This is a genomic window from Shewanella frigidimarina NCIMB 400, assembly GCF_000014705.1.
Taxonomy (GTDB): domain Bacteria; phylum Pseudomonadota; class Gammaproteobacteria; order Enterobacterales; family Shewanellaceae; genus Shewanella; species Shewanella frigidimarina.
Map to the genome: position 1 here is coordinate 1,614,513 of NC_008345.1, position 57,671 is coordinate 1,672,183.

Sequence of the window (57,671 nt, forward strand, 5' to 3'; positions counted from 1 at the left end):
CGATGCCGACTCTGTTGAGTTACTTCAAGTTGTCGATGTTCAAAAAGTAAATGCTGAAGTTAAGCAAGTAAATTTACTTGCCGGTGCCAGCTCTATTTTGGTGAGTTATGACAGCGGTATAGTGAGTCAGTACTTCCAAGTTAATAGCGAAAAAGGTCGTTTATATCAGCAGATTCGTGAGTTTGATGATCTTGCTCCTGTTAGTGTAATGGCAACAGAGTTTTATCGTAAAAGCTTTGCCGTGCTGAGTGCAGAAGGCGAGTTAACACTGCTTTATACGACCAGTGAACGTCAGTTATTCGACGAGAAATTTCAGTTAACCAACCCCGGTAAAATGGGCTTTAGCCCGCGTTCAAACGCCTTGGTGATTGAAGCCGATAACAAACTTAACCTGTTCTCTGTTGAAAATGATCATCCAGAAATATCCTGGAGCGCACTGTGGGAAAAAGTGTGGTACGAAGGTTACCCTGAACCACAATATGTGTGGCAGTCGACTTCAGGTTCTGACGACTTTGAAGCCAAATTAAGCTTAATGCCACTGGCATTTGGCACCATGAAAGCGGCATTTTACGCCATGCTATTTGCCGCGCCATTGGCGATTGCTGGGGCGATTTATACCGCTTACTTCATGACACCTAAAGTGCGTAATGTCGTTAAACCTACCATTGAAATTATGGAAGCATTACCGACAGTAATTTTGGGTTTCTTGGCCGGCTTATGGTTAGCGCCACTGATTGAAGATCATTTGCCCGGTATTGTGGTGTTATTGATGTTATTGCCCACATCAATACTTGCCACTGCATTTGCCTGGAGTAAATTGCCTGAAAAATGGAAGCATCGTCTACCAGAAACCTACCAAGAACTAATGCTATTACCGGTGATTATATTTATTGGTTGGTTCTCTTTTGAGATAAGCCCAGTGATTGAAGTGGCATTATTTGATGGCAATACTCGTCAATTTATTACTAATGATTTAGGTATCACTTTTGACCAACGTAATGCGCTGGTTGTGGGTATTGCCATGGGTTTTGCGGTAATTCCAACCATATTCTCAATTGCTGAAGATGCGATTTTCTCTGTGCCGCGTCATTTATCAAACGGCAGTTTGGCACTGGGTGCAACAAACTGGCAAACCTTGACTAAGGTGGTATTACTTACCGCCAGCCCGGGTATTTTTTCGGCCATTATGATGGGCTTAGGCCGTGCAGTGGGTGAAACCATGATTGTGTTAATGGCAACCGGTAATACTGCAATCCTTGAGTGGAGTGTATTTGAAGGTATGCGTACCTTAGCGGCAAACATTGCTGTAGAAATGCCTGAGTCGGCCATTGGCAGTACGCATTATCGCGTATTGTTCTTAGCTGCCTTTGTATTGTTCGTATTCACCTTCTTCTTTAATACCATTGCTGAAGTTGTTCGCCAACGTTTACGCGAACGTTATAGCTCACTGTAAGGAAAGATGATGACTCGATTAATGATTAATTCGCCAATCGCCTTGAGAGGTTTGTGCAATGGGTAAGTGGTTTAAATCAGGTTCACCGTGGATTTGGATGACCGGTGGTGCCGTTAGTATCAGTTTGATTGCCGTTTTAGGCTTACTACTGTTAATCGCTTGGCGTGGCTTGAGTTACTTTTGGCCTGCTGATGTTTATGAATGGCAACTCGAAGACAACAATGGTGTTAAAAGTACCTTAATTGGTGAGATTTACGACCGTGAAGAGGTGCCTACAGAGCGCTTAATTTCAGCTGGTCATAAATTTACCAAACACCCTGGTGAGTTTGTTACTCGTTACTTGGTAAAAACCGGTAACCGTGAGTTTGTTGGTTTAGATTTCCGTTGGATTTTGGGAACCGATATCGTTAGCCGCTCTATGCCCGCTGATGTCGCGAAACTTGAACGGACGAAAAACGGTAATTTTTACGGTTATCCTGTTGCGGTAATCGAAGACGGTAAACGTTTAGAGTTAACTAATGAAGCAGACATAGAAGCGTCTTTGTTCGACCATATCGACCGCGCTGTGGCGATTTCTGATCAAGCCTTGGCGTTGCAAAAAAGCGATATTGGCTCGATAAATTATCAAATGGAACGTCTACGTTTGAAAGAGCGTGGTTATGAGCTTGATGGGGAATTAACCGCCGAGCGTAAAGCGGATATCAAGGCGCAAATTGGACAGCTTAACAAAGATTACTTAGTGCTTGAAAAAGACTTGTTTGCTCTGCGTGACAAAGCCGCTCGTGATTCTGTTGTAGTGAAAGATATGCGCGGTGTTGAAGTCACCTTGCAACTGGACTCTATTTTAGACGTCAGTTACGTCAATCACATGAACTTACTCGGTAAAGTGGGCCACTGGTTTGTGGGAATTGGTCGCTTTGTTAGTGATGACCCACGTGAAGCCAATACTGAAGGTGGTGTTTTTCCCGCTATTTTTGGTACGGTATTTATGGTGATGCTCATGGCTGTTATCGTAACGCCATTTGGGGTTATTGCTGCTATTTACTTGCATGAATACGCCAAGAAAGGCCCTATTACTAAGCTTATCCGTATTGCGGTAATTAACTTAGCCGGTGTACCGTCAATTGTTTATGGTGTGTTTGGTTTAGGTTTCTTTGTGTACATGATGGGCGGCTCAATTGACCAATTGTTCTTCCCTGAGGCGTTACCAGCACCCACATTTGGCTCTCCTGGAGTGATTTGGTCTGCATTAACCTTAGCCATTTTAACCTTGCCAGTGGTCATTGTATCAACCGAAGAAGGCTTAAGCCGAATTCCGAGTGCAGTGCGTCAAGGCAGCTTAGCATTAGGCGCGACTAAAGCTGAGACCTTATGGCGCATTGTGATCCCAATGGCAAGCCCAGCAATTATGACGGGTTTGATTTTAGCCGTGGCACGTGCCGCCGGTGAAGTGGCTCCGTTGATGTTAGTGGGTGTGGTAAAATTAGCTCCAACATTACCGATTGATATGAACTTCCCGTTTGTGCATTTAGAACGTAAGTTCATGCACTTAGGTTTCCATATTTACGATGTAGGCTTCCAAAGCCCTAACGTAGAAGCAGCACGCCCATTGGTGTATGCAACTTCGTTCTTATTAGTATCTGTAATTGTTGCTCTTAATTTAACCGCTATCAGCGTGCGCAACCATTTACGTGAAAAATTCCGTTCGCTAGAACATTAATTAGCGATATCCTGAGGAAAGATAAAATGATTTCTATTGATAGTTCAGCAATGCAAACAGAAGCCGTTGATTTAGCTAATTTACCGGCACAGGATACCGCACTTGAAATTCGTAACCTTGATTTACGTTACGGTGACAAGCAAGCGCTATTTGATGTGTCGATGAAGATCCCTAAAAAACAAGTTACGGCATTTATCGGCCCAAGTGGTTGTGGTAAATCAACGCTGTTACGTTGCATTAACCGCATGAATGATTTGGTTGATAGTTGTAAAATTGAAGGTGAAATCTTACTTCATGGGCAGAATATTTATGACAAGAAAGTTGATGTCGCAGCACTACGTCGTAACGTCGGCATGGTGTTTCAGCGTCCTAACCCATTCCCTAAGTCAATTTACGAAAACGTAGTGTATGGCTTACGTTTACAAGGGTTAAGCAACCGTCGTGATTTAGACGAAGCGGCAGAGCGTTCATTACGTGGCGCAGCGATTTGGGACGAAGTGAAAGACCGTCTACACGATAATGCTTTTGGTTTATCTGGTGGTCAGCAACAACGTTTGGTGATTGCCCGTGCTATTGCTATTGAGCCAGAAGTACTGCTACTCGATGAGCCAACGTCAGCACTTGACCCAATCTCGACTTTAACCATTGAAGAATTGATTACTGAGCTAAAACAACAGTATACCGTGGTAATTGTGACGCATAACATGCAACAAGCGGCTCGAGTGTCTGATCAAACGGCCTTTATGTACATGGGTGAGTTGGTTGAGTACGCTGATACCAACACTATTTTCACGACCCCTAAAAAGCGTAAAACAGAAGATTATATTACCGGTCGTTATGGTTAATCTTGCTTAAAACGCTTTTTATTAACATACAGAATTTAGGTGGGTATCATGGAAAAAATGAATTTAAGTAAACACATATCAGGTCAGTTTAATGCTGAGCTTGATGATATTCGTAATCGTGTATTAGCCATGGGCGGTCTTGTTGAGCGCCAGCTTGAGCAAGCATTGGATGCTCTGGCAACACTTGACTCAGAATTAGCGCAACAAGTGATTGAAGGCGATCATAAAGTCAATGGTATGGAAGTGGCTATTGATGAAGAGTGCACCCGTATTATTGCTAAGCGTCAACCTGCTGCCAGTGATTTACGCTTAATTTTGGCTATTTCTAAAACCATTACTGATCTTGAACGTATTGGTGATGCTTGTGTTCGTATTGCTAAAGCAGCGGTAGAAAAGCGCGCTAACAGTCAACAACCTTTATTGGTGAGTATTGAAAACATGGGGCGTCACGCCACACGTATGTTGCACTCAACGTTAGATGCATTAGCACGTATGGATGCCGACCAAGCATTTGAGTTACACAAAGAAGATGCGAAATTAGACAAAGAGTATGAAGGTATTATCCGTCAATTAATGACTCATATGATGGAAGATCCTCGCTCAATCCCAGGTGTGTTAGACGTATTATGGGCTGCGCGTGCGGTCGAGCGTGTCGGAGACCGTTGTAAGAATATCTGTGAGTACGTGATTTACTATGTGAAAGGTAAAGACGTTCGCCATATTTCTTATGAAGAAATGGAAAAAGAGCTGTAATAAGTCTTAACGATTTTTGAAACGCCCTATGTTGCACTGTTTATCTAACAAACAGCCCAGCATAGGGCGTTTTTGTTTAGCTGTTTTGATGGATATTTGCTATCTTTGGCGCCTAAATCTGATGTAGAAGAAAACGTTCATGAAAAATACCCTTACTCGTGGTTTAACCAATTTATTGCCTATGGTGTTGTCTATCTGGCTGTTTTGGTCACTGTTTATCTCACTAGATGGCTTAGGTAAATTATTGCTTGATATCGTGGGGGTAAAAGCGGCTTTTGTTGGCGCAGGCTTTTGTTTGGTGGCGGGTTTAGTGTTTGTTGCGGGGTTACTATTTTCAGTTAGCCCGATTGCTTGGGTTTACGGTTGGATTGAAAACCAACTGATGAAGTTTCCTTTGTTTAAATCTGTTTATGGCAGTATCCGTGATATCGCCAGTTTAATGAACCGTGACGGCCAACCTAAAACTCAAAAAACGGTATTAGTCAAACAAGCCAATGGCAGTTTTGTTGTGGGTTTTATCATGAGTGACTCAGCGCCACAGCCTCTTGCAGATGCATTGCCAGAAGGTGATTGGGTGCCAGTATTATTCCAACTCAGTTACCAAATCGCAGGGGTGACCAGTTTGGTTAAACGCGACGACCTTATTTTTGTCGACTGGTCATTTGAAGATGCGATGCGTTTTAATTTAACCGCTGGGATATCTAACAGTAAAGAAGCTTAAATAGGCTAACAACCGATTAGAGCGATAATAAGCGATAACGGGGATATCAAGCGAAACCGGCGATATCAATCGGTTATAGCGAACGTAGCACTTGTCATCCCATTTTATCGCTGTTCATCGTTTTAACTTTGCTTTATAGCGCCTAGGCTTGAGGCGATTATATTACGCTAAGCGATCGATTATCAGCGCTTTGTCATTGTTAATTTGCGTCAGTCGCGATTAATCGTAAAATAGCTGTTACAAACAATTGCCCCAAGAGATAACAGTGATTATCCTTGGGGTAATTTTATTTATGAGTGATAAATCAATGTCAGCCAATGAAAGTAAATTAGATAAAGTATTAGCGGAAGCGAGAGACTACAAAGCCTCTCGTGAAAAAGGATATCGTGAGCAAGCGCTAAAGCTCTACCCTTGGGTATGTGGGCGTTGTACCAGAGAGTTTACTCATAAAAATTTATCTGAATTAACTGTGCATCATCGCGACCATAATCATGATAATAATCCGTCAGATGGTACTAATTGGGAGTTGTTGTGCCTGTACTGTCACGACAATGAACATTCACGCTTTGAAGAGTTGATTCGTTACGGTAGCACCAAAGAAGCCAAGCAAGATGCTGCCACTTTCAATCCATTCGCAGACTTAAAAGCGATGATGAAGAAGTAGAGCTGAGACGGTAGAAGCGGTTAAGAGCGATAACAGGCGATGACAAGCGATAAAAGCCTAGGAGCTAGGTCGCTTCGCGGCGAGATGCTATACAGGCAATGTCAAAAGCTGGTAAGAGCGATAAAAATCGATGACAAGCGATAAAAGCCTAGGAACTAGGTCGCTTCGCGGCGAGATGCTATACAGGCAATGTCAAAAACTGGTAAGAGCGATAAAAGCCTAGGAGCTAGGTCGCTTCGCGGCGAGATGCTATAAAATCAAATTCAAAAGATACAAGCTTAGGGCTAGGTCCCATCATGGAAATACTTCTGAACTGGGTCTGCTTGATGTTTTACCGTTGTTATAGAAGCGAAGCGCACTAGCTGGACGCAGTCCGCCCTAGCATCTAGGCTTGTTACCGCTTGTTACCGCTTGTTACCGCTTGTAATCGCTTGTAATCGCTTGTAATCGCTCGTTATCACATTTTATCTCAACGTTATCGCTTGATTCGCTTTTCAGCTTCCAACCACTTTGCTCTCGACAATGTTTGACTGTTACCGTCACCTGAAAATTGTTGTTTTCTATCGGCTAATTTATCGCAAATCTGGTTTTTTTGTTCATCACTTGCTTGTGACCAAATCACAATTTCATCAATGTGACGAAAACAGCCCATACAATAATCGTCAGCATTTAGGCCACAACGGGCGACACAAGGTGAGTGCATAGTTTACAATTCCAGTCCGGCGATTTAATGACTCGCATCCTATCATTTCAATCGGCTAAGGTTAACTACAAGTCTCAATATGTCAGTAATCAAATATCAACAGACCTTTAATGCCATAGACTCATTTCTACATGGCCTAAGACCCTTATGGCAGCTAGTCGCGTTTGAGTGTGACCACTTACCTTGGCAGCACGCATTTCCACATTTAGCCCAAACGGTATGGCAACTTGATGATGCTGAAATTGATATACTTGATTCTGATCAACAACATCTTGTTGATGCATTATTACCAAGTTTAATTGCAGACATACAGCAAGGTCAGTTTCCAAACAAAGATCAACTGATTAATCAATTAAGCTTGTTAGTCATCACTTTGCCTACAAGTGCCACTAACAATGACGATGCGCAAGATGTGCCTTACATTGAACGGCTTGCTAATGAACATAAAAATAGCGATTTAGCGCATTTTAGTGCTCACATTAAAGGTCGTAAATGGCAACAAATCAGCGCGTTTGCGGAGCAAGTTGATCCACAACATCATCCCCAATTACCTCTGTTACCTATCTTGGAGTGGTGTGCGGGTAAAGGACATTTAGGTCGATTAGTGGCTAAGCAGCAAAAGGTTGAGGTAACGAGTATTGAGTGGCAAGCGAGTTTATGCGCACAAGGCCAGGTTTTTGCAAAACAATGGCAATTAGCACAAACTTTTATTTGTGCTGATGCTTTTGCGCCAATCGACTCAAGTAAACCGCTATTGTTAATTGACCAACATGCTATAGCATTGCACGCTTGTGGTGATTTACACGTTCGACTACTCAAACTTGCCGTATCGGCAGGCACTCGGGTACTGTCTATTTCACCATGCTGTTATCATTTGATTGAAGATACACATTATCAACCGCTATCAGCTTTAGGCAAAGTGAGTGCGGTTAAACTGTCAAAGCATGACTTACAGCTGCCATTGCAACAAAGCGTTATTGCTGGCACCAAAAAACAAACATTACGTAATCAAGAGATATCATGGCGCTTAGGTTTTGACAGTTTGCAACGAAAAATACGCGATATAGATTCTTATTTATCGGTGCCGACCATTAAAAAAAGTCAGCTTAGTGGCAATTTTAGCGACTTTTGCCAGTGGGCAGCAAATCAAAAGCATTTAGTTATATCCAGTGAGATTAATTTGAGCCATTATTTGCACCGCGGAATCGAACGACAAAGACTTACTAAGCGGATTGATTTAGTCGCTCATTTATTTCGTCGAGCCTTGGAGCATTGGCTGTTGCTCGATCGAGTGTGTTTTTTACAAGAGCAGGGATATCAAGTTACGTTGACTGAATTTTGTGCAAACAGTGTTACACCACGAAATGCGCTGATCCAAGCAATTAAAACAAACTAATAGCAGTCTTTGTCACAAAACTGCAAATTAAACCTTTGTTTATACTAGTCTATTTGCCCTAAAACTGTGAAAATCAACAAACTAGTTAATCAAATAATAAAATTTAACCACAATATATTATCCACATTACCGCATTGGCTTGCTGTTTTTGATTGAATAATTAAGCCATTCTTGTTCAAATGGCGGGTTAATAACGAATAACAACTATTCTAGTGGCTTTTGGGCTTGCTAGAGCGAAGCGAATTATACGGTTTAATGAAATATTCACGCGTCTTTATCAATAGTCTGGCTTATGAGCTAGCACCACAAGTAGTGTCGAGTAGCGATTTAGAATCTCGCTTGGCCCCGCTTTATCAAAAGTTTCGTATTCCGATGGGGCAACTTGCCGCATTAACCGGAATTACCGAGCGTCGTTGGTGGCCTAAAGGTCATCGTTTATCAGACGGCGCTATTGCTGCTGCACGTAAAGCCGTGAATGAAACCGGCATTAATGTCAGCGACTTAGGTGCCGTGGTATACACTGGTGTGTGTCGTGATCAACACGAACCCGCAACCGCTTGCCGTATTGCTGCCGAACTTGGCGTGTCTAAAGACACTGCCATTTATGACATCAGCAATGCTTGTTTAGGGGTGTTGTCGGGTATTTTGGATATTGCCAATCGTATCGAACTTGGTCAAATCAAAGCAGGAATGGTTGTGTCGTGCGAATCTGCACGAGACATCGTCGATGCCACAATTGACCACATGCTAGCCGAACCGACAATGCAAAACTTTGCCCAGTCATTGGCAACGCTTACGGGCGGTTCAGGCGCAGTTGCTGTTATTTTAACTGACGGCAGCTTGCCACTCACCACCACGCGTCAGCATCAGCTATTAGGTGCCAGTCATTTGTCTGCACCAGAGCATCACCAATTGTGTCAATGGGGCCTACAAGAAGCTGGGCACTTATTATATCGCGAGTTTATGCGTACCGATGCAGTTACCTTGCTTAAAGAAGGCGTAGAGCTTGCTAAGCACACTTGGGAGCATTTCCTAGAGCAGCGTGATTGGGTTGTTGAGCAAGTTGATAAAGTGATTTGTCACCAAGTAGGTGCATCAAACCGCCGACAAGTGCTAAATGCATTAAACATCCCCCACGAAAAAGAATATCCCACCTATCAAACCTTAGGCAACATGGGCACGGTTTCACTACCGGTTACTGCTGCAATTGCCCACGATGAAGGTTTTTTACGTGTTGGCGACCAAGTCAGCTTTTTAGGGATAGGCAGTGGTTTGAACTGCATGATGTTAGGAATTAAGTGGTAAGCCTTGGGCTGCACTGAGTTTTTGCATATCATTATAAAAATAGTTAACAGGATGCATCATGCTAGACAACTTACTGCCATTCAAAAGTCATTATTTAGACCGTAACGGCAATAAACTACATTACATAAACGAAGGCCAAGGCGAGCCAGTCGTTATGGTGCACGGTAATCCTAGTTGGAGTTACTACTACCGTAATTTAGTGAGCGCGTTGAGCGATAAGCATCAGTGTATTGTGCCAGACCATATTGGTTGCGGCTTATCAGACAAACCCGATGATCCACAATACGATTACACCCTAAAAAACCGTATTGATGACTTAGAAGCCTTGCTTGACAGCCTTGATGTAAAACAAAACATCACCCTAGTGGTACACGACTGGGGCGGTATGATTGGAATGGGCTTTGCGGCTCGTCATCCTGAGCGCATCAAACGCATTGTGTGTTTAAACACGGCAGCGTTTCATCTTCCTAAAACTAAGCCTTTTCCCTGGGCATTGTGGATTTGCCGCGAAACCTTACTCGGTACCTTGTTGGTTCGTGGTTTAAATGCATTTTCATCAGCAGCCTCGTATGTGGGTGTTAAACGCAAACCCATGTCTAAAGAAGTGCGTGAAGCTTACGTAGCGCCGTTTGATTCGTGGAAAAACCGTATTTCGACCTTACGTTTTGTACAAGACATTCCACTCAAACCTGGCGACAGAAACTACGACCTAGTGACTAGCATTGGCGATAGCTTAAGCGAGTTTGCTGAAGTACCGACATTGATTTGTTTTGGTTTACAAGATTTTGTATTCGATAAGTATTTTTTAGAAGAATGGCGACAGCGAATGCCTCACGCAACGGTGCACGAGTTTGCTGACTGCGGTCATTACATCCTTGAAGATGCCAGCGATGAAGTGATTGGCTTAATTAAAGACTTTATCGCAAAAAATTAATTACACCCTAAAAGGCTCATTTGAGCCTTTTAGCTATTTAATCGTCTAAAATTATCTATATGTTGGCGTTATTGTCGCTAGCCAGCATATGCGTTATCCACATTAGCCCAAAATGAAGCCACATGACTCAAACCTCTGCTCTTGCTAATGCCAATATCTGTCAGCACCTTAAAACGGCTGCGCAAACTATGCCTGCCGGACTTGCTGTTGCTGTGCAACACGCTAAGCAAGGCCATTTCAATTATCAAGAAATCGACTTTGTTACCTTACATCAACAATCGGATATGATTGCCAAAGGGCTTATTCAATACGGTATTAAGCGTGGTATGAAAGCGGTGTTAATGGTTACCCCAAGCATTGAGTTTTTCTCGTTAACGTTTGCCTTATTCAAAGCCGGTATCATCCCAATTTTAGTTGACCCTGGTATGGGTATCAAAAACCTTAAACAGTGTTTTGAAGAGTCGCAACCAGATGCCTTTATCGGCATCCCTAAAGCCCATATTGCTAGGCGGGTTTTGGGGTGGGGCAAAGGCAGTGTTAAGCAGGTGATTAATGTCGGTGGTTCAGCTATTCAACGTTTGTTAGCTAATGCAACGAGTCTCGAAACTATTACTGAAATTGGCCGTAATATTGCTCATCCGCTGGAAATGGCATTGTTAAAGCCAGATGATATGGCGGCCATTTTGTTTACTAGTGGCAGTACTGGCACACCTAAAGGCGTGGTGTACAGCCATGCGATGTTCGAGGCGCAAATTAGCGCACTTAAACACGATTACGGTATTACCCCTGGCGAGCGAGACTTAGCCACTTTTCCGCTGTTTTCATTATTTGGTCCGGCATTGGGCATGGCATCTATTGTGCCAGACATGGATGCCAGCAAGCCCATCACCGCCAATCCAGCCTATTTGTTTGCGGCAATTGAGCAATATCAATGCAGCAACATGTTTGTTAATCCTGCCTTGTTAGAGCGACTAGGCCAAGCAGGTGAGCAAAGCCAACATAAACTAAACAGCGTTAAGCGAGTGATATCAGCAGGTGCTCCGGCAACCATTAGCTCAATCAAACGCTTTAGCAAAATGCTCAACCCACAGGTTGAAGTGCTTAACTCATACGGTGCGACAGAATCGTTACCCATCAGCATGATTGGCAGCCATGAGTTGTTTGCGACTAGCGAACTGACCGATCAAGGTAAGGGCATTTGTGTCGGTAAACCAATATCGTCGGTAAGCGTTGATATTATTGCGATTACAGATACGGCTCAACCTCATTGGGCTGAAGTCAAAAAACTTGCCACCAATGAAATTGGTGAAATTGTCGTGAGCGGCCCAATGGTCAGCCAAGCCTATTATCAACGTCAACATGCCACTGAGTTAGCTAAAATTAACGATGGTGAACACGTTAAGCATCGCATGGGTGACGTAGGATATTTAGACGATAACGGCTTATTATGGATGTGTGGTCGTAAAGGTCATATTGTTGATGCTACGCGTGGTCAACAAAGAATCAAACGCTTTTACACCTTACCTTGTGAGCGCGTATTTAACACCCATCCACAAGTAAAACGTTCAGCCATTGTGGGTGTTAAGGTGGGCAATAATACCGTGCCGGTATTGTGCATTGAACTACAAAAAGACATCGTATGCTCAACCTCTAAAGCACTCTATCAAGAGTTATTAGTTATAGCAGAACAATATCCGCATACCGACGGAATAGGACGCTTTTTAATTCATCCTGAATTTCCGGTTGATGTGCGTCATAACGCAAAAATATTCAGAGAAAAACTTGCTGTTTGGGCACAAAAACAGTGGAAAGAATAAAGCTCGTCTTAGAGTAACAATAAGGTATTAATAATGGATCTGACAGATTTACATCCTCTTGAGCAAGCAGCGCTTACGCAATTATCAGTGTCGGTCAACAAAGTGTTTGTAACCGGAGCAGGCGGCTTTTTAGGATTGGCGATTTGTCAGCGCTTATTGGCAGTAGGTATTCAGGTGGTGGGCTTTGCCCGTGGTGATTATCCAAGACTGGTTGAACTGGGCGTCGATATGCGCCAAGGCGATATCAGCGACTACGATAACGTTAAACAAGCCATGCAAGGCTGTGACTTAGTGTTTCATGTGGCCTCAAAGGCTGGGGTGTGGGGCAGTAAGCAAAGTTATTACTCACCTAATGTTGATGGCGTAAATAATATTATTAATGCCTGTAAAGCGCTTAATATTCAACGTTTAGTCTACACCAGTACCCCAAGCGTGACCTTTGCAGGGCGTGACGAAAACGGCATTAATGAATCAGCGCCTTACGCTGAAACATACCTCAATTACTACGGCGAATCTAAAGCCATCGCAGAGCAACATGTGCTTGCCGCTAATTCTGCTCAACTTCACACTACAGCCTTACGACCACATTTGATTTGGGGACCAAACGATCCTCATCTTGTGCCAAGAGTAATTGAACGCGCGCGGGCAGGGCGACTAAAGCTAGTTGGCCATGAAGACAAACTGGTCGATACCATTTATGTTGATAACGCAGCTTATGCTCATGTTTTAGCGGCGTTAGATTTAGTCACTAATGCTAAGTGCGCAGGTAAAGCGTATTTTTTAAGTAATGATCAACCCATTACCATGGCAGATATGCTTAATCGTATTCTAGCCAGTGTTGATTTACCGCCAGTAACCAAGCGCGTGCCAGCCGGTGTTGCTTACGCTGCAGGCGTGGTGCTTGAGACCGTATACGGTTTGCTGAATAAATCGCAAGAACCCATCATGACTCGTTTTGTTGCAAGACAGCTCTCAACCAGCCATTACTTTGACATCAGCGCCGCCAAACAAGACTTAGGCTACCAACCGCTTATTAGCCTTGAGCAAGGTATGCAAAAACTGAAGCAATCTTTGTCGAACTAATGACCTTGCTGCCACACATTTTTCCCGTATTTACAGCACTCACATATGTGATTTAAACGATGTAAACAACTGTTTGTAAAATTGTTTTTACATCACTTCGTGGGTTATTTTTCAACAATCACTTGGTTATATTTTATTCCACTGTATCTTAAATTCCGACCACCACAACAATAACCCCAAAGAGGGTAACAACTCATAACAAGGTGGCGCAGGGAGATGCAATGCAAGATAATAATCAGGGTAAATGGAACTTAGCCACATTAGCCATTCATGGCGGGCATCAACGCGAAGCCTTTGGCTCACTCACCACACCGTTATATCAAACCGCCACCTTTGTATTTGATACTGCCGAACAAGGCGGAGCACGTTTTGCAGGCGAAGAGCCGGGTTATATTTATACTCGCCTTGGTAACCCAACCACCGCAGAACTTGAACGTAAAATGGCGCTGCTAGAAGGCGCAGAAGACGCAGCAGCAACTGCATCTGGTATGGCGGCAGTATCAAGTGCATTATTAACTCATTTGCATGCAGGCGATCACTTAATCGCATCTAAAGCGGTTTATGGTTGTACGTTCGCGCTGATGACCACTCAGCTAACCCGCTTAGGCATTACGAGTACATTAGTCGACTTCACCGACATGAACGCAGTAGAGGCGGCCATCAAGCCAAACACCAAAGTGCTGTTCTGCGAAACACCAGTAAACCCACATTTACAAGTATTCGATCTTACCGCCATGGCCAACGTCGCCAAAGCGCACAATCTAGTATCAATCGTCGATAACACCTTTATGACACCACTATTGCAGCAACCGTTAGCGTTAGGCATCGACATGGTGATCCACAGTGCGACCAAGTACTTAAACGGCCATGGTGATGTAATCGCGGGTATTGTGTGCGGTAATGCTGAGCACATGCACAGATTAAAATTCGAAATATTAAAAGACTTTGGTGGCGTGATATCACCACACGACGCTTGGTTAATCTTACGCGGTTTAAAAACCTTAGACGTACGCTTAACTCGTCATTGCGATAACGCAGAAGTGTTAGCTGAATTTTTAGATAAACACCCTAAATTCAGCCAGGTCTTTTACCCAGGATTGTCGCACCACCAAGGCCATCGCTTCATTGGTAATCAAATGAAACGCGCCGGTGGAGTTATTGCATTTGAACTAAAAGGCGATAAACAGGACGCCATCAACTTCGTTAATCGTGTAAAGCTATTCACTATCGCTGTAAGTTTAGGTGACGCAGAATCGCTAATCCAACACCCAGCATCAATGACCCACTCGCCTTACACACCAGAAGCACGATTAGCCGCAGGCATTACCGACAACCTACTGCGTATCTCGGTTGGATTAGAGAATGTTCAAGACTTGATTACGGATATTGAACAAGCTTTGCGTTAATTAAGCGATTCAGGCTATAAAGTACAAGAAAAACCTGGCTCCCTGATAACAGATGTCAGGGATGATGGAACAGAGCAACACATGGATCCCCGATAAAAGCATTCGAGGATGAAGGGCGGGGGAGTAACGCCACTGCTTCGCCATACCAGCAATGCAAAGTACGTTATTCAAGTAACGCCCACTATTACGTCATTCCGGTAACGCTTTTGAGCCGGAATCCAGGTGTTAATGGTTTGATGCTGTAACCCCACAAGTAAAGACAACACCTGGTCCCCGATAAGAACATTCGAGGTTGATCGGCGATAGAGAAATACCTTAATTCCTGATAAATGCAATCAAGGATGACGGCTGACAAACACCCACAAAAAAGCCCAATTTAATGGGCTTTCATTATTCTTCAACAAGCAAGAATACGATTAGTTGCTAGAGATTGTTCCAGCACCGCCACCTGAACCGCCGCCGAAGCCTGGGCCGCCTGGTGCTGGTGCAGCACCAAATGCGCCGCCAGCAGCAGTTTGTAATTCTTCAAGGTTTGCAGCAACAATTGCTGGGTCAATACCGTTAGCAATCGCAACCGCTAAAATATCATCAGGCGTCATACCTGCAGCAACAGCCGCTTGTATCGCTTCGATAATCAATGCTTCATCGCCATTAGCAGCAATAAACGCATTAGCGAGTTGTGTAGCAGCTTCCGATACAGGTGCATTCTGAGCACTAGCTGTTAACGTTTCTTCAGCCATAGCACCGGCAGACATGCCCGTTGTCAATAATGCTGAAACTAATAACAAGGTTAATTTATTTTTGCGCATTATTCTGCCTCGTGAAGTGGTGAATGACTAAAGTAGTTCAGCTGCAATGCACTGATCCATGTACTTGTTGCGTTAGCAGGGATGATTGTACTGAAATTTCGTACAGCATACAATCCATTACCTTGTAAACCATCAATGTTCATGAGTGAAAAATGTTCACCTATAACAGCCGACTCCACCTGTGGAGCGATGATTTTAATACCAATACCATGACAAATTTGAATCACCGTTTGGACAAAGAAGCGCGTATCAGCTTGAGCAATATCACGTACATAACTAGGATCAATTTTAATATAATCAATGTTTAAGTTTCTGATATAGCAAAACGAACTTAAACTTGAACCAAAACGTTCAATGGCAATATCAATGTCCAATTGTTTCGATCGGCTAATAAACTTCTCTGTCGATTCAAGCGACAGCATCGCGCCAGACTCGTTAAATTCATACAAAAGTGGTGGAAGCGATTTATGCAATTTTTGGTATAAATCAAATAACCAATCGGTAAATACCGGATTATGCAGCGCACGATTACTAATATTAATCGCCACACGCGTGTGTTCAATATGTTGAAGTTTATAAAAAATAAAACACACAACAGCTTGTTCAAGGTCTTGCAGCACGCCCAGTCTTTCTGCCATGGCAAACACATCTAAAGTCGATAGTGTTTCGCCGGCTATTTTAAACCGCACAAATGACTCAACATATAAAATGGTTTGATTTTCATCCACTACAGGTTGCAACATTAGATCGAATATTTTATCTAACGGAATACACTTAATCGCAAAATCTTTGCTATTAGAATGGTTGATTTCGTCTTTAAAATACTGAGTGAACTGGGTTAAAATACCAACCCATTCTTCACGTGAATGATTCTTTTGCATTCCTTTAGCAGAAACCAAGCCCTTAGGATTATCAGCATATTGATTGTGCACTAGCTGGTTATCCAAACGCATAACCACATCAGCAAAGTCTTCTTGATAGTTAACACGGGTGAGACTATGTTTTGCAAAGCCATTACTAAAGCGCGACGAGCTTTCAATCAAAATACTGGCCGCTATTTGTTGATCAATTTCTTTTGCTGCGTCCTCAGTCAGTAAGCTTAAAAATGCAAACTCAGAACCCGAGATACGATATAAAGTCGCCTCAGATAAGCTATTCATCTGTTTACTAAAAAGTTGTGCGCCAGATAAAATATAGTCATCACCACTGCCATAACCATCATTGTCATTCACCTGCTTTAAAGAGGTCATCGACAACAGACCTAAATAAAACCGATTACCATGCATTTCATATTCGGCCTGAATAGACTCAAACTGTTTCAATAATGCTCGGCGATTAGGCAATCCAGTATGCGAATCAATATAAACTTCACGCGACAAGTCTTCTGCTAATTTAGTTTGCTCGTTAAACGATCGCTGAATATTCTCAATCATGCGATTAATCGCATTAACTAATGTGCGTAACTCTGAGGTAAAAGGCTTAATAGGATTAAGCTCAAAGCGCTTTTGAATAACCGACTCAGCTTGTTTTTCAATACTGCTTAACGGGGTTAACACCGCTTTTAAAATAAAGTAAGCACATAACAGTGCAATAACAAGTTGAAATAATGCAGAGGTTAAATTGCTAACGGCGTGATCCCATAAACTTTTATATGAGGTACCCGCATGCGATTGCACTTCTAATTTACCGGCAATACGCCAACCATCACTCACTTCACTTGTCATTACCGGAGGATGCAGGGTAAACCAGTTAATAAACCACTGAGGAACAGCAAAATTACCTTGAGGATTATTGCGCTCAAACAGTACTTTGCCGTCAAGATCGGTAAAAATAATATGTTGGTAATAGCCGGAATCAAAAATAGCATTAGTCATTGTCTCGGCAATCACCAAACCTTCTTCATCCATATAAGGTGAGATAGATAATCCTAAACTGTGCGCTGCTCCTTGCGCATGAGATGCTAACTGTTCATTTAAATAGCCACGCATGTTCGATACGTTATTATATAACGCGGCACCGAAGCTAAATAAAGATAAACAACCTATCAGCAGATAAAGCTGTAGCCGCAAAGACATTCCTTTTGTAAACATTGTTTGCTCCAGATCCTTTTGTAACGATTACTCGCCGTTTTCAATTCGATTAACTAAATCAGTCCAACTTTTTGTGCCGCTGCTAGTGGGTTTGTTACTGCCCAACCCTTGTGCCTTTGCTAACCATAGCCCTTGACCATTAAATGAATAAATTGGTTTTAAATCTCGGCGCTGGTTAGCGGGTAAAATTTTGGTTTTTAAATTATCCAGCACTAAAGGCATCGCTTTAGGGTCTTCAAAGTAAATCAACACCATATGAGGCTCGTTAATCAATAACGCACGCACATACATCAAGCGCATTTTGCTCTCATCAACCCCCATGGCCTTTAAAGTAAAATACTTAAAGATGGCAAAGTCTTCACAATCGCCGCCTTTAGTGCCTAACGATTCAAGCGGCGTGGCCCAATAATCACTTTTATGCCAATGGTCGCTATCACTCACAAATCGAATCCGCCTATTAGCAAACTGATTGGCTAAATTAAGTTTGTCGTAATCGTTCAATGTAACGCCATCATTTATAGTGTCTTGCCAGTCACTAAAATCTTCTACTCGATCAGAGCCATAGCGCTGCTCTACTTGTGTAAAAAAATCAGTGGTAAATAAATCGTCAGTTATGGTGGCAACACACACAGCCGAAAACACCAATGACGTAACAAGCCAGTGGCGATATCTATCTATGCAACACAAAACGAGTTTAATACGCAAATCTCACTGAAAATGATAGTTAATGATAACACTGTAATAATTTTACAGAATTTATGCGATAACGATGCATATCATAAGCTAGTTAGTCGTAAAACGACAATAAAATGACGATACATTCTTATTTTGAGTGTTTGAATTTACAAACTAATTCCCCTCTAGTCTGAAAGTGATATTAAGCTAATCCGTTAAAATGGGCTCTCTAGACTATCTCATATCATTATTGAGCTTTGATAAGGTCAATTTATTGGCATGCCAATTGATATAATAAACAGTAGTACTAGGTTGTTTGCAGTCATTAATGAGATTACATGAATTAAAAACGATTCAAAAATATGGCATGAATCGAAAATTTTGTTACAGCCATATCTAAATAGATTTTACAAACAGTTGCTTATGGCTGATTGTTTGTTTTTTGATGTTGGTAGGCTTTTTATTAATTGATTTGCGATATAACTTGGTGGTTGGATGTTTTATCAGCACAAAAATAGTGCAGGTGAACTATAAAGTGACATTGTGGTGCGTAAAAGTAGTAATCAGAAAGAGACTTATACAATCACTGGCAAACTGTTTAATGAACAAATTAATCGTAGTGGGCCTTTTGTACAAATACTTCTTTCAACTAGTACTAAAGGAGTAAATATATACCAATTTACGTTTTAATTGGCTTAAAACAACTAAAAAGTGACACTTAGCAAAAAAACGTCAAAAAACTGTCATTAAATTACCGTATACATTATAATTACCAACTAATTAATGAGGATTGACGTAAAACAGAAAGTAGAAAGGGAAATTTTAAGCAAGGCATGACGCCAACGATAACTGTATTGAAGCCAATAAACCTAGATTTTTTGCTTCATTAGTTTACCGATGCAACCTCATATCATTGTTTTTTCCAGATGTATCCTTCTACATCCATTCAGGTGTAAAGCCTTGTGCTAAAAACCTGTTAGATGCTAGAACTGGTTAAGCTTAAAAATCGACATGCTCGATATAGGTAGTCGATATAGACCGTCGATAAAGAAAGCTAAACTAACCAGTTGAAGATGTTTAATTAACATCTTAAGGAAACCTTTCTACTGTTTCGTTCTGAAACGTCAAACTCCAATAAAGCAACAATTTGAAACGTGTCTCAGCAATCTAGAAGCTGTAATCTAGTGGCGGTAGCGTGTCTTTTTTAAGTAAAACACACGCAGACATCCCATAAACTCGTCATGCTAGAACCTAGAACCTAGAACCTAGAACCTAGAACCTAGAACCTAGAACCTAGAACCTAGAACCACCCGCACGTCATCCTCGAGTGCTTATATCGGGGATCCAGGTGTTGCTCAGATTTTAGAACCTATTACCTAGCACCTTCTCCTACAAAATACGCATTGAAATCAATTTATGATCAACAGGAAGTTTACAAGATGAAAATTGCCATCGCAGGGACTGGTTACGTTGGACTATCCAATGCAATGTTACTGGCACAACACAATGAAGTGGTTGCTGTCGATATAATAGAAGAGAAAATTAACCAGCTTAACGCTAAAATCTCACCGATAGCTGACGTTGAAATCGAAGACTTTCTTGCAAACAAGCCATTAAACTTCACTGCGACACTTGATAAACATGCCGCCTATAAAGATGCCGATTTTGTCATTATTGCAACTCCAACAGATTACGACCCAGCAACTAACTACTTTAATACCTCATCGGTAGAGTCAGTCATAAAAGACGTTATTAGCATTAACCCTAATGCGGTGATGATCATTAAATCAACCGTACCCGTTGGTTACACTGAACGTATTAAACAAGAATTTTCAAGTGACAACATTCTGTTCTCGCCAGAATTTTTACGCGAAGGTAAAGCACTGCACGACAACTTGTATCCGTCACGTATTATTGTTGGCGAACAAAGTGACCGTGCACATACCTTCGCTAACTTGTTACTGCAAGGTGCGATTAAACAAGACATTGAGGTGTTGTTTACCCACTCAACCGAAGCTGAAGCAGTTAAGTTGTTTTCAAACACTTACCTAGCGTTACGAGTGGCTTACTTTAATGAGTTAGACACCTATGCAGAAGCTCACGGACTCGACAGTAAACAAATTATCGATGGAGTCTGTTTAGATCCCCGCATAGGCAATCACTACAACAACCCATCGTTTGGCTATGGTGGCTATTGTTTACCAAAAGACACCAAGCAGTTACGTGCTAACTATGCCGATGTGCCAAATAACTTAATTAGTGCAATTGTTGATTCCAACACCACTCGTAAAGACTTTATTGCCGACTCAATTTTAAAGCGCAATCCTAAAAAAGTGGGTATCTATCGCTTAATAATGAAGTCAGGCTCAGACAACTTCAGATCATCAAGTATTCAAGGGATCATGAAGCGCATTAAAGCCAAAGGCGTAGAAGTCATCATTTATGAACCTGTACTAGAACAAGACGAGTTCTTCCATTCTAAAGTTTATAATGACTTAGCAGTATTCAAATTGGATGCAGATGTGATTGTGTCTAATCGTATGGCAGATGAGTTGGCCGATGTAGGCCATAAAGTTTATACCCGCGATTTATTTTGTACCGACTAAATTAAGCCAAAGAAAGTAGAGATAACATAATGAAATATTTAGTAACAGGCGCGGCGGGCTTTATTGGTAACTTTGTTGCCGAACGCTTATGTGACCAAGGTCATGAGGTTGTCGGATTAGACAATTTAAATGATTATTACGACCCCAATCTAAAGTTAGCGCGTCTAAAACGAATCGAACATTTTAGCTCATTCCGTTTTATTAAAATGGATATAGCAGATAGAACTGCCATAGCTGAGTTGTTTGAAACAGAAAAATTTGACCGCGTTATCCACTTAGCTGCACAAGCTGGTGTACGTTATTCTATTGAAAATCCTATGGCCTACGTCGATTCAAACTTAGTGGGTATGGCAACAATTCTAGAAGGATGTCGTCATAATAAGGTTCAACACTTAGTTTATGCTTCATCTAGTTCGGTTTACGGCATGAACGAAAAGATGCCTTTTTCAACAGAAGATGCCGTTGACCATCCAGTGTCACTTTATGCAGCAACGAAAAAAGCAAATGAGTTAATGGCTCATAGTTATAGCCATTTATACAATTTACCTACAACGGGTTTACGCTTCTTTACTGTCTATGGTCCATGGGGCCGTCCAGATATGGCACCATTTTTATTTACCGACGCTATTTTGAACGACAGAGAAATAAAAGTATTTAACCACGGTAAGATGAAACGCGATTTCACTTACATCGATGATATTGTTGAAGGCATTATTCGTATTCAAGATGTAGTGCCTCAGCAAGATTCAGAAAACTCAAACACTTCACCTTCATCAAGTAAGGCTCCTTATAAAGTATTCAATATTGGCAATAACGAACCTATTGCACTGATGACCTTTATTGAAGCAATTGAAAAAGCAGCCGGTAAAATAGCAGAGAAAAATTTTATGCCAATGCAGGCAGGTGACGTACCGGCTACTTTTGCAGATATTGATAGCCTTATTGACCAAATTAACTTCAAGCCAAGCATGGCTATAGACAAAGGTATCGATAATTTTGTCCAATGGTTCATTTCTTATTACGAAATAGCAAAGAAAAAGTGAGCTTACTTATGAATATTTTTGAAGTGGATAAGGTTAATGTTGGTGGTATTCCAACAGCTTGTATAGATCGAAAAGAACTCGCAAACTTGATAGGTGAACATTGTGTTAATAACAAAAATGAAGAAATAAAAAAATCGATTGTTATTTTTAGTAATAATGGACATGCTATTTCAATAGCTAATACTAGCAGTGAAGCAATGAAGTTGTTATTACAAGCTGATTTAATTCATGCAGATGGTCAAAGTGTAGTAACGTTTTCCAAGTGGGTAAAGGGCCGTAATATTCCGGAAAGAACTGCAACTACAGATATGATTCATGATATCCCTAACTATTTTGAATCCAATATAAATCATTTTCTTTTAGGTTGTGAAAACGATATTGTTGAAAACGCTTGTAAGTTAATGAGTAAACGATATAAAAACTTTAAGATATCAGGGTTTAATGATGGTTTTTTTAGCATTGAGGAGGAAGATGAGATTATTGACAAGATAAATTCCTCTAGAGTCGATGTTCTCTGGGTAGGCTTGGGTAAACCAAAAGAACAAGAGTTTTGTATTAGAAATAAAGAAAAGTTAAATGTTTCTGTAATAATTACATGCGGTGGCTGTTACAATTATATAACAAATGACTATCCTAGAGCTCCAGTTTGGATGCAAAAAATTGGATTTGAGTGGTTACACCGCATGTCAACTAACCCAAGAAAATTATTTTATCGATATTTAACAACAAACCCTCATGCAGTATATTGCGTGATAAAAAATGAAATTATTTTTATGAAAAATAAAAACAACTCCAATATAAATGGTTTTTAATTTTCCCTGCTAAATCTTATGCACTTTATTTTTTACTCAGATGTATGATTTTAAATAGCATAGGTTTATAAATTTATGAAATAAAATAATAAGTAAATCAGTGCAAACGATTAGTTTTAAATTATTTTTTTTTGTTAATTTTGATCAATGTTATGGTTATCGAAAATGCTATGAATATACAATTTGTGTTAAAGGATTTCTCTACATTTGGCGGAGTAGAACGAATACAATATAACTTGGCTAAGAAGTTTAAAAATGATGGCCATAATGTCAGTTTTTATATTCTTAATGGAGATTCGGTTGCTTTAGATACTAGTCATGAATTTATAATTCATAAAGGTAGTAAATCCGGCTTCATTACTTTCTTGTTTGAGATTATTAAACTAAGAAATAATATATATAAAAATAGAATTGATGTTGTAATAGCCGCAAAAGAACAGGCTAATATAGCAGCTTTTTTTGCTACAATATTTACTAAAGTTAGTACAATATATACACGGCATTCAGCACTAAATGTATCAGAACAAAGAATAAATGAACGTTCAGTATTATTAATTTATAGTTTACTGACCCTTAGTAAAGGCAAAGTTGTAACAGTGTCTCATGACCTTAAGTATTCACTTTTAAAATCTTTACCATGGGGGAAAGATAAGATCCATGTTTGTCCAAATCCAGTGTTGACAGAGTCGATTTATCTAAAATCACTGCAGCCAATTACAGATTTTAAATTACCCTTATCTTATATTTGTTCTGTAGGTAGATTAACAAGAACAAAAGGGTTTGATGTTTTAATCCAAGCATATAAACAATGTATAACAAAAGAGTTAAATTTTCCCGATTTAGTTATTGCTGGCAGTGGCGAAGAATATGCCTCTTTAGTGAAATTGACTCAAGAATTGAATGTTGCTGATAAGGTACACTTTTTAGGCCATATTGATAATCCCTATGTATTAATGAAAAATAGCTCAGGTTTTGTACTTAGCTCCCGTAATGAAGGTCTACCAACAGTGTTGATTGAAGCTATTGCTCTTGGAACCAATGTCGTTTCTACAGATTGTCTCACTGGTCCAAGAGAAATATTAGATGGAGGGCGAATAGGTAAATTAGTTCCTGTAGAAGATGTTCGATCATTAGCAGAAGCGATGCTAACATTGCCATTACATAAATTAAGTGAGTCTGAAATCCGGGAGATGGATCGATATTCATTAGAACAATCAGCTATCGCTTATTTTAAATTATTTACTAAAAAGAGTCATTAATGAAAGTAGCTATAGTTATCCATGATTTAAAGGGTGGAGGAGCAGAGAAAATGATGATGCGTTTAGCTAATGCTATAAGTAAGCAACATCATGAAGTTGACTTGGTATTATTAACCAATGGTGGTACCAATAAAGATCTTTTAGATAACGGAGTAAATTTAATAGAGCTGAACTCTTTACGCACAGCAAGTTCTGTCCCTAGATTACGTCAATATCTAAAAATTAATAGTCCGGATAGGGTGCTGTCAGCCCTTACCCATGTCAATGTAATAACATTTATTGCTTGTTTATCTCTCGGTTGGTTAAGCCGTTTGCATTGTAGTGAGAGAAATGCGTTTTCTTTCGACAAAGATGTAAATAAAAGCCCTTTAATTAAATTTGCATACTTTTTGGCTCCATTCCTATATCGTATTAGTCCGAACCCGGTTATTGCGGTATCTCTGGGAGTCGCACTTGACCTGATTGAAACTACAGTCGTTTGTCCTAAAAATGTGATTAATTTACCTAATCCCACTTTGAATGATAACTACAAAACGCACATTTTCTTGGCCCCGAGTCATCCTTGGTTATCAGATAAAACTAAACCCGTCATTGTAGGTTTAGGCCGACTTGCACAGCAAAAGGGTTTCTCCGATCTGATAAACGCATTCGCATTAGTAAGGGAGAAAATAGATTCTCGTCTAATTATCTTCGGAGAAGGTGAATTACGTATAAAATTGCAGACTCAAATCGATAATCTAGGATTAACTGATAGTGTTAGTTTGTTCGGTTACGTTAGGGCTCCAATGGATGAGGTTCACAGTGCTGATGTTTTCGTACTGTCTTCACTATTTGAGGGCAGTCCAAATGCTTTGGTAGAAGCTATGGCTTCGCGATGCAAGGTTGTTTCAACACGATGTCCTTGTGGACCAGATGAAATTCTAATTCAAGGTGCGCTAGGTATATTAGTGCCTGTTAAGTCACCTAATAAGCTCGCTGAAGCTATTATTTGTAGCCTACTTGATGCAGACTATGATTTTGAAAATCAACTTGATAAAATTGAGCGCTTTACTGCTAATAACTCAGCTAGTGCGTATTTAAGTGCTATGGGAATCCATGGTGTTTAAATTTAATTTGCAAATAAAAGTGAGTACAATTATGACTGTACTCCTTATATTTGGTTTTCTATATTATTTTAAAGTGCTAAATTTTATTTATGGTTTTATATTCTCAAGTGACCAAAGTTTGCTTGATGCATCACTTGAAGGGAATCCCGTAAATAAATTTTCTGGTTCAATTGTTATTCTCCTTGTTATTTTTTGTTTATATTACAATAAAGTAATACAAACTGCTACATTCTGGCGGCAAACTTATCTCATGTGGATATTGCCTTTATTTTGTTTCTTGTCCATTATTTGGTCGGTAGAACCTTTATATACTTTTAAACGTAGCATAGCTATTTTAGCCGTTTTCTTATTTGCTCTTCATTTAGTAACTTTCTATAAAAGTATAGATTTATTACGGTTTATTGGTTATGTGATAGGTATGTGTGCAACAGTTGGGTTACTAATAGCGCTAATTAGCCCATCTGCTGTCTTTATTGAGGGGGGGATTCGGGGAGGCGCATTTGTTGGGATTTTGTCAGATAAAAATGCAGGAGCAAGGGCTTATGCAATAGGATTAACAATTCTTTTTCCATATTTTATTAATAAAGATATAAAATCCACATTGTTAATAATTCCAACATTTATTGCACTTTGCTTATCTCAGTCAGCTTCTGGTATTGCTTTAGCTGGAATAGGTATTGCTACTGTGCTTTTTTTTAGTATATATCCTTACGAACGTAATAGTCAAAATATACTCCGGCAAATCATCTTTTCTTTTTTATTATTTATTATAATTGGTTTGTTTATTTATTTAGCTAAAGAGATAGCTTTTTATATTCTTGAAAGAGACTCCGACTTAACGGATCGGAAATTAATTTGGGAAATAATACAACCTTATGTAGATAGTAAATCGATGTTAGGATACGGTTTCGGTGCTTTTTGGACTAGCATTAGCGCACAAGATTTTATTGATAGATGGGGTTTTATAGGGAATGCGCATAACGGATATATTGAAACAAAGCTTGATGGTGGGATTGTTTTTTTAATATTAACTACCTCTTTGATTTTTTATTCCGCGATTAAGTCTTTTATTAGAATCCCTTTTGAATCTATAGCTAGAGAATCTAGTGTTTCATTCGCTATTATTGTCATCGTCTTGGTGGCAAACACAATAGGCTATGTTATTCCAAACTATCGTGCGCTAGATTTTTTTATTCTATTAGTAGTTATGTTTTCTTCTATTTCCTTTAAAGGTAACTAAAATTAATATATTAAATAATAATCTAACTGTAGCTGTAGTCATACCAATGTATAACTCTCAACATACAATAGTTCGCGCTTTGGAATCTATTGAAGTTCAGAGTGTTTTACCTGAGGTTGTCATTATTATTGATGATGGTTCAAAGGACCAATCAATTAGTGTTGTACAGGCGTACAAGCGTGATTCATCGCTAAATATAAAGATTTTGACACAAAATAATTCTGGTCCATCTTCAGCTAGAAATAAAGGAATAAATGCAGCGTCTGAATTTTTAATTTCTTTTTTAGATGCTGATGATGAATGGCATCCTCTTAAAATTGAGAAACAGTTAGAGTTTTTTTTGAAAAAAAGTCAAACATCACAAGTTGGGTTGGTTGAATGTTATATGACGGATGTTTGCGGAGACATTGAAATCAAGCGAAATACTCCAACACTTTCTGGACATCATTTTCCTGACTTTATATCCTCTAATGTGATTAAAGGAACGCCTTGTGTAATGGTTCCTAAACATATTTTAGAATCTTATGGTGGCTTTGATGAATCATTACGTTTTTCCGAAGACCGTATGCTTTGGAGCCTTATAGCTGCTGATTATGAAATATTTACCGTACCTGAATTTTTGGTTATACGCCACTTTGGTTATGAAGGAAATATCACAAATAATCCTGCCAAAAATTATAAATATAAAAAAGAGTTTATCAAAAAATTTATATCTCAATTTTCGAATAGTCTAAGTAAAAAAGACATAATTGAATTTAAGCTATCAAATATGTATGATTTTATGACCGTTTTTTATAAGAAAAAGGATTATCATAATTGTGTTGAATGCTATACAGATATGATAAGTACTTCATATTCTACATTATATTATAAACGGTTTTACCCGCTTATTAAATTTTTGGTTTCGTATGTTATGACTGTTATTAAAAGTGAGAAGTAATGTGAGTTTTTTTCCTTCTATATTTTGGATTTTCTTTGATAAAGTATTCTTAATTTTACTGTCTACATTCTCTTTTTTTATTTTTGCTATTTACTTAGAACCTAGTGAGTTAGGTAAAGGTGTTATGTTTATAGCGATCCCTGGGTTAATTGCAGGGCTTTTCTCTGGAATGATAGAGTCTCCTTTAGTCAGTAAGGATATAATTGAAGATGGTGAATATTCAACGGTATTATGGTTCTCAGCTATATTATCAATTGTATTATTTATTTTTGTAATTGTTATAGGTTATGTTTTATTAGAAAATGAAAATGATCTTTTTTTGTTAGGTATAGCAACTAGCACAATTATTTTTATTCTAATAAGTAGACCATTTTTAGCTAAGCTACGAAGGGATAATAATTTTAAAAGTATAGCATTACGTGCTTTTTTAGGGAAATGCATCGGTTTCATCGGCGGTGTAAGTCTTGCTATTAAAGGTTACGGTGAGTTATCAATTGTAATACAATTTGTGTTGCAAGAATTTGTTAGCCTTTGTGTTATGGCATTTACTATGCGTTCAATTATTAGTTTTTCTTTCAGCAGTAAGTTATTATCTAATACACTTAGAATGGGGCGTTACTTATCTATTTCTGCCTTAAGTAATAGTGTTATGAATAATGGTCTTCCATTAGTTTTAGGTACAGTTTCAGGTACTGAGTCTGTAGGCTTATTTAATTTTTCAAATCGAATAGTTGCACTGCCAAGAGATGCGATATTTAATGGAATAAATAGTTATGCTTTACCAAGCTTTGCTAGGGTACAGAGCGATATTATGGTACTCGAAAAAAAATTTTCAGATTCAAATCGTTTATCCTCTCTACTAGTTTTTCCTGTGTTTTCCGGTTTGGCGATTACCGCACCTCTTATTATTAATACTATATTTGGCGATAAATGGACGGATTCAATTATCTATCTACAGTATCTTGCCTTGATTGCAATAGTTAGATCGTTATATTTATTTCATTCATCCTTATTTCTTGTACTGAAAATCCCTAATATTATAACAAAAAAAGAATTATTTTCATCGATAATAGGATTATCGCTTGTATTTTTATTTGGACGGGATTATGGGCCTGGAGCAGGCGTGTTAGCTACTGGTTTTTATACATTTACATGCTTTTTATGGAATATATCAGCGATAAAAAAAGCCATCTCATATCCAACTACAAAGTTCATAGGAGACATTTTTCCTGCTTTTTGTCTGAGCATTACAATGGTATTTGTAGTTTACTGGGTAGAAAATTCTTTATTTTATTTTGATAATAATATTAAACTTATTATGAGTATTTTATCTGGAATAATAGTTTACTCAATCGGTATACTTTTTTTTGAAAACAAGAGAGTGGGCCCAATTTTTCGTCGGAGGTGTAAAAAATAATGAAAACGATAATCTCTTATTATCCTAATTAACCAACAGGTATCGGTGGTAGAAAAACGTTAGTTCGTTTACTTCAATCTGTAGCAAGAAAAATTTATTAATTTTATTGAATATTTTATATGCTTTTGGAGCTAATGATTATAAAATTTCTAAAGTTGATGATTTTTATGTAGAAACACCCGAATTCAGATAATAACCGCGGCACTCTAAATTGAGGCGTAAAATAAGCTAACTGCTGAAAGTGGTAGGCTTTATCTCGCTAAAGATAAAAGAGTATCACTATGGGCTATCAGCAGTTGACTGAGGGAAGAAGATATCAGATTTTAGCCCTTTTACACTAAGTTATTTCGATTGCTTTGATTGCAAAAGCTATCAATTGTCATCGTGCCATTATTTATCGAGAACTAAAACATTGTAATGTCAAACAGGGTTATTGCCCTGACAGTTCTCAAAACAATGCGTGTAAGATGCCACGACATTCAGCCAAATCAATACAAGAATAAACTTCGTCCGCTTCCTGTTACAGCATGATTGGAGTCCAGAGCAAATTTAACAGGTGTTTCGAGCATTAACCAAGCAGTAAGCCATGAATGAATTTACCGCTTTCTTCAAGTAATAAACGTCAAGGCTCTAAATTATCTAGCCATTTACTGCAAGAACATAAAAGTTATCGCAGAGGTAAAAATGAGAAGCGCCAGCGATTAAAAATGGAACATCTATCGATCTAGACCTGCAATTTTTGATACCCGCGGGCGTTTTTTGATTTGGAAATCGATACCGTATTAGGCAAGTATCGGACAGATTAAATCGTAACAATTTTAGAGCGAAAAACCCTTTTTCGCTTAATAAGGAAAGTGACCTCAAAATCTGCTGACGATGTTACTAAAGCGACTATTAAATTATTGATGTCATACGAACAATATGTACGCACAATTACCGCTGATAATGATCGCGAATTTGCTCATCATGAAGTTATTTCTAAAGCGTTAGATGCATCGTTTTAATTCACTCACCCGTATAGTTATTGGGAGCGTGGCGCTAATGAAAATGCCAACGGCTTATTAAGGCGATATGTAAAAAAGGGACTGACTTAAGGACTATAAGTGATCACATCATCTTGTTTGCGAAGAACAGGATTAATTACCGACCTAAGAAATATTTTAAGTTTAAGCAGCCAGTTGATGTTTTTAATTAATTAGCCGCTTAATTTTGCGAGTGTCGCACTTCGGAGTTGAATTCAGGCCAAAGCAGATTAATTTCGTCATTCAATCTATAAAATAACAATATCCTGAAATTAATATATTAGATTACTATTCAGAATGTTTTACTATTAAAATAAATTTTTACTAAATAAGATGATTAATTATGGATGCGCAAAAAGCTTTGGATGTTGAAAAAGATAGCTATACATTTCTGTATCGACTCATTGATATCTTAATTATTATTATTTGTTTCAATTCAGCACTTATTTTATACGGTGAAGATTTTTCTAAAGATTACTTAATTGTATTAATTTTCACCCTGCTTGTTTATTCCTACTTATCAGAATCATTTCAATTATATCGTTCTTGGCGGGTAGGGAAGTTTTCAAGGATGATAGGTTCATTGTGTTTAGTTAAACTTTTTTGTTTTTTTATTGTCGCATCGAGTTTATTCCTCCTTAAAGAGTCTGAATCATATTCTCGTATTATCATTGTTGGTTGGTTTTCATTATCTATAATATCACTGATGACCTGGCGATATTTAGCCAAATGGGTAAAATCAATACGAAGACGATCCGGGTTGGGTTTTCAAGATGTTGCTATAGTCGGCTTAACATCAACAGGTATAAATCTTTATCGTGAAATAATAAAAAACTATGAATTAGGATTTAATTTTGTTGGTTTTTTTGATGATAGAGAACCAAAACGTTTAGGTGGTATGCAAACTAACCTTATTGAAGGTGATGTTAATGAAGCTGTTGCATTAGCCAAAAGTGGTAAAATACAAAAGTTGTATATTTGCTTACCCATGGTGGCAGAAAAGCGCATAGCTGATATTATTGAACAGCTTGGAAATACCACCGTTGATGTGTTAATTACCCCTGATTTTTTACTCAAAAACTTAATGCAGGCACGTATCGGTAGTGTTGGTGATGTCGATACTATTAGTGTATTTGAGTCGCCGGTAAATGGCATGAGACGTTTTTACAAACGAACTTTTGATGTACTTTTTAGTTTTACCGCTATTTTAGCTCTAACGCCTATTTTTTTGGTGATTGGTGCTGCGATTAAACTCAATTCACCAGGTGCTGTTATTTTTAAACAAGACCGATATGGTTTAGACGGCCGCAAGATTAAAGTTTGGAAGTTCCGCTCAATGAGCGTAACAGAAAATAGTGATGTTGTTACACAAGCCACTAAAGGTGATGCACGTATTACTACCGTGGGTGCTTTTTTACGAAAAACATCTTTAGATGAATTACCGCAGTTTTTTAATGTGTTATTTGGCGATATGTCGGTAGTAGGTCCACGGCCTCATGCGGTAGCTCATAACGAGGAGTATCGTAAGTTAGTCACTTATTACATGCTACGTCACAAGGTGTTGCCGGGTATTACTGGTTGGGCACAAGTTAATGGTTGGCGCGGCGAAACCGATACTCTAGATAAGATGGAAAAACGAATTGAGTACGACTTAGCTTACATTCGTAACTGGACCCTGTGGTGGGACGTTAAGATTGTGTTTATGACAATTTTTAAAGGTTTTGTTGGTAAGAACGTTTATTGATTTGGGCTAAAGCTAAGAGCAACACCTGGATTTCCGATAAGAGATCTCGGGAATGACGAGGGGGAGCATTCCGGTAGCGTTTTTGAGCCGGAATCCAGCTTTTGTTTTTAAAGAATAGAGCAACACCTGGATTCCCGATAAGAGACCTCGGGAATGACGGGCGAGAGCATTCAGGTAATGCTTCTGAGCCGGAATCCAGCTTTTGGTTTTAAAGAATAAAGCAACACCTGGATTCCCGATAAGAGACCTCGGGAATGACGGGCGAGAGCATTCAGGTAATGCTTCTGAGCCGGAATCCAGCTTTTGGTTTTAAAGAATAAAGCAACACCTGGATTCCCGATAAGAGACCTCGGGAATGACGGGCGAGAGCATTCCGGTATTGCTTCTGAGCCGGAATAAATGTAATAGATAAAAATTAAGCTTAAATGAACTGATTAAATCGATATGATTGTTTATTTGTTCTAATTCTCACATGTATTTATTTTATAAGGATATAAATCATGAATGTACCGTATAACTTGAGTTGCATCGCGACTGTAGTTGCTGCCATCGTCATCGCTAATCCTGTGTTTGCTGCAGATGAAAAAGCCGGTGTTATTCGTACTGAGTCTGGTGTTGATTTCACCCCGGGCTTGAACAGTGGCCTTAAATATGATGACAACATTACCAGTGCAAATGCTGCTTCTGAAAAGTTTGATAGCTGGGCTATAACCGTAACACCCGCACTACAAGCACAGTTAATTGATGGTCAAACAGTATTTACTGTAGATGCAGGTTTAGAGTACGGTGATTACTTCTCTAGCAGTGACGATAATTATTTGGATGCACTACTGAAAGCGAAAGCAGAAGTCGATGTTAACCAATCAAGACGATTTGGTTTTGATGCTGCGTATATTGTAGGTCATGAGGATCGAGGTAGTGGCATTTTTGAAGGCACCAGTGGTGCGGATCAAAATGAGCCGAATGCTTATGATATATTAAGTGTAGGTGGTTATTATGAGTATGGTGCAAAAACAACCCCTGCTCGTATTCGTGCTAACGCTGAATATTTAACTAAAGAGTATAGTAATTTTGAATCTATTACCCAATTTCGTAATTACGATGATACAAAAGTTGGTGCTACATTTTATTACGACACTCAAGCATCAACCAGTATTTTGTTAGACTTTCAAAGTGTAGATACCGTTTATGATTTAGTTGATCCAACGGGTGACCGTGATAATAAAACCAATACAGCGCTTCTAGGTGTTGAGTGGGTAGCCACTTCAGTAACAGAGGGCAGTATTAAAGTTGGTTACCAACAAAAAAGTTTTGATAATAATGACCGTGATGATTTTAACGGTCTATCCTGGGACGCTAAAGTGACTTGGAAACCGCTAACATATTCCGCTTTTGATTTTTCTACCGGTAGAGCAAGTCGTGACCCTAATGGTGTCGGTGATTTTATTCGTGGCACGAGTTATTCGGTGAAATGGCACCATGAATGGAGCGAACTGTTTACCTCATCACTGGGTTTCAAGCAAGTTAACGATGATTATACCGGCCTGGATCGCGAGGATAAAAGTAAAGTGTATCAGGTAGGTATTAACTACTATGTGACTCGTTGGTTAACCTTAAACACAGGTGTCGATATCTTTGAGATTGACTCTACCGACAGTCAATTTACTTACGATAGGAATGTTTACTTTATTAAAGCAGAAATGACTTTATAGGAACTCCATGAAGTATTTAGCAACATTTATTACCGTTATTTTTATGCTGTTATTGGTATTTAAACCAATAACAGCCAATGCGGAAACACATAGTTACCGTCTAGGTGCCGGCGATACCATAGTGATTAAAGTGTATGGTGAAGAGGCGTTAACCCTCGAAACCCAAATCACCAACAGTGGCACCATTAATTATCCGTTTTTGGGGGCTTTGCAATTAAATGGCTTGACCATAAAAGCGGTTGAAAAGTTAGTTTATAATGGCTTAAAAGGTGATTATTTTGTTGAGCCTAATGTGTTTGTTGGCATGGTATTATATCGACCTTTTTATATCCACGGTGAGGTTAAACAACCAGGTGGTTACCCTTATCAACCGGGGATGACCGTTAACCAGGCGATTGCCTTAGCAGGTGGCTTAACTGAACGGGCCTCGGAAGAAAAAATAGCCATTTCTCGCGAGGGCAGCAAAGTTGAGTCCGAACGTGGCACTATCAACAGCGCTATTCAAGCTGGCGATACTATTACCATTGAACAGAGATTTTTTTAATGAGCTTCCTAGAAAGACGTCAAAGTACTTTTCCTGGTAACGAGCCTAATCTATCAACAACGAAAGTGGAGCAGCTTATCGATGTTAAAAAGCTGCTGTTGCCGTTATTACGTTTTAAGTGGCGCATAATCGCGTTTGCGTTATTAGTGACCGCGTTAACGGTGTTTGTGGTGTTAAGTATGACGCCTATTTTCAGTGCCACATCGACACTGTTGATTGAGTCAGAACAAGCTAAAGCGATTAAAATTGATGAAGTGTATGGGATTAATTCTGGTCAACAAGAATATTATTTAACCCAATTTGAAATTATTAAGTCACGCAGTATTGCCGAGCGAGTTTTTAATGAGTTGGATTTAGTCAATCATCCAGCCTTTAACCAGCCGCCCAGTTGGTTTGCTGAGCTTAAATCACAGCTAAATTTTATTCCGCAAGAAGCGGCTACTGCTGCTGATAGCCAAATTAGCCTAGATATCGCTAAGCATAAATTGATTGATGATTTTGCCAAAAGTATCAGCGTTTCTCCTGTGAGCAAAACCCAGTTAGTCAATATTAGTTACGAAAGTTCTGACTCACAGCTTGCAGCGCAAGTCGCTAATGCAGTGGGTGATATTTATATTGTTAGTCAATTAGAAGCTAAATTGGGCATGACCCAAAAAGTTAATGTGTGGTTAGGCGGCCGTTTAGAAGATTTACGCTTAAAGCTGGATCAGTCTGAATATAAATTAGAGCGTTTTAAAGTTGAAAATGGCTTAATTGACGTAGAAGGTGTGACTGCATTAGACGCCAAAGAGTTAGAGCGATTAAGTGACGAAATTACTATGGCAAGATCGCGTAAGGCACAAGCCGACAGTTTTATGGCAGTGGTGAAACGCTATGGTGCCACTGACATTAGCCGTCTTGAAAGTTTGCCTGAGGTGACTTCACATCAATCGATACAAAACGTAAAACGTGAAGTGGTGTTGGTTGAACGTAAAGTGTCTGAGCTAGAGCAAGTATATGGCCCTAAGCATCCTAAAATGATTGCTGCACAAGCTGAGCTGAACACAGTACAACAAAATTTGCATAAGCAGATTAGCCGTTTAGTGCAAGGCATAGAAGATGAAGCTCAAACTGCTGGGCAAACATTGCAAGCGTTAGAAGCGCAATTTGGTAACGCTAAAGGCGCGTTTCAAAATTTGAGCACTAAAGACACCGATTATCAACGCCTATTACGTGAAGTCGATACCAACAGACAGTTATTTGATACGTTTTTAGCTCGCCAAAAAGAAACTGCCGTTACAGGTGATTTTGACTCGCCCGTGGCACGTTTTACCGACCGAGCCGTAGTCCCATTGCTGCCAGAAAAACCTAAAAAGAAAGTGATTATTATTTTAGCCTTTATGGCCAGTTTAGGTTTTGCCATGGTGTTGGTGCTAATACTAGATGCATTAAACGACACCATTAAAACCAGTGATGATGTTGAAAAACTATTATCACAACGGGCTCTCGGTTATGTGCCTAAAGCTAAAAAAGGCACTAGTTATGAAGAGATAAACTTTGCTTTTTACGATGCGAGTTTACCTTTACATGCAGAGGCAGTAAGGACTATACGAACATCAATGTCATTAATGGCCATGGGCACTTCGCTATCGACCATTGAAGTGACGTCCTCCAATCCGAATGAAGGTAAAACCACCACTTCAATGAATATAGCATTTGCTTATGCCACTATGGAAAAAGTGTTAATTATTGATGCGGATTTACGCAAATCAAGCTTAGGAATGCGCTTTGGTTTACCGACTTACCAGCCAGGGCTTGCCAATGTGTTGTCGGGTACCGACAGTTTACATAACAGTATTGTAAAAGAGGTTAAACCTAACGTTGATGTGATGCCTGCTGGTGCAGTGCCGTTAAATCCGCAAGAGTTACTAACATCTCGTCATTTTGCAGAACTGTTGACTGAACTGAAAACTCAATACGGTAAAATTATTATCGATACCCCACCGGTTCATGCGGTGAGTGATGCACTCATTATCACCTCGTTGTGCGATGCTACTGTACTAGTAGTCAAAGCTGGTCATACTCGTAGCGAAGCGGTTAAGATGACATTAGCTAAGTTAAACCAGGCGCGCAGTAAAGTGTTTGGAGTAGTGTTAAATCAATTCAACACTAAAGATGCTCAGCGCTACCAAGGTGATTATGGTTACTACCAGGCCTATGGTGCCGACTATGCCATCAAACAGCCTGCTGGTAACAGTAAAGCAAAGAGTAAGGAAAACACCAAGGCATGATTGATTTGCATTGCCATATATTACCCAATATTGATGATGGGGCTAAATCAATTGACGAAGCCATTGCTTTGGTGGCTCTAGCCGCCGAGCAGGGGGTGTCACGGATGGTGGCGACTCCTCATATTCACTTGGGTATTTATGACAATAACTTACAATCAATCAATGCTGCTTATCATTTGTTGTGTGACGCGTTGGCGTTAACCAATATAGATATACAATTGCGCGCAGCTGCAGAGGTAAGGGTTTCACCCGAAATCATGCTGTTTATTGAGCAACAGCAATTGCCTTTTTTAGGCCGTTACCAGCAAAAAGATGTGTTGCTGCTAGAACTGCCTAGCAGTCATATTCCACCTGGTACCGACAAGCTGATTAGTTGGCTATTAGCAAAAAATGTATTACCCATGATTGCTCACCCAGAGCGAAATCGTGAGTTACAATCCCATCCTGAACGGATAACCCCTTTCGTACGTGCGGGTTGCTTATTTCAGTTAACTGCAGCGTCATTGATTGGTGACATGGGTGAGGCACCAAAGCAATTGAGTGAATATTTTATTAAACAAAAGCTGTATTCTATTATCGGGTCCGATTGTCATTCGTTAAACCGCCGACCACCTAAGTTGTTACAGGCCCAACATGCTGTGACTGCTCTGACTGACCAGGAGTATGCCTTTGCATTAACCACTTCTATGCCTGGTAGTATTTCGAATGTGCTATTTGCCGAGAGCAGCGACTAATGAAACGGATAAGTTGGTCTGCCCGCAATATTGTGTATGCATTGATGATGTTGGCACTGTTAGCCTTACTGCCAGTTTTACTTCAAAAAGGCTTAGCTAACGCGTACCACTTCAAATCTCGCTTTTACATTGACCAATGGCAGCAAGGTGCTAAGCCGACTTCGTTACAGTATGCCAATGCGTTGTTAGCTGCTGATTATGCCTCTAGTATTGACGACCAAAATCCACACTATTTATTAACATTAGCTAAAGTGATGGAATGGGGCGTTTTTTCTCAATTGGCTCAACCGAATAAGACAGTGTTTAATCAACTGTATATAGATGCCATTATCCAGCGCCCTAATTGGCCAAATGCTTACAGTGACTATGCCTATAATTTGGCCTTTATTCAGAAAGATATTGTTCAAGCTTGGCCGTATTTACAACAAGCATTGCATTATGGTCCTTATACCCCCGAGGTGTTACACCAAACCTTATCCATTGGTTTTGCCTATTGGCCGAGTTTAACCGTAATCCAAAAGCAAACTGTATTTAGCACCGCACATATTGCTGCCAGTGCCAATTGGAAAATGCGTAACGATTTAAAGCAACTGGCCTTGGAGTATCGATTAACCTCTGTTATGTGTACTTACCTTACTTATGCAACTCCAGTTAGCGCCAACGTTGATAAATGGATTAAACAGGATATGTGCCGCTAATGGATATCAGGAGCCCCCACACAATAAAATCTTTTGGGTTCTTTAATCGTTTTATGCTGTTGGGGCTATGTGCGCTGATTATTTGGATGCCTATCCCATTAGGTAGTAATCGTATTTGGTCGTTAGCTATTTTAGAGTTGTGTATTGTATTACTTGGCGTTGTGCACATAGGCTACTGCATTAAGCAAAATGCGTTATTGTTACGTTATCATTGGCAAAAGTATGCATTAATCCCCATTGGATTAATGCTAGTTTATTTATGCTTACAATTACTTAACTGGATCCCTGTAATTAATACAGTTGATGGCTATCAAACGGCACAACAACTTTTAAAAACCTTCTGTTATGGCGTGTTTATTTTATTGTTAAGTCAATATTGTCAGAGTTCACAGGCGATTCGTTGGCTGTTAATTGCCATTATATTATCTGGTTGTTTACAGGCCTTTTATGGCACCTTGCTGAATTTGTTGCAACTGGATGTATCACCTGTATTTGGTTATTCCGATGGCGATAGGGCCCGTGGATCGTTTGTGTACCAAAATCATTTTGCTAATTATTTAGCATTATGTCTTTCTATTGCGTTTGGTTGGCTGTTATCCGAGCTAAAAACCAGCAAGAAAGAGTTCGATTTGCGTGCAATGATTATTGACTTACTATCGACATTATTCAGTCGAAAACTGATCCTTCGCTTAGCCATTGTGATTATGGTGATAGGCTTAATCTTAAGTCGCTCACGAATGGGCAACGCTGGCTTCTTTACTGCACTGGGTGTTGTATCACTATTGTCGATGTTTATTTATCGTCGACCGCCAACGTTATTTAAGCCTTTAGTACTGAGTATTTTCATTCTTGATTTGCTCATTGTCGGCTCAATTTTTGGGGTCGATAAACTAAAACAGCGTTTAGACGATACCTCTTTTAGTTCAGAAACTCGTGATGAAGTGGTAATGGATAGTCTTCCCATCATCCAAGAACACTTGTTCACGGGTACTGGGGGAGGGAGTTTCTATACTGTTTTCCCACAATACCAACCTCAGTTTTATTCTGGTTTTTATGACCATGCCCATAACGAATATATTCAGTTTGTTGTTGAGTATGGGATTGTAATGACAGCCATTTTAGGCTTATGGGTGTTGTACGCGTTTTGGTTAGCGTGTCGAACCATGTATTTGCGTAATAATAAACTTTATAAAGGGGTCGCTTTTGGTTGTGCAATGGCCATAGTGCACATGCTATTGCATATTTCTGTTGATTTTAATCTGCAATCACCTTCGAACACTTTACTGTTTTTAACCATCTTAACCCTATGCTGGTTAGTGCGTTATTTACCTGCTGATACTCACAAAATAGCAAGATAATCGGAAACCCGGTGTTTCTCTATTTCGTCATCCTCGAGTGCTAGTTATATGAAAGCAAAGACGGATAACGGTTTACGGGACGCTTCGCCTACAGAATCAAGGTCCTAGGTTCTGCGCCCGTCATCCTCGAGATCTGTTATCGGGCATCCAGGTGTTTCTTTTGACTTTTGTCTTGAATATTTAAACTCAACACCTGGATTCCGGCTCAACAGCATTGCCGGAACGACGTAGTAGGAAGCAAAACCGGAATTACGTAGTAGGCGTTGCTGGAATTGCGTAGTCGCTGCGGTTATCGATTGCTTGTCTCTCGCTCGTCATCCCTGAGATCTGTTATCAGGGACCCAGGTGTTTTCTTTTGCTTTTGAGTTAGGTGTTTCTTGTCATTTTTACCTTTTAATTTTTTGCTATTAGCTCACGCTAAATAAGGATCTTCATGAAAGTTGTTATTCCTGTTGCCGGTTTAGGTACTCGTATGTTGCCTGCTACCAAGGCTATTCCGAAAGAAATGTTACCTTTGGTCGATAAGCCGCTGATTCAATATATTGTCGACGAATGTGTAAGTGCGGGGATTAAAGAGATTGTATTGGTAACTCATGCCAGTAAAAATGCCATTGAAAACCATTTTGATAAATCTTACGAGCTTGAATCTACTCTAGAGAAACGTGTAAAACGTCAGCTATTGCATGAAGTACAAGCCATTTGTCCTAAAAACGTCACCATTATGCATGTGCGCCAAGGCGAAGCTAAAGGGTTAGGACATGCGATTTTATGTGCAAAACCATGTATTGGCGATAATCCGTTTGCGGTTGTGTTACCCGATGTCATCTTAGATTCGTATTCTGCTGATCAGCGCACCGAAAACCTAGCCTCAATGTTAATTCGTTATCGTGAATCTAATGTCAGCCAAATAATGGTTGCACCAGTACCAGATGACCAAGTTAATAAATACGGCATTGCAGATTGTGGTGGCGAAACCATAAATCCTGGTGACTCGACTAAAATATTTAAAATGGTTGAAAAACCAGAAATTGGCCTGGCACCGTCAAATTTAGCCGTTGTTGGTCGCTATGTGTTGTCTGAAAAGATATGGGACTTACTGGCAAAAACACTTCCTGGTGCAGGTGATGAAATTCAGTTAACCGATGCCATTGACATGTTAATTGAGTCTGACACGGTTGAAGCGTTTAATATGACCGGTAAGTCACACGATTGTGGCGACAAGCTTGGCTACATGAAAGCATTTGTTGAATATGGTTTACGGGATCCTAAATTGGGTAACAGCTTTATGAAAGAGGTCTCTAGTTTGTTAGAAGAGTATAAATAGACTGTAGTTTACTTTTAAACGCTTATAACCACTATACGTTGCACCGGTAAAGTGAAGTCTAAATGTTTCAGTTGGGCTATTAATGTTTGCACTAGATCGTAAGTATTAATCTGAAAAGCCTTAATGTTTACGCGATAAGATACATTATTTAATGCAACTCGCTTAATAACTAGTGGCATTTTTTATTGAATAGGCATTTAGGCAACGAAGGCTTATTCTGCCTCACTGTCTACTGCCCATGCTCGTCATCCTCGAATTTTCGTATCCCGGCTCAGAAATGCTACCGGGACGGACCCAGGTGTTGCTTGGTTTTTATCTCGTGATCTTTAAAGCGAAAGGTATTAACACCTGGATTCCGGCTCAAAAGCGCTACCGGAATGACGTGATAGTCAGCGTTACGGGTAGCACGTGAGAGTAGCATTACAGGTAGTACGTGATAGTGGGCGTTACAGGAATGAAGTGTACGTTAGTTAAATGACGTGCGAGTGGGTTCCTAATGCCTTATTGAAGTGAGTCTTATTTCACCGCTCGTCATCCTCGAATGCTCGTGTCGGGGATCCTGGTGTGGCTTGGTTTATTGCATGTGATCTTTAAAGCGTAAGGAATTAACACCTGGATTCCGGCTCAAAAGCGTTACCGGAATGACGTAATAGTGAGCGTTACAGAACGTACGTGATAGTGGGTGTTTAAGGAATGACTTGGTACTGGGCGTTGCAGGCATGACGTGAATGAGGTGGTTACTTTAATGGTATAAATGCTCATCGTCTTCACCCTCGAGTAGTTTTACAATCACATCAACGCTTTTCCTTTAAGCAGTTTACGCAGCCACATTCGGTTAGGGCTAAGTAAGGCTTGTAGCTCTACGCTTAATGGTGATAATTCGCCACATAGATTTGCTGCTAAGCATTCGGCGACTAATGGGCCTGAGCTTAGGCCGCGTGAGCCTAGTCCTCCTAACACATATAACCCGTCATAAATTGGTGCTGGTGTTGTTTGCCAGTAATGTTGCCATAGACTGGGTTTGTCTTTCGATTGCTGTTGAACAGCATAGCGTGTAAATAACGCTTCAACATCAGGCGCACAACCCATTACCGGAAAGTGATCGCGACTGACCATCCTTACGCCAACTCTGGCATCGTTGTTTGAAACATCAATATCATTAGGCCAGTTTGAATTAGGAAAGCTTTGTTTCATTTTAAGGCTGTTTTCATGCTGCTCTATCGGGCAAAAATCAAGATGTTGTGGGTCTTTTACATAACTTGCTCCAACGCAATGTAATTGGTTATGTTGTGGCGTTAAATAACCATTGGCGCAGATAACAGTATTAAGCTGTGCCAGTTCACCTTGTGGCGGTACATGGCTAACTTGACCTCTAAACCCAGTGATTTGCAGGTTTTTTGTCTGTTTATACTGAGTAAGTTGAGCTCCTGATGCGATGACAACCTGTTCGTGGGTTGCTATAGGGGTATTGTCTTCGGCGCTAAACAGTTGCCAGCCAGATGAGTGTGATTCAAGTGAGCTAATGTCGCTATTATAGACAATGCGAACTTTGGTTAATGTTTGTGCTTTGGCAATACTTGCTTGTGCGAATTCAAACGGACAAGCCCAACCGCCTAATGGATAATAAAAGCCAGGTTTATCAATATCGACGTTAGCAAGTTGTGTAGCTTGGTGTGGACTGACAGCAAAAGCAATTTCACTTGGCCATGCTTGGCCATCAATAATTTTATCCAATCTTGTTTGGCTACGTTGATCGAAACCTGTGTGTAATACACCACACCACTCATGTCCTATGTCATATCCATCATCAACTAATGCCTGAATTCTGCGTCGACTGTATAGAAAGACTTGTTGGAAAAATTGACTTAGCGAGCCATTTTCGGGTGTAAGCAGGGGATAAATAGCACCTTGTTTGTTGCCTGATGCGCCTTGTCCTAATGTGTCATCTTTGCAATAAATAATCACATCTTTGCCGCGTTCAGCCAGAGACAAGGCAAGACTTGCAGAAGCGATACCGCCACCTATAATAGCTATAGGGCTGTTGTTATTAGAATGTAACGGTGGCAATGGGTTATAAGCAAACTGTTGCTGTAGTTGTTGTCTTAGCGCGTTACGTTCTGCGATAGCAATGTCATCAGTCGATTTGAATGATGTGGAGGATAAAAATCCGCAAAATGCTAGTTGCTTTTTGATAGTTGGAGCAATATTTTCGTCATTTGTGCTAGCCGCTAAAAATGTTGCATTATCAACACTGAGTCGACCATATTCCCAAACTGAACGCTGATGAAAATATTGATCTGAATGAGCCTCTTGGTTCGTATGGGGTAGGGCAAACCAATGTGTTATCCTTTGTTTATTCGGCGTAGCAATGGTTTTGGCTTGCGCTAGTGGCGAACCTTGATACAGGTCAATGATAATTTGGTTTTGGAGTAGACTCAGTCGCTGGCAACCTTCGATGGCTGCAATTTCACCATTGAGTAATGCTTGGGTAAAATCGAATAAATGATGGTCTGAATCAAGTAGCCCTTGTTGTTGCCATGTATGTTGCAGTTGCTTACAGTTTACTGGGCCTTGTTCAAATACACTGATGTGAATTCGAGTTTGTTGCTGTATCAAAGGATTTTGCAAGTTAGCCTCTTGTAAGGCTGCCAGTAATAGTATTATTTCGTGGCCATCGCCAAAACCGAGTTGGCCTAGCGTTAGTAAATGTGGTTGAGTATTTGTGGCTGCTATTTTATCGTCACTGCTTTGCAATACTTCGGCGATATACTGCTTAACAATGTGGGAATATCGGCTATTTTGATTGGCGTTGTTGCCCAGTAATTCACAAATATGCAACTCGTGTAGGTTCGGGGATACAGATAATAAAGGTGTTTTGTTCAAAATATTTTACTCAGGGCCGATAACTTGGCATTATTTTACCTGCGTTTATGGAAAGCTGACCACTTAATTGCTTCAAAGCAGCTATGATTGCCGCAATTAAGTACCGACATGTACCAAATGGATAGCATAAAAATGAAAAGAGTCGTGATCACCGGAATGGGTGTTGTTTCAAGTATCGGTAATAACAAGCTAGAAGTGACTGAGTCACTTAAAGCGGGTCGTAGCGGTATTACTCACTCGGCACAGTTTGAAGAAATGCAATTACGTAGCAAAGTTTGGGGCGACATTAAAATGAACCCAGCTGATCATATCGATCGTAAAGCACTTCGCTTTATGGGCGATGCTGCTGCATATGCTTACATTGCTATGCAGGAAGCGATTGCTGACGCTAACCTAACAGAAGAGCAGTATTCTAATTTCCGTGTCGGTTTGATTGCTGGTACGGGTGGCGCTTCTTCAAAAAACCAAGTTCAGGCAGCTGATACACTTCGTGAAAAAGGTGTTAAGCGCGTAGGCCCTTATATTGTGCCTCGTATTATGTCTAGTACTGCAAGTGCTTGCTTGGCGACACCATTTAAAATTAAAGGTACGAGCTATTCAATCAGTTCAGCTTGTGCCACTTCTGCTCATTGTATTGGCCATGCTGTTGAACTTATCCAAATGGGTAAGCAAGATATGGTATTTGCTGGTGGTGCTGAAGAAGTTGATTGGACACTCACCATGGGCTTTGATGCTATGGGAGCACTATCGACTAAGTACAATGACACGCCTGAAAAAGCGTCACGTACATATGATGCAGATCGTGATGGTTTTGTTATTTCTGGCGGCGGCGGAATTGTTGTTGTTGAAGAATTAGAACATGCCTTAGCACGTGGCGCGAAGATTTATGCTGAGATTGTTGGTTACGGTGCCACATCTGACGGCTACGACATGGTTGCTCCGTCTGGTGAAGGTGCTGTGCGTTGTATGCAGATGGCACTTGCAGATGTAGACACGCCAGTTGATTACATCAACACTCATGGTACTTCTACTCCTGTAGGCGACATGCGTGAACTTGAAGCATTACGTGAAGTGTTTGGCGATAACATGCCTCCAATCGCATCGACTAAATCAATGACAGGTCATGCTTTAGGTGCAGCGGGCGTTCATGAAGCGATTTACAGCTTAATTATGATGGAAGACAGTTTTATTGCTCCAAGCATTAACATTGACAACCTAGATGAAAAAGCAGCTGGCATGCCAGTCGTTCGTCAAATGCGTGAAGCTGAATTGAACACCATTATGAGCAACAGTTTTGGTTTTGGTGGCACTAACGCAACGTTAGTCATGCGTAAATTTAAAGCATAAAACGTTATTAGTGGGTTAACCCGCGAATGATTTCAAAGCCAGCATCGGAAACGATACTGGCTTTTTTGTTGCCTTTTAAACAAGTGGCTAGAGAAAAATCGGTGACAGGCGATTACAAGCGAACGCTGCGCTTATAGAAAGGCTAAATGCCTAGATGCTAGTTCGCTTCGCGGCTAGAAGTTATAAAAACGAAAGCGACTTAAGCGTATATCGGAGTTATTTGTCGGTTGTTTCTGATGTTAACTGCTTAGCTTTTATAGCCGCAAAGCGAACTAGCGGGACTAAGTCCGCTCTAGCATCTAGGTATAGTCAGCGATAACAATCAGCGCTATTTGCCATGACGGACTAGGTGAATTTGGTATAAGATACGGGTTATAAAAAAACGCGATGTGATGTCGTTAAACTCGCAGTGAATAAGATACCCAAATGAAAATAATTGCCGATGAAAACATGCCTTATGTTGATGCCTTGTTTGGCTATTTAGGCAAGATTGAATATGTGAATGGCCGAACCTTGACGCCTAAACAAGTTGAAGATGCCGACGTGTTATTGGTGCGTTCGGTGACGAAAGTGAATGCAGAGTTAATTAAAGATGCGCATAAACTGAAATTTGTGGGTAGTGCGACGATTGGTACTGATCATGTTGATGTTGATTATCTTTCGTTACGTAATATTTATTTTACTAATGCGCCAGGATGTAATGCGACGGCCGTGGGTGAGTACGCATTTATTGCCATGCTGGAGTTAGCGCAACGTTTCGGAGAGTCTTTAGCCGGTAAAGTTGTGGGGATTGTCGGGGCTGGTAATACCGGCACTGCAGCCGCGAAGTGTATGCAAGCTTATGGGCTAAAAGTATTGTTGTGCGACCCAATTAAAGCATTGCAAGGTGATACTCGTGAGTTTGTGTCACTAGACACTATTATTGAGCAAGCCGATATAATCAGTCTGCATGTGCCTATCACCAAAGACGGTGAGCATAAAACCTGGTACTTATTTGATGAAGCCCGACTGAATAAGTTAAAACCCAATACCTGGTTACTAAATTGCTGTCGAGGAGAGGTGATTGATAACCGAGCGTTGATCAAATTTAAACAGCAGCGCGATGACGTAAAGCTGGTACTTGATGTGTGGGAAGGTGAGCCTAACCCAATGGCCGAATTAGTCGCCTTGGCAGAGTTTGCTACGCCGCATATTGCTGGTTATAGCCTTGAAGGCAAAGCCCGCGGAACGTTTATGTTGTATCAAAAATGGTGTGAATTACTCGATTTTCCGGTAAAAAAATCATTAGAGAGTTTATTACCGACATTTCAATTTAATCAAATTGTCAGTCAAGGTGATTTAACCGAAAGCCAATTGCTGAAATTGTCGCGTTTAGTTTATGATTTACGTGACGACGACGTTAACTTTAGAGGGTGTTTCTCAACAGCTACAGGTTTTGATTTAATGCGTAAAAAGCACACTTATCGTCGTGAATATAGTGCAATCTCGTTAACCCAATCTGTGGACTATTTATCTGATGGTAAGATAGACCCATCGATGTTGAGTGCTTTAGGCTTTAATTAATTAGTGTCATTATATAAGGCCAATAGAAGGCAGATTGAGGCTAAAAAACAGTAATTTTAGCCAGTTGAGAAAAAATCACTTCAAAGTCGGCTTTTTTAGTACATTAACCCTAGTAAAGCATAACTAAACTAAGGTAGATTGATTGTTCAAACTGGATAATATGGAGTCGAGCGTTAATTATGTCTCAGGAATTTAATGTAGTCGTTTTAGGTGCATCGGGCGCAGTGGGTCAAACAATGATTGAGATCCTCGAGCAGCGTAATTTTCCGGTTGCTAAGTTGTTTCCATTAGCGAGCAGTCGCAGTGCTGGCGAAACGGTCAGTTTTCACGGTAAACAAGTTGAAATTCTTGACGTAGAAACGTTTGATTGGACCCAAGCACAAATTGGCTTCTTTTCTGCTGGTGGCGATGTGTCTGCTAAATGGGCGCCGATTGCGGGTGACGCGGGTTGTGTTGTTATCGATAACACTTCACATTTTCGTTACGACGTAGATGTGCCACTGGTGATACCAGAAGTTAACCCAGAAGCCATTGCTGATTTCCGCAATCGCAATATCATCGCTAATCCTAATTGTTCAACGATTCAGATGTTAGTGGCTCTTAAGCCTATTTATGATGCTTTTGGTATTTCACGTATTAACGTGGCGACGTATCAGTCAGTGTCTGGAACAGGTAAAAAGGCGATTGATGAGCTAGCGGGTCAAAGTGCTAAATTATTGCAAGGTTTACCGTCAGAGCCGACAGTTTATCCAAAGCAAATTGCCTTTAACGTATTGCCTCAAATTGATGTGTTTATGGAAAATGGCTACACCAAAGAAGAAATGAAAATGGTGTGGGAAACGCAGAAAATTTTTGGTGATGACGAAATTGTTGTTAATCCAACGGCTGTGCGTGTGCCTGTTTTTTATGGTCACTCTGAGGCTATTCATATTGAAACTCGTCAACCTGTTGATGCCGAAGATGTTAAAGCTGTTTTACGTGATGCACCAGGCGTAGAATTGTTTGATGATGATAGCGAATATCCAACAGCGGTAACTGAAGCTGCAGGTAATGATCCTGTTTATGTTGGTCGCGTTCGTAAAGATATTTCACACTCTCACGGTATAAATTTATGGGTTACTGCCGATAACATTCGTAAGGGTGCTGCATTAAACAGCGTACAAATTGCCGAGATTTTGATTAGAGATTACTATTAATTACGCTTTAACAATGTGTAATGACTTAATCAACAACGCGATTTAGTTTAAAAAGCCTGCAATGCGCAGGCTTTTTCCGTTTTACTGAGCCCAATAGTAGCAGGTGCGGTGAATCTAGTTTATAGTCGTAAACATATCATTTTTAACATCAATAGCATTGAAAACGCCTGCAAAATTGGCTCACGATTGATGTGACTAGATACAGTTAACGACCATAATATTAACGATAAAAATTGCCTAAAGCCTGTTGCCAAGCCGGTAACTCAATAGCGCTAAAAGGGAAGGATGGGATGACTTTGCGTACTTCATATATTGTGGGTTTGATTGCCTGCACAGCCGTTGGCTTAACCAGTGTACAAATTATTGAGTCTGCGCATGCAGAAACGCTCAAAATTACTGGCCCCAATGGTGAGGTTAAACAACAAGCGAAACGCCAATATGGTCCAACAACATCAAGAGATACGTTTTGGAGTATTGCGCAAAAAGTCAGACCCAGCGATAAGGTCAGTGTTTACCAAGTGATGGCAGCGTTGTTTGACGCTAATCCACATGCTTTTAGTGGTAATAATTACAATACATTAGAGCGAGGGATGATATTACTTGTTCCTTCTGTTGATGTAATAGCCGCTATTCCCAATGATGTCGCTAAACGCCGTGCAGAACAAGATGACCGCCGTGCTAGCAGACAAACACAGCCTCGTCCCGTCATTAATAATAAACCTATTCAATCTCCTATAGTCGAAACGCCTAAAAAGCCTACCGTTTCAAAACCACTGCAAATAGTGCAGCAAACACCTGCTGTAGAAGTACAAACCAAAGCGATTACAGAGGCCAATGCCGTTGTCGTAAATGACCTCAATAGCACCTTAGATAAAGCCAATGCAAAAACCTTGATGCTGACCGATGAGCTTGCGCGTGCACAAGATGAATTAATGGTCAGCAACAATGACAATCAAGTGTTGAAAAACAAAATTGAACAAATGTCATTAAACATTTCCTCGCTTGAAGAAGATCTACAACTATTACGCGAGAAATATGAAGGCTTAAGTTTAGAAAATAAAAAACTTGTAGATCAAACTGAAAATGTGGAACCCGTTGTAGAAGAACCCACTGACTTTTGGCGCAGCCTAATGGATAACACCATTTTGTTGATCATTGCTGCATCGATTCCTCTGTTAATTATATTCGGACTTATTTTCTGGTTACTTAGTCGCCGTAATAAAAAAAATCAGCAGTCTGAAGTAAAAACAGCAACCCAGTCTGAACAAGAGTCTGCAGCTGCAACAGACCGCGATGACTTAGATGACTCTGATGATATTGTGGTCCATTTAGATTCAAACGATGAAGAGTCAATTGATGATTTATTGGATTTAGACAGCGTAGATTTACAGCCTGAAATCCAAATGGAAGGTGATGCCGAAATGGATATGGCATCAGATATGTTTGTTAGTGAAACAGAAACAGAAATAGAAGATGAGGAAGGGACCTCATTAGATGATTTATGGGCAGAGGCGATGGAAGATCAAGATTCTGATCTTGAACCTCTTGAAGATGACGATGATCTCGACAGTCTACTGGCTGGATTAGATGACAAGCCAGCTGCAACCCTAAATTCTGCTGCACCAGAAGATGATTTAGACAGTTTGTTGGCGGGTTTAGATGAAGATACAGAAAAAGATGATCTAGATGCTTCAGCAGAAAATGATATTGACTCGCTATTAGCTGAGTTTGATATGCCAGCAGAGCCGGATAATGTTGCCGCTGAAGAATCGGTAAAATCAGCTGAAACAAGCGCGGATGATGATATCGACTCACTATTGGCTGAATTTGACATGCCAGCTGAATCGGACGATGTTGCCGCCGAAGAACCGGTGAAATCAGCTGAAACAAGTGCGGAAGATGATATTGATGCATTGTTGGCTGAGTTTGATATGCCAGCAGAGCCGGATGATGTTGTCGCTGAAGAATCGGTAAAATCAGCTGAAACAAGCGCGGATGATGATATCGATGCATTGTTGGCTGAGTTTGATATGCCAGCAGAGCCAGATGTTGCCACTGAAGAACCGGTAAAGTCAACTGAAACAAAGGCCGATGATGATATCGATGCACTGTTAGCTGAGTTTGATATGCCAGCAGAGCCAGATGTTGCTGCCGTTGAAGAACCGCAAATATCAGCTGAAACAAAGGCAGATGATGATATCGATGCATTGTTGGCTGAGTTTGATATGCCAGCAGAGCCGGATGATGTTGCCGTTGAAGAACCGCAAATATCAGCTGAAACAAAGGCAGATGATGATATCGATGCATTGTTGGCTGAGTTTGATATGCCAGTAGAGCCGGATGATGTTGCCGTTGAAGAACCGCAAACATCAGCTGAAACAAAGGCAGATGATGATATCGATGCATTGTTGGCTGAGTTTGATATGCCAGCAGAGCCAGATGTTGCTGCCGTTGAAGAACCGCAAACACCAGCTGAAACAAAGGCAGATGATGATATTGATGCATTGTTGGCTGAGTTTGATATGCCAGTAGAGCCGGATGATGTTGCCGGTGAAGAACCGCAAATATCAGCTGAAACAAAGGCAGATGACGATATCGATGCATTGTTGGCTGAGTTTGATATGCCAGCAGAGCCAGATGTTGCCTGTGAAGAACCGCAAATATCAGCTGAAACAAAGGCAGATGACGATATCGATGCATTGTTGGCTGAGTTTGATATGCCAGCAGAGTCGGACGATGTTGCCGCTGAAGAGCCGATAAAATCAGCTGAAACAAACGCGGAAGATGATCTTGATTCATTACTATCAAAATCTGATTCAGAACAAACTGATGTTGATGCTCCTACTGCAGCGGACGAAGATATAGATGAACTCCTAGCTGGCTTGTCTGTGACCAAGGATGAGAACGAACAAGATAGTTCAGAAGATGATGGGGATACTGAACCTCAGCCACTAAACAGTGATTCAGTTGATAACGATGATGATATTGCCGCGTTAATTGCAGCTGAGTTACAAGATGATGTTAACGAAGATATCCCAGACGTAGAGTCTAGTGACGATGACATTGATGCATTGTTGTCTAGCTTGAATGAGCCTGTTATTGAATCAGTATTTGACGAAGAAAGTGATGAATTATCTACAGTAGAACAAGCATCTTCCGATAGTGATGATTTAGCGGCGCAAATTGCAGCTGAGTTAAGCGATGATGAAGATGTCGCTGACTCTATTGATGATAATGAAACCAGTGACGATGACATCGATGCATTATTAGCGAGTCTTAACGAGCCGGTGGTTGAGTCAGATGCTGATGTTCAGGAAAAAGCGGCTGTCCAAGCACAGATTGCAGCTGAATTAGATGATGATATGTCTAGCGAAGAATCTACATCTGATGATGAGTCACTCGATGATGATATTAATACCTTATTGGCAAGCTTTAAAGACGATATAAAAGACGACGCTCCGTTGATTGGCGAGACTGAAAATATTGACTCTGACAGCACTCAAATTGACGGCTCTCAATCTGATAATGAAAGTATCGACGATAATGCATTGTTTGATGAGTTTGATGAATATCTTAATGATACCGATTTAGTCAACACAGATGATGTCGCAGATATTGAAACGACCCCGTTTATTGAGCCTGAAACCGATGCTGATAAAGCTGCAAACAGCGATGACGAAGATAACAGCTGGTTAGATGCTGAACTTGAAGCCGCGTTAGCATCAACGAGCAATAATGATGTTGAGTCCGATCAAGAAATTGCAGCTATACCAACTCCTGTAGCCACGCCTACATCAGAAACTGATGCCGATGATGGTTTGGATGCATTATTAGCGCAAATGGACGATGATGATAAAACTTCATCTACAGCGCAAAATAAAGCCAATAAAGATTCAGGTTTCTTTAATGACCTTAAATCAAGCAAACCTAAACCTGAACTTTTAGATTGGGAAAGCGATTTACTTAAAGCTGCCGAGTCTGCTGCTGACGAGAGAGAAGTCGATGAAGCAGATGTGAGTGATGATGATCTACTGGCGGCATTTTCACAGTCACTCAAAGATGATGACAACGATGATGACTTTACCTCTGAAGATGAGTATATCCTTAGCGATGACAACTTAACGGTTGATGAAGCATTAGCAGCACTCGATCAAAAAGAACGAAGCCAATCAACAGAATATAAAGCCAGTGACGATGACTTAATGCGTTTTGAGCGTGAAAACGGTTATATCGACATTGATAAACTGTTGAACGATGCTGATGAAGATGACGATAAAACCGACCAGTATAAAGACGTCAATGTTGATATGGGCTCTGTTAATTCGTTAATCGGCAACCCGAACATGATCGATGTTGATGATGAAGAAAACTCCGTTAATGCAAAACTTGATTTAGCCAGGGCGTATATTGAAATTGAAGACCAAGACAGTGCCCGAGCGTTATTAAAAGAAGTGCAAATGGACGGTAATGAACGTCAACAATTAGAAGCAAAAAATTTACTGAAAAGTGTTAATTAACGCGAGCAATTGAGGCTGAATAGGCAAAAACATAGGCTTATGTTGACCACATAAAAGCAAACGGCGCAGATACATGCGCCGTTTTTTTGTGATAAACTGCGCGCCATTATTGAGTAGAGGATATAGGCATGCGGGTCGCGTTAGGTATTGAATATGATGGTAGTAGTTTTTGTGGGTGGCAGCGCCAACTCGAGGTCGATTCAGTGCAAGCCCAGATTGAGAAAGCGTTAAGTTATGTGGCTAATGAACCTATAACCGTATCGTGTGCCGGAAGAACAGATACTGGTGTGCACGGTACCGGGCAGGTGGTTCATTTTGACACAGATGTTCAACGTCCAATGACGGCGTGGACACAGGGCGTTAATGCTAATTTACCAGACAGTGTGGCTATACGCTGGGCAAAAGAAGTCGATGACAGTTTTCATGCTCGTTACAGTGCTACAGCCAGACGTTATCGCTATGTGATTTATAATCATAAACTGCGCCCTGGTATTTTAAGTGCAGGTGTAAGCCATTATCACGGTGATATTGATGAAACTTTGATGCATAAAGCGGCACAGCTTTTTGTTGGCGAACACGATTTTACCAGTTTTAGAGCCTTGCATTGTCAATCTAAAACACCGTTTCGAAACGTGCATCAAGTCAATGTAACTCGCCAAGGTATGTATGTGATGGTCGATATTCAAGCTAATGCATTTTTACATCATATGGTGCGCAATATTGTTGGTTCATTACTGCAAATCGGCTTAGGTAATCAACCTATAGAGTGGATAACAGAATTGTTTGCCCTGAAAAATCGTAAGCTAGCGGCACCTACCGCTAAACCGAACGGATTGTATTTGGTCGACGTAACTTATCCTGAACATTATCAATTACCTAAGCTAGCTTTGGGTCCATTGTTTATGCTCGATTAAGCCCTTTAAACTATCTATGTTATTTAAGTTAGCTAAGTTATCTTTATTGAAATGTAAAACGAATGTTCTGTATTCGCAGGCCGAGCAAGGTTTGAATAAGTTAAATGGTATTGAATTATGTCAATCGTGTCTGAAATAACTGTGCCCAATCAACAGTCAAATTTAGCTCAATGGCTGGATTATTTGTTGGCAATTCATCCTAGCGAAATTGACATGGGTTTAACTCGAGTCAGCGCAGTTGCCGAGCGATTGAGTGTGCTTGATTTGGCGCCAGCTAAAGTGATTACCGTAGCCGGCACCAATGGCAAAGGCACAACCTGCGCCATGTTGGCTTCGATTTTACGTCAGGCTGGTTTGTCTGTCGGCGTGTATAGCTCGCCTCATTTGCTGCATTACAATGAACGGGTGCAAATAAATCAACAAGACGCTAGTGATGACGCTCTTATCGAAGCTTTTTGTGCCATAGAGGCGGCGCGAGGTGATATTTCATTAACCTTTTTTGAATATGCTACCTTAGCTGGTTTATATTTGTTTAAAGCTGCTAAAGTCGATGTGATCATCCTTGAAGTGGGTTTAGGTGGACGGTTGGATGCAACCAATATTATTGATTCCACAGCCACTATTTTGACCTCAATCGATCTTGATCATCAAGAATATTTAGGCGATACCCGCGAACTGGTTGGCAGAGAGAAAGCTGGTGTGTTTCGCCCCGATTGTGTCGCTATTATCGGTGAGCCAGACTTACCGTTGAGCATCACTGAATATGCGAATCAACTCCATACAACCCTTTATCGTGTTGGGCATGAGTTTAATTACCATAAAAATCAGACTCAACCAGCATTGTGGCACTTTGAATCTGCACGGCAGTCATATACAGGTTTAACGGTGCCAAGGTTACCGCTAGCTAACGCTGCTAGTGTTGTTGCGCTGCTAAGCCATATTTGGCCGCAAATAAGCCAACAGCACATAAACCAAGGATTACAACAAGCTCAACTCGCTGGGCGACTAGAGCAGGTGAGTCAGCAACCATTAGTATTATTAGATGTTGCGCATAATCCACATGCCGTCAGATATTTAGCGCAACAGTTACAGGCTTACCAAGGCCGTCGTATTGTAGCCTTGTGTGGCATGCTTAAAGATAAAGACATTAAGTCAGTATTGGCGACATTAGCCGAGCAAATTAGCCATTGGAACTTGGTGAGTTTAGATAATCCACGTGGCGCATCAGCACAAGCATTGCGTCAAGCATTGCCCAATGACGGTAGCTGTGAGCATGTAAGTGAGTTTGCTGACATCGCTAGCGCATGGCAAGCTATACAAGCTACAGTCAATGCAGATGATGTGGTTATTGTCTTCGGTTCTTTTTATACTGTAGCTGGCTTTAAATCTTTATAAACACTATTTATGTCAGACGTCGGTCGTGCAAGCCATCATTAACGTCATTTGGTTAAAAAAGGGAATTAGCTTTGAATCGTCAATTTCAAAATCGTTTGGTGGGTACCATCGTATTAGTGGCCTTAGGTGTGATTTTTTTACCCGATTTGTTAGACGGTAAAAAAACGCAGGTGGTTGAGGAGTTTACTGAAATTCCTTTACGTCCAGTTCAGTCAAGTGCTTCAAATAAAGTCAATTCTGACAATAACGCTGAACCAGCGGAAGAATTCCAAGTGTTAACGATTGCTGAGCCACAAGATCTCAGTAATGATATCGTTGCATTAGGGGAAGCTGAACCGAAAAAAGAATCGACACAAGCTGTTAAGCAGCCAGCTCCTGCTCCAGCTAAAATTACAACAGCAGTTAAAAAGCCTGAAACCCAGGTTGTTAATAAAGTGAAATCACCCATTACTGCTGGGTTTACATTGCAGTTAGGCGGCTTTAACAATATTACCAACGTAAAAGCATTGATAGCACAACTGCGTAAAGCAGGGTTTAACGCTTATACACTGCCTAAAGTTCCCGTAGAAGGGAAACTAACCAGAGTGTTTGTAGGCCCTGAAGTATCAGAAGAAAAACTTAAAGCTCGTCAGCAACCTATATTCAAATTAACCGGATTAAAAGGCAAAATCGTAGCCTATAATCCACAGGAACAATAACCTCTTCAGACGGTGTTTTGCGTGCGTGATTAATATTTACAATTTGATTGTTCTTAATCACGCAAGAATAATTTGTGCAATCAGAGGTGAGAAACATCTCTGTCTCTGTTAGAATCCCGCCGTCTTGAACCCTATACCGGATCACCATCTCCATGGTTTGGATTGATTACGCAATAATTATTGTCATCGGGTTATCAACTATTATTAGTTTGATCCGCGGATTCGCCAAAGAAGCCATGTCTCTTGTGGTTTGGTTTGCCGCTTTCTTTATCGCTAGCCAGTTTTATCTTGATCTTGCTGCTCATTTAACCCAAATGCAGGACGAGTTAGTCAGAAACGGTGTGGCGATTGCCATTCTTTTTATCATTACCCTGATCCTAGGGGCACTCGTTAATTATTTATTAGGCCAGTTAGTGGCTAAAACCGGATTATCGGGCACAGACCGTGTTTTAGGCCTGTGTTTTGGTGCCATACGTGGCGCGTTAATCGTTAGTGCATTACTGTTTTTTATGGATGCTTTTACGGCATTCCCTGACACCAAATGGTGGCAGGACTCTGTTCTTGTACCTGAATTTGGCGTGGTTATTCAGTGGTTTTTTAACTACCTTGAAAATACCTCAAGCTTTGTACCCAAAATATAAACATAAAAACACCTTACAGTGAGGAACCTTACCCATGTGTGGTATCGTCGGAATAGTAGGAAAATCAACAGTTAATCAGACCATTTATGATGCGCTGACTGTGCTCCAACATCGTGGTCAAGACGCAGCAGGTATTGTGACGGTTGACATGAATGCGTTTCGTTTACGCAAAGCAAACGGCTTAGTCAAAGATGTGTTTGAACCTAAACATATGCAGCGTTTACAAGGCAATGCCGGTATTGGACATGTTCGTTATCCTACCGCTGGCAGCTCGAGTGCATCAGAGGCACAACCGTTTTATGTTAACTCGCCATTTGGTATTTCGTTAGCGCATAACGGTAACTTGACTAATACGATTGAACTGGCTGCTAGCCTAGTCACAAAGCGTCGTCATGTTAACACTACCTCAGATTCTGAAATCTTGTTAAATCTGTTAGCCGATGAATTACAAGAAACGCGCAGTTTAACTTTAAGTGCCGACGAAGTGTTTGACGCAGTTGCTAAAGTACATGCGCAAACGCGTGGTGCTTATGCGGTAGTTGCGATGATTATTGGCCAAGGTTTAGTGGCATTTCGTGACCCATTTGGTATTCGTCCTTTGGTATTGGGTAAACACGAAACCGCAACGGGTACCGAGTATATGGTTGCTTCAGAAAGTGTTGCTTTAGACGCTGTTGGTTTTGAAGTGATGCGTGACGTAGCACCTGGTGAAGCTGTTTATATTTCTCTTGATGGCCAGTTATTTACCCGTCAATGTGCAGCAGACCCAAGCTATGCCCCATGTATTTTCGAATTCGTGTATTTTGCACGTCCCGATTCGAGCATTGATAAAGTGTCTGTTTATGCAAGCCGTGTAAACATGGGCGCTAAATTAGGCGAAAAAATTAAGAAAGAATGGGAAGATCACGACATTGATGTTGTTATTCCTATTCCTGAGACTTCGTGCGATATCGCATTAGAAATTGCACGTTGCATGGATTTACCGTACCGCCAAGGTTTTGTGAAAAATCGTTATATTGGTCGTACGTTTATTATGCCTGGGCAGTTAGAGCGTAAAAAATCAGTACGTCGTAAACTGAATGCGATTAATACCGAATTTAAAGGTAAAAACGTATTATTGGTTGATGACTCGATTGTACGTGGTACTACGTCTGAACAGATCATTGAAATGGCGCGTGAAGCTGGAGCAAAGAAAGTATACTTTGCATCAGCAGCACCGGAAATCCGTTTCCCGAATGTGTATGGTATTGATATGCCAACGTCTAATGAGCTTATTGCTCATGGCCGTGATGCAGACGAAATTGCCAAAATCATTGGTGCCGATGGCATTATTTTCCAAGACTTAAGCGACTTAATTGAAGCGGTAAGAATGGAAAATCCAGAGATTAAGCGTTTCGAAACATCAGTGTTCGACGGTCATTATATTACCAACGACGTTGACCAAGCTTACTTGGATCATTTAACGCAGTTACGTAACGATGATGCCAAAGCCAATCGCTCAAAAGACATTGGCACTAACTTAGAAATGCACAACGAGTGTCATCCATAAGTTAACCACTGTTTGTGAGTGATAAAAACCAGCATGAAAATGCTGGTTTTTTTATTTTAAAGCCTAGATGCTAGAACGCTTCGCGGCTAGAGGCTATAAGGGCGGTAAAGATCGATATCAAGTGAATGCTGCGAAAATGCCTAGATGCTAGGTCGCTTCGCGGCTAGAGGCTATAAGAGTGATAAAGATTGATATCAAGCGATGACAAGCGAATGCTGCGAAAATGCCTAGATACTAGGTCGCTTCGCAACTAGAGGCTATAAGGGCGATAAAGATAGATAACAAGCGATGGCAAGCGAATACTGCGCAAATGCCTAGAGGCTAGGTCGCTTCGCTGCTAGACGCTATAAGAGCGATAAAGATTGATAACAAGCGGTAACAAGCGATAGATATAGAGATCAAGCGATCAAAAACGACAAACATCGATCACAAGTGCATCAGGCTTAAGGGGACGCTTTCAAATACGATCATCGAGCAATATTGCGGTAACGCTTTTGAGCCGGGATCCAGCTTTTAAAGTGGTGTAGCGCACTCGTCGGAGAATGTCCGTTGTAGATGCTATATAAGTGCTTTAATCGCCAAATAATCTTGCAACGTTTGTGAGGCTTTTTGTGGGTTCGACAGGTTTATTTTTTGGTAGTGGGTCAGCACTTTGTTTAAATATCGCTTAGCAATATCGCGCTCTTGGTCATTGTTACATTGCCAAAATTTAGTGCCTACAGCGCTAATTTTAGCCGTAGTACTATCGCTATTTATTTGTGATGA

At 40.5% G+C, this 57,671-nt stretch carries 43 protein-coding genes and 1 pseudogene (2 of these 44 cut by a window edge); 38 read left to right on the forward strand and 6 right to left on the reverse strand.

Translation table 11 applies throughout. The annotated features are described in order from the left end of the window. From SFRI_RS06970 to SFRI_RS06995, 6 genes are all read left to right on the forward strand, one after another. Positions 1 to 1,453, forward strand: partial view of an ABC transporter permease subunit gene (locus tag SFRI_RS06970; RefSeq protein WP_011636831.1) — the 3' portion only. The gene continues 803 nt to the left of window position 1, outside the view; 1,453 of the gene's 2,256 nt are visible here — the last part of the coding sequence; its start codon lies beyond the left edge, outside the window; its stop codon occupies positions 1,451 to 1,453. 58 nt (positions 1,454 to 1,511) lie between these two features. After that, positions 1,512 to 3,173: a phosphate ABC transporter permease PstA gene (gene pstA / locus SFRI_RS06975; RefSeq protein ID WP_011636832.1), complete on the forward strand. Its 1,662-nt coding sequence runs from the start codon at positions 1,512 to 1,514 to the stop codon at positions 3,171 to 3,173. 26 nt (positions 3,174 to 3,199) lie between these two features. Next, positions 3,200 to 4,018, forward strand: coding sequence for a phosphate ABC transporter ATP-binding protein PstB (pstB, locus tag SFRI_RS06980; protein ID WP_011636833.1), 819 nt, complete (start codon positions 3,200 to 3,202; stop codon positions 4,016 to 4,018). 48 nt (positions 4,019 to 4,066) lie between these two features. Next, complete coding sequence (gene phoU / locus SFRI_RS06985; RefSeq protein ID WP_041412865.1) at positions 4,067 to 4,771, forward strand: phosphate signaling complex protein PhoU; 705 nt, start codon at positions 4,067 to 4,069, stop codon at positions 4,769 to 4,771. Between the two features lie 139 nt (positions 4,772 to 4,910). Beyond that, the gene (locus tag SFRI_RS06990; protein WP_011636835.1) at positions 4,911 to 5,492 is read left to right on the forward strand and encodes a DUF502 domain-containing protein; all 582 of its coding nucleotides are present in this window, start codon (positions 4,911 to 4,913) and stop codon (positions 5,490 to 5,492) included. A gap of 307 nt (positions 5,493 to 5,799) precedes the next feature. Beyond that, positions 5,800 to 6,156, forward strand: coding sequence for a YajD family HNH nuclease (locus SFRI_RS06995; protein WP_041413485.1), 357 nt, complete (start codon positions 5,800 to 5,802; stop codon positions 6,154 to 6,156). A gap of 475 nt (positions 6,157 to 6,631) precedes the next feature. Here the strand turns inward: SFRI_RS06995 and SFRI_RS07000 are convergent, their stop codons facing one another. Beyond that, on the reverse strand, positions 6,632 to 6,859 hold the full coding sequence (locus tag SFRI_RS07000) for a DUF1289 domain-containing protein (RefSeq protein WP_011636837.1): 228 nt from the start codon (positions 6,857 to 6,859) through the stop codon (positions 6,632 to 6,634). 79 nt (positions 6,860 to 6,938) lie between these two features. Between SFRI_RS07000 and SFRI_RS07005 the strand changes: the two genes are divergently transcribed. The 6 genes from SFRI_RS07005 to megL all read left to right on the forward strand — a co-directional run bounded on the left by SFRI_RS07005 (position 6,939) and on the right by megL (position 14,800). Continuing rightward, the gene (locus SFRI_RS07005; protein ID WP_011636838.1) at positions 6,939 to 8,255 is read left to right on the forward strand and encodes a methyltransferase; all 1,317 of its coding nucleotides are present in this window, start codon (positions 6,939 to 6,941) and stop codon (positions 8,253 to 8,255) included. Between the two features lie 255 nt (positions 8,256 to 8,510). Next, positions 8,511 to 9,560 carry a 3-oxoacyl-ACP synthase III gene (locus SFRI_RS07010; RefSeq protein WP_011636839.1) on the forward strand — a complete coding sequence of 350 codons (1,050 nt, stop codon included), beginning with the start codon at positions 8,511 to 8,513 and terminating at the stop codon, positions 9,558 to 9,560. A 58-nt stretch (positions 9,561 to 9,618) separates the two neighbouring features. Next, on the forward strand, positions 9,619 to 10,494 hold the full coding sequence (locus SFRI_RS07015; protein WP_011636840.1) for an alpha/beta fold hydrolase: 876 nt from the start codon (positions 9,619 to 9,621) through the stop codon (positions 10,492 to 10,494). A 122-nt stretch (positions 10,495 to 10,616) separates the two neighbouring features. Then, positions 10,617 to 12,311 carry an olefin beta-lactone synthetase gene (oleC, locus tag SFRI_RS07020; RefSeq protein WP_011636841.1) on the forward strand — a complete coding sequence of 565 codons (1,695 nt, stop codon included), beginning with the start codon at positions 10,617 to 10,619 and terminating at the stop codon, positions 12,309 to 12,311. 33 nt (positions 12,312 to 12,344) lie between these two features. Continuing rightward, entirely contained in the window at positions 12,345 to 13,394 is a 1,050-nt protein-coding gene (gene oleD, locus SFRI_RS07025; RefSeq protein ID WP_011636842.1) for a 2-alkyl-3-oxoalkanoate reductase, read from the forward strand. A 221-nt stretch (positions 13,395 to 13,615) separates the two neighbouring features. Further along, positions 13,616 to 14,800 carry a methionine gamma-lyase gene (gene megL, locus SFRI_RS07030; RefSeq protein WP_011636843.1) on the forward strand — a complete coding sequence of 395 codons (1,185 nt, stop codon included), beginning with the start codon at positions 13,616 to 13,618 and terminating at the stop codon, positions 14,798 to 14,800. A 416-nt stretch (positions 14,801 to 15,216) separates the two neighbouring features. Here the strand turns inward: megL and SFRI_RS07035 are convergent, their stop codons facing one another. From SFRI_RS07035 to SFRI_RS07045, 3 genes are read right to left on the reverse strand one after another with little or no spacing between them, the layout of a single operon-like run. Further along, positions 15,217 to 15,609, reverse strand: a complete 393-nt coding sequence (locus tag SFRI_RS07035; protein ID WP_011636844.1) for a hypothetical protein — start codon at positions 15,607 to 15,609, stop codon at positions 15,217 to 15,219. After that, the gene (locus SFRI_RS07040; RefSeq protein ID WP_011636845.1) at positions 15,609 to 17,699 is read right to left on the reverse strand and encodes a bifunctional diguanylate cyclase/phosphodiesterase; all 2,091 of its coding nucleotides are present in this window, start codon (positions 17,697 to 17,699) and stop codon (positions 15,609 to 15,611) included. The genes SFRI_RS07035 and SFRI_RS07040 overlap by 1 nt, the downstream gene beginning before the upstream one ends. Positions 17,700 to 17,726: 27 nt before the next feature. Then, entirely contained in the window at positions 17,727 to 18,329 is a 603-nt protein-coding gene (locus SFRI_RS07045) for a transglutaminase-like cysteine peptidase (RefSeq protein WP_011636846.1), read from the reverse strand. A gap of 1,484 nt (positions 18,330 to 19,813) precedes the next feature. Between SFRI_RS07045 and SFRI_RS07050 the strand changes: the two genes are divergently transcribed. From SFRI_RS07050 to galU, 17 genes and pseudogenes are all read left to right on the forward strand, one after another. Further along, positions 19,814 to 20,980, forward strand: a complete 1,167-nt coding sequence (locus SFRI_RS07050) for a nucleotide sugar dehydrogenase (protein ID WP_011636847.1) — start codon at positions 19,814 to 19,816, stop codon at positions 20,978 to 20,980. A gap of 29 nt (positions 20,981 to 21,009) precedes the next feature. After that, positions 21,010 to 22,023 carry an NAD-dependent epimerase gene (locus SFRI_RS07055; protein ID WP_011636848.1) on the forward strand — a complete coding sequence of 338 codons (1,014 nt, stop codon included), beginning with the start codon at positions 21,010 to 21,012 and terminating at the stop codon, positions 22,021 to 22,023. Between the two features lie 8 nt (positions 22,024 to 22,031). Next, positions 22,032 to 22,835 carry a WecB/TagA/CpsF family glycosyltransferase gene (locus tag SFRI_RS07060; RefSeq protein ID WP_011636849.1) on the forward strand — a complete coding sequence of 268 codons (804 nt, stop codon included), beginning with the start codon at positions 22,032 to 22,034 and terminating at the stop codon, positions 22,833 to 22,835. Between the two features lie 170 nt (positions 22,836 to 23,005). After that, complete coding sequence (locus SFRI_RS07065) at positions 23,006 to 24,094, forward strand: glycosyltransferase (protein WP_041413487.1); 1,089 nt, start codon at positions 23,006 to 23,008, stop codon at positions 24,092 to 24,094. Further along, positions 24,094 to 25,200: a glycosyltransferase gene (locus SFRI_RS07070; protein ID WP_011636851.1), complete on the forward strand. Its 1,107-nt coding sequence runs from the start codon at positions 24,094 to 24,096 to the stop codon at positions 25,198 to 25,200. The genes SFRI_RS07065 and SFRI_RS07070 overlap by 1 nt, the downstream gene beginning before the upstream one ends. Before the next feature lie 31 nt (positions 25,201 to 25,231). Beyond that, the gene (locus tag SFRI_RS07075) at positions 25,232 to 26,440 is read left to right on the forward strand and encodes an O-antigen ligase family protein (RefSeq protein WP_167526088.1); all 1,209 of its coding nucleotides are present in this window, start codon (positions 25,232 to 25,234) and stop codon (positions 26,438 to 26,440) included. A 40-nt stretch (positions 26,441 to 26,480) separates the two neighbouring features. Beyond that, complete coding sequence (locus tag SFRI_RS07080) at positions 26,481 to 27,380, forward strand: glycosyltransferase family 2 protein (RefSeq protein ID WP_341853337.1); 900 nt, start codon at positions 26,481 to 26,483, stop codon at positions 27,378 to 27,380. Between the two features lies 1 nt (position 27,381). After that, entirely contained in the window at positions 27,382 to 28,797 is a 1,416-nt protein-coding gene (locus SFRI_RS07085; RefSeq protein WP_011636854.1) for an oligosaccharide flippase family protein, read from the forward strand. Between the two features lie 281 nt (positions 28,798 to 29,078). Further along, positions 29,079 to 29,992 (forward strand): annotated as a pseudogene (locus tag SFRI_RS07090) (IS30 family transposase). Positions 29,993 to 30,162: 170 nt separating this feature from the next. Continuing rightward, positions 30,163 to 31,563 carry an undecaprenyl-phosphate glucose phosphotransferase gene (locus SFRI_RS07095; RefSeq protein ID WP_011636855.1) on the forward strand — a complete coding sequence of 467 codons (1,401 nt, stop codon included), beginning with the start codon at positions 30,163 to 30,165 and terminating at the stop codon, positions 31,561 to 31,563. A gap of 500 nt (positions 31,564 to 32,063) precedes the next feature. Continuing rightward, positions 32,064 to 33,275, forward strand: coding sequence for an outer membrane beta-barrel protein (locus tag SFRI_RS07100; RefSeq protein WP_011636856.1), 1,212 nt, complete (start codon positions 32,064 to 32,066; stop codon positions 33,273 to 33,275). A gap of 7 nt (positions 33,276 to 33,282) precedes the next feature. Further along, positions 33,283 to 33,819: a polysaccharide biosynthesis/export family protein gene (locus SFRI_RS07105; RefSeq protein ID WP_011636857.1), complete on the forward strand. Its 537-nt coding sequence runs from the start codon at positions 33,283 to 33,285 to the stop codon at positions 33,817 to 33,819. After that, positions 33,819 to 36,089 (forward strand): GumC family protein, encoded by a 2,271-nt coding sequence (locus SFRI_RS07110; RefSeq protein ID WP_011636858.1) that lies wholly within the window; start codon positions 33,819 to 33,821, stop codon positions 36,087 to 36,089. Before SFRI_RS07105 ends, SFRI_RS07110 begins: the two co-directional genes overlap by 1 nt. After that, complete coding sequence (locus SFRI_RS07115; RefSeq protein ID WP_011636859.1) at positions 36,086 to 36,823, forward strand: tyrosine-protein phosphatase; 738 nt, start codon at positions 36,086 to 36,088, stop codon at positions 36,821 to 36,823. The genes SFRI_RS07110 and SFRI_RS07115 overlap by 4 nt, the downstream gene beginning before the upstream one ends. Next, on the forward strand, positions 36,823 to 37,521 hold the full coding sequence (locus tag SFRI_RS07120) for a hypothetical protein (RefSeq protein ID WP_011636860.1): 699 nt from the start codon (positions 36,823 to 36,825) through the stop codon (positions 37,519 to 37,521). The genes SFRI_RS07115 and SFRI_RS07120 overlap by 1 nt, the downstream gene beginning before the upstream one ends. Next, positions 37,521 to 38,879 carry an O-antigen ligase family protein gene (locus SFRI_RS07125; protein WP_011636861.1) on the forward strand — a complete coding sequence of 453 codons (1,359 nt, stop codon included), beginning with the start codon at positions 37,521 to 37,523 and terminating at the stop codon, positions 38,877 to 38,879. Before SFRI_RS07120 ends, SFRI_RS07125 begins: the two co-directional genes overlap by 1 nt. A 433-nt stretch (positions 38,880 to 39,312) precedes the next feature. After that, complete coding sequence (gene galU / locus SFRI_RS07130; protein ID WP_011636862.1) at positions 39,313 to 40,203, forward strand: UTP--glucose-1-phosphate uridylyltransferase GalU; 891 nt, start codon at positions 39,313 to 39,315, stop codon at positions 40,201 to 40,203. A 789-nt stretch (positions 40,204 to 40,992) separates the two neighbouring features. Here galU and mnmC1 read toward each other — a convergent pair. After that, complete coding sequence (gene mnmC1 / locus SFRI_RS07135; protein WP_011636863.1) at positions 40,993 to 43,086, reverse strand: FAD-dependent 5-carboxymethylaminomethyl-2-thiouridine(34) oxidoreductase MnmC1; 2,094 nt, start codon at positions 43,084 to 43,086, stop codon at positions 40,993 to 40,995. Between the two features lie 132 nt (positions 43,087 to 43,218). Between mnmC1 and fabB the strand changes: the two genes are divergently transcribed. From fabB to purF, 9 genes are all read left to right on the forward strand, one after another. Beyond that, on the forward strand, positions 43,219 to 44,433 hold the full coding sequence (gene fabB, locus SFRI_RS07140; protein WP_041412867.1) for a beta-ketoacyl-ACP synthase I: 1,215 nt from the start codon (positions 43,219 to 43,221) through the stop codon (positions 44,431 to 44,433). Positions 44,434 to 44,859: 426 nt separating this feature from the next. After that, positions 44,860 to 45,996, forward strand: coding sequence for a 4-phosphoerythronate dehydrogenase (locus SFRI_RS07145; RefSeq protein ID WP_011636865.1), 1,137 nt, complete (start codon positions 44,860 to 44,862; stop codon positions 45,994 to 45,996). Between the two features lie 179 nt (positions 45,997 to 46,175). Continuing rightward, positions 46,176 to 47,192 carry an aspartate-semialdehyde dehydrogenase gene (locus SFRI_RS07150; protein ID WP_011636866.1) on the forward strand — a complete coding sequence of 339 codons (1,017 nt, stop codon included), beginning with the start codon at positions 46,176 to 46,178 and terminating at the stop codon, positions 47,190 to 47,192. Positions 47,193 to 47,482: 290 nt separating this feature from the next. Beyond that, the gene (locus SFRI_RS07155) at positions 47,483 to 51,709 is read left to right on the forward strand and encodes a FimV/HubP family polar landmark protein (protein ID WP_011636867.1); all 4,227 of its coding nucleotides are present in this window, start codon (positions 47,483 to 47,485) and stop codon (positions 51,707 to 51,709) included. A gap of 128 nt (positions 51,710 to 51,837) precedes the next feature. Continuing rightward, a complete protein-coding gene (gene truA, locus SFRI_RS07160; RefSeq protein WP_011636868.1) occupies positions 51,838 to 52,623 on the forward strand; it encodes a tRNA pseudouridine(38-40) synthase TruA in 786 nt (261 codons plus the stop codon). A gap of 117 nt (positions 52,624 to 52,740) precedes the next feature. Then, positions 52,741 to 54,018: a bifunctional tetrahydrofolate synthase/dihydrofolate synthase gene (folC, locus tag SFRI_RS07165; protein WP_011636869.1), complete on the forward strand. Its 1,278-nt coding sequence runs from the start codon at positions 52,741 to 52,743 to the stop codon at positions 54,016 to 54,018. A 71-nt stretch (positions 54,019 to 54,089) separates the two neighbouring features. Further along, positions 54,090 to 54,716, forward strand: a complete 627-nt coding sequence (locus SFRI_RS07170) for an SPOR domain-containing protein (RefSeq protein WP_011636870.1) — start codon at positions 54,090 to 54,092, stop codon at positions 54,714 to 54,716. A 152-nt stretch (positions 54,717 to 54,868) separates the two neighbouring features. Further along, the gene (locus SFRI_RS07175; RefSeq protein ID WP_011636871.1) at positions 54,869 to 55,357 is read left to right on the forward strand and encodes a CvpA family protein; all 489 of its coding nucleotides are present in this window, start codon (positions 54,869 to 54,871) and stop codon (positions 55,355 to 55,357) included. Positions 55,358 to 55,391: 34 nt separating this feature from the next. Next, positions 55,392 to 56,906: an amidophosphoribosyltransferase gene (purF, locus tag SFRI_RS07180; protein WP_011636872.1), complete on the forward strand. Its 1,515-nt coding sequence runs from the start codon at positions 55,392 to 55,394 to the stop codon at positions 56,904 to 56,906. A gap of 558 nt (positions 56,907 to 57,464) precedes the next feature. Here the strand turns inward: purF and SFRI_RS07185 are convergent. Continuing rightward, positions 57,465 to 57,671 carry the 3' end of a tRNA (adenine(22)-N(1))-methyltransferase gene (locus tag SFRI_RS07185; RefSeq protein WP_011636873.1) on the reverse strand. 498 nt of this gene lie beyond the right edge of the window, so the window shows 207 of its 705 coding nt (coding positions 499–705); its start codon lies beyond the right edge, outside the window; it ends in the stop codon at positions 57,465 to 57,467.

Coding starts and splice junctions, on each gene's coding strand:
- SFRI_RS07150 (WP_011636866.1), top strand. CDS start 46,176: ATGTCTCAGGAATTTAATGTAGTCGTTTTAGGTGCATCGGGCGCAGTG.
- SFRI_RS07070 (WP_011636851.1), top strand. CDS start 24,094: ATGAAAGTAGCTATAGTTATCCATGATTTAAAGGGTGGAGGAGCAGAG.
- oleC (WP_011636841.1), top strand. CDS start 10,617: ATGACTCAAACCTCTGCTCTTGCTAATGCCAATATCTGTCAGCACCTT.
- fabB (WP_041412867.1), top strand. CDS start 43,219: ATGAAAAGAGTCGTGATCACCGGAATGGGTGTTGTTTCAAGTATCGGT.
- SFRI_RS07060 (WP_011636849.1), top strand. CDS start 22,032: ATGAATATTTTTGAAGTGGATAAGGTTAATGTTGGTGGTATTCCAACA.
- SFRI_RS07055 (WP_011636848.1), top strand. CDS start 21,010: ATGAAATATTTAGTAACAGGCGCGGCGGGCTTTATTGGTAACTTTGTT.
- SFRI_RS07000 (WP_011636837.1), bottom strand. CDS start 6,859: ATGCACTCACCTTGTGTCGCCCGTTGTGGCCTAAATGCTGACGATTAT.
- SFRI_RS07110 (WP_011636858.1), top strand. CDS start 33,819: ATGAGCTTCCTAGAAAGACGTCAAAGTACTTTTCCTGGTAACGAGCCT.
- SFRI_RS07145 (WP_011636865.1), top strand. CDS start 44,860: ATGAAAATAATTGCCGATGAAAACATGCCTTATGTTGATGCCTTGTTT.
- pstA (WP_011636832.1), top strand. CDS start 1,512: ATGGGTAAGTGGTTTAAATCAGGTTCACCGTGGATTTGGATGACCGGT.
- SFRI_RS07050 (WP_011636847.1), top strand. CDS start 19,814: ATGAAAATTGCCATCGCAGGGACTGGTTACGTTGGACTATCCAATGCA.
- SFRI_RS07105 (WP_011636857.1), top strand. CDS start 33,283: ATGAAGTATTTAGCAACATTTATTACCGTTATTTTTATGCTGTTATTG.
- SFRI_RS07115 (WP_011636859.1), top strand. CDS start 36,086: ATGATTGATTTGCATTGCCATATATTACCCAATATTGATGATGGGGCT.
- SFRI_RS07040 (WP_011636845.1), bottom strand. CDS start 17,699: ATGTTTACAAAAGGAATGTCTTTGCGGCTACAGCTTTATCTGCTGATA.
- galU (WP_011636862.1), top strand. CDS start 39,313: ATGAAAGTTGTTATTCCTGTTGCCGGTTTAGGTACTCGTATGTTGCCT.
- SFRI_RS07075 (WP_167526088.1), top strand. CDS start 25,232: ATGACTGTACTCCTTATATTTGGTTTTCTATATTATTTTAAAGTGCTA.
- SFRI_RS07035 (WP_011636844.1), bottom strand. CDS start 15,609: ATGCGCAAAAATAAATTAACCTTGTTATTAGTTTCAGCATTATTGACA.
- SFRI_RS07125 (WP_011636861.1), top strand. CDS start 37,521: ATGGATATCAGGAGCCCCCACACAATAAAATCTTTTGGGTTCTTTAAT.
- folC (WP_011636869.1), top strand. CDS start 52,741: ATGTCAATCGTGTCTGAAATAACTGTGCCCAATCAACAGTCAAATTTA.
- megL (WP_011636843.1), top strand. CDS start 13,616: ATGCAAGATAATAATCAGGGTAAATGGAACTTAGCCACATTAGCCATT.
- SFRI_RS07005 (WP_011636838.1), top strand. CDS start 6,939: ATGTCAGTAATCAAATATCAACAGACCTTTAATGCCATAGACTCATTT.
- oleD (WP_011636842.1), top strand. CDS start 12,345: ATGGATCTGACAGATTTACATCCTCTTGAGCAAGCAGCGCTTACGCAA.
- purF (WP_011636872.1), top strand. CDS start 55,392: ATGTGTGGTATCGTCGGAATAGTAGGAAAATCAACAGTTAATCAGACC.
- SFRI_RS06990 (WP_011636835.1), top strand. CDS start 4,911: ATGAAAAATACCCTTACTCGTGGTTTAACCAATTTATTGCCTATGGTG.
- truA (WP_011636868.1), top strand. CDS start 51,838: ATGCGGGTCGCGTTAGGTATTGAATATGATGGTAGTAGTTTTTGTGGG.
- SFRI_RS06995 (WP_041413485.1), top strand. CDS start 5,800: ATGTCAGCCAATGAAAGTAAATTAGATAAAGTATTAGCGGAAGCGAGA.
- SFRI_RS07155 (WP_011636867.1), top strand. CDS start 47,483: ATGACTTTGCGTACTTCATATATTGTGGGTTTGATTGCCTGCACAGCC.
- SFRI_RS07010 (WP_011636839.1), top strand. CDS start 8,511: ATGAAATATTCACGCGTCTTTATCAATAGTCTGGCTTATGAGCTAGCA.
- SFRI_RS07175 (WP_011636871.1), top strand. CDS start 54,869: ATGGTTTGGATTGATTACGCAATAATTATTGTCATCGGGTTATCAACT.
- SFRI_RS07100 (WP_011636856.1), top strand. CDS start 32,064: ATGAATGTACCGTATAACTTGAGTTGCATCGCGACTGTAGTTGCTGCC.
- SFRI_RS07095 (WP_011636855.1), top strand. CDS start 30,163: ATGGATGCGCAAAAAGCTTTGGATGTTGAAAAAGATAGCTATACATTT.
- SFRI_RS07120 (WP_011636860.1), top strand. CDS start 36,823: ATGAAACGGATAAGTTGGTCTGCCCGCAATATTGTGTATGCATTGATG.
- SFRI_RS07015 (WP_011636840.1), top strand. CDS start 9,619: ATGCTAGACAACTTACTGCCATTCAAAAGTCATTATTTAGACCGTAAC.
- SFRI_RS07065 (WP_041413487.1), top strand. CDS start 23,006: ATGAATATACAATTTGTGTTAAAGGATTTCTCTACATTTGGCGGAGTA.
- pstB (WP_011636833.1), top strand. CDS start 3,200: ATGATTTCTATTGATAGTTCAGCAATGCAAACAGAAGCCGTTGATTTA.
- phoU (WP_041412865.1), top strand. CDS start 4,067: ATGGAAAAAATGAATTTAAGTAAACACATATCAGGTCAGTTTAATGCT.